The organism is Streptomyces sp. NPDC006512 (assembly GCF_040611935.1).
In the GTDB taxonomy this organism is placed as follows: domain Bacteria; phylum Actinomycetota; class Actinomycetes; order Streptomycetales; family Streptomycetaceae; genus Streptomyces.
The window spans coordinates 1-57,671 of sequence record NZ_JBEXPG010000004.1; the positions used below are offsets into that span (position 1 = coordinate 1).

The 57,671-nt window shown below is 74.7% G+C and carries 43 protein-coding genes (1 of these 43 running past the window's edge); 21 read left to right on the forward strand and 22 right to left on the reverse strand.

Features of this window, described 5'->3' with window-relative positions; translation table 11 throughout:
• Positions 1-94: 94 nt before the first annotated feature.
• The 4 genes from ABZZ17_RS03810 to ABZZ17_RS03825 form a co-directional block, all read right to left on the reverse strand.
• Positions 95-3,937 (reverse strand): beta-ketoacyl synthase N-terminal-like domain-containing protein, encoded by a 3,843-nt coding sequence (locus tag ABZZ17_RS03810; RefSeq protein WP_356871624.1) that lies wholly within the window; start codon positions 3,935-3,937, stop codon positions 95-97.
• The gene (locus tag ABZZ17_RS03815) at positions 3,930-12,752 is read right to left on the reverse strand and encodes an amino acid adenylation domain-containing protein (RefSeq protein WP_356871626.1); all 8,823 of its coding nucleotides are present in this window, start codon (positions 12,750-12,752) and stop codon (positions 3,930-3,932) included. The genes ABZZ17_RS03810 and ABZZ17_RS03815 overlap by 8 nt, the downstream gene beginning before the upstream one ends.
• A 163-nt stretch (positions 12,753-12,915) precedes the next feature.
• Positions 12,916-13,428 carry a sigma-70 family RNA polymerase sigma factor gene (locus ABZZ17_RS03820; protein WP_356871628.1) on the reverse strand — a complete coding sequence of 171 codons (513 nt, stop codon included), beginning with the start codon at positions 13,426-13,428 and terminating at the stop codon, positions 12,916-12,918.
• Between the two features lie 62 nt (positions 13,429-13,490).
• On the reverse strand, positions 13,491-14,318 hold the full coding sequence (locus ABZZ17_RS03825) for a hypothetical protein (protein WP_356871630.1): 828 nt from the start codon (positions 14,316-14,318) through the stop codon (positions 13,491-13,493).
• Positions 14,319-14,606: 288 nt separating this feature from the next.
• Between ABZZ17_RS03825 and ABZZ17_RS03830 the strand changes: the two genes are divergently transcribed.
• Complete coding sequence (locus tag ABZZ17_RS03830) at positions 14,607-14,882, forward strand: hypothetical protein (protein WP_356871632.1); 276 nt, start codon at positions 14,607-14,609, stop codon at positions 14,880-14,882.
• Positions 14,883-14,987: 105 nt separating this feature from the next.
• On the opposite strand, the gene ABZZ17_RS03835 is transcribed toward ABZZ17_RS03830, so the two are convergent.
• The 4 genes from ABZZ17_RS03835 to ABZZ17_RS03850 all read right to left on the reverse strand — a co-directional run bounded on the left by ABZZ17_RS03835 (position 14,988) and on the right by ABZZ17_RS03850 (position 21,787).
• Positions 14,988-18,008, reverse strand: coding sequence for a BTAD domain-containing putative transcriptional regulator (locus ABZZ17_RS03835; protein ID WP_356871634.1), 3,021 nt, complete (start codon positions 18,006-18,008; stop codon positions 14,988-14,990).
• A gap of 240 nt (positions 18,009-18,248) precedes the next feature.
• Positions 18,249-19,925 (reverse strand): histidine kinase, encoded by a 1,677-nt coding sequence (locus ABZZ17_RS03840; RefSeq protein ID WP_356871636.1) that lies wholly within the window; start codon positions 19,923-19,925, stop codon positions 18,249-18,251.
• Between the two features lie 72 nt (positions 19,926-19,997).
• Positions 19,998-20,813: an ABC transporter permease gene (locus tag ABZZ17_RS03845; RefSeq protein ID WP_356871638.1), complete on the reverse strand. Its 816-nt coding sequence runs from the start codon at positions 20,811-20,813 to the stop codon at positions 19,998-20,000.
• 5 nt (positions 20,814-20,818) lie between these two features.
• Positions 20,819-21,787 carry an ATP-binding cassette domain-containing protein gene (locus ABZZ17_RS03850; protein ID WP_356871640.1) on the reverse strand — a complete coding sequence of 323 codons (969 nt, stop codon included), beginning with the start codon at positions 21,785-21,787 and terminating at the stop codon, positions 20,819-20,821.
• 152 nt (positions 21,788-21,939) lie between these two features.
• Here ABZZ17_RS03850 and ABZZ17_RS03855 point away from each other — a divergent pair, with 152 nt between their 5' ends.
• Positions 21,940-22,599, forward strand: coding sequence for a response regulator transcription factor (locus ABZZ17_RS03855; RefSeq protein ID WP_356871642.1), 660 nt, complete (start codon positions 21,940-21,942; stop codon positions 22,597-22,599).
• A 25-nt stretch (positions 22,600-22,624) separates the two neighbouring features.
• Here ABZZ17_RS03855 and ABZZ17_RS03860 read toward each other — a convergent pair whose 3' ends face one another.
• Together ABZZ17_RS03860 and ABZZ17_RS03865 are read right to left on the reverse strand one after the other, a co-directional pair.
• Positions 22,625-23,650, reverse strand: a complete 1,026-nt coding sequence (locus ABZZ17_RS03860) for a phytase (RefSeq protein WP_356871644.1) — start codon at positions 23,648-23,650, stop codon at positions 22,625-22,627.
• 126 nt (positions 23,651-23,776) lie between these two features.
• Entirely contained in the window at positions 23,777-24,316 is a 540-nt protein-coding gene (locus tag ABZZ17_RS03865) for a MarR family winged helix-turn-helix transcriptional regulator (protein ID WP_356871646.1), read from the reverse strand.
• A 158-nt stretch (positions 24,317-24,474) separates the two neighbouring features.
• Here ABZZ17_RS03865 and ABZZ17_RS03870 point away from each other — a divergent pair, with 158 nt between their 5' ends.
• The 3 genes from ABZZ17_RS03870 to ABZZ17_RS03880 all read left to right on the forward strand — a co-directional run bounded on the left by ABZZ17_RS03870 (position 24,475) and on the right by ABZZ17_RS03880 (position 26,367).
• A complete protein-coding gene (locus ABZZ17_RS03870; protein WP_356871648.1) occupies positions 24,475-25,542 on the forward strand; it encodes an alkene reductase in 1,068 nt (355 codons plus the stop codon).
• A 224-nt stretch (positions 25,543-25,766) separates the two neighbouring features.
• Positions 25,767-26,003, forward strand: a complete 237-nt coding sequence (locus ABZZ17_RS03875; protein ID WP_356871650.1) for a hypothetical protein — start codon at positions 25,767-25,769, stop codon at positions 26,001-26,003.
• Positions 26,004-26,013: 10 nt separating this feature from the next.
• Positions 26,014-26,367 (forward strand): PRC-barrel domain-containing protein, encoded by a 354-nt coding sequence (locus ABZZ17_RS03880; protein ID WP_356871652.1) that lies wholly within the window; start codon positions 26,014-26,016, stop codon positions 26,365-26,367.
• 17 nt (positions 26,368-26,384) lie between these two features.
• On the opposite strand, the gene ABZZ17_RS03885 is transcribed toward ABZZ17_RS03880, so the two are convergent.
• Positions 26,385-27,404, reverse strand: coding sequence for a glutathione S-transferase C-terminal domain-containing protein (locus tag ABZZ17_RS03885; protein WP_356871654.1), 1,020 nt, complete (start codon positions 27,402-27,404; stop codon positions 26,385-26,387).
• A 41-nt stretch (positions 27,405-27,445) separates the two neighbouring features.
• Here ABZZ17_RS03885 and ABZZ17_RS03890 point away from each other — a divergent pair, with 41 nt between their 5' ends.
• The 3 genes from ABZZ17_RS03890 (at position 27,446) to ABZZ17_RS03900 (ending at position 28,891) form a co-directional block, all read left to right on the forward strand.
• A complete protein-coding gene (locus ABZZ17_RS03890; protein ID WP_356871656.1) occupies positions 27,446-27,820 on the forward strand; it encodes a hypothetical protein in 375 nt (124 codons plus the stop codon).
• A 94-nt stretch (positions 27,821-27,914) separates the two neighbouring features.
• Positions 27,915-28,238 carry a plasmid stabilization protein gene (locus ABZZ17_RS03895; RefSeq protein ID WP_356871658.1) on the forward strand — a complete coding sequence of 108 codons (324 nt, stop codon included), beginning with the start codon at positions 27,915-27,917 and terminating at the stop codon, positions 28,236-28,238.
• A 128-nt stretch (positions 28,239-28,366) separates the two neighbouring features.
• Complete coding sequence (locus tag ABZZ17_RS03900) at positions 28,367-28,891, forward strand: DUF5133 domain-containing protein (protein WP_356871660.1); 525 nt, start codon at positions 28,367-28,369, stop codon at positions 28,889-28,891.
• A 69-nt stretch (positions 28,892-28,960) separates the two neighbouring features.
• On the opposite strand, the gene ABZZ17_RS03905 is transcribed toward ABZZ17_RS03900, so the two are convergent.
• A complete protein-coding gene (locus ABZZ17_RS03905; RefSeq protein WP_356871662.1) occupies positions 28,961-30,490 on the reverse strand; it encodes an MFS transporter in 1,530 nt (509 codons plus the stop codon).
• A gap of 298 nt (positions 30,491-30,788) precedes the next feature.
• On the opposite strand from ABZZ17_RS03905, the gene ABZZ17_RS03910 reads away from it, so the two are divergent.
• The 4 genes from ABZZ17_RS03910 to ABZZ17_RS03925 all read left to right on the forward strand — a co-directional run bounded on the left by ABZZ17_RS03910 (position 30,789) and on the right by ABZZ17_RS03925 (position 34,027).
• Entirely contained in the window at positions 30,789-31,523 is a 735-nt protein-coding gene (locus ABZZ17_RS03910; protein ID WP_356871664.1) for a WHG domain-containing protein, read from the forward strand.
• Between the two features lie 40 nt (positions 31,524-31,563).
• Positions 31,564-32,724 (forward strand): MAB_1171c family putative transporter, encoded by a 1,161-nt coding sequence (locus tag ABZZ17_RS03915; RefSeq protein ID WP_356871666.1) that lies wholly within the window; start codon positions 31,564-31,566, stop codon positions 32,722-32,724.
• A gap of 287 nt (positions 32,725-33,011) precedes the next feature.
• Positions 33,012-33,470, forward strand: coding sequence for a helix-turn-helix domain-containing protein (locus ABZZ17_RS03920; RefSeq protein ID WP_356871668.1), 459 nt, complete (start codon positions 33,012-33,014; stop codon positions 33,468-33,470).
• A complete protein-coding gene (locus ABZZ17_RS03925; protein ID WP_356871670.1) occupies positions 33,467-34,027 on the forward strand; it encodes a toxin in 561 nt (186 codons plus the stop codon). Before ABZZ17_RS03920 ends, ABZZ17_RS03925 begins: the two co-directional genes overlap by 4 nt.
• A gap of 10 nt (positions 34,028-34,037) precedes the next feature.
• Here the strand turns inward: ABZZ17_RS03925 and ABZZ17_RS03930 are convergent, their stop codons facing one another.
• From ABZZ17_RS03930 to ABZZ17_RS03940, 3 genes are all read right to left on the reverse strand, one after another.
• Positions 34,038-37,559 (reverse strand): aminotransferase class I/II-fold pyridoxal phosphate-dependent enzyme, encoded by a 3,522-nt coding sequence (locus tag ABZZ17_RS03930; RefSeq protein ID WP_356871672.1) that lies wholly within the window; start codon positions 37,557-37,559, stop codon positions 34,038-34,040.
• On the reverse strand, positions 37,556-38,509 hold the full coding sequence (locus ABZZ17_RS03935; protein ID WP_356871674.1) for an NAD-dependent epimerase/dehydratase family protein: 954 nt from the start codon (positions 38,507-38,509) through the stop codon (positions 37,556-37,558). The genes ABZZ17_RS03930 and ABZZ17_RS03935 overlap by 4 nt, the downstream gene beginning before the upstream one ends.
• 272 nt (positions 38,510-38,781) lie before the next feature.
• Positions 38,782-38,964, reverse strand: a complete 183-nt coding sequence (locus ABZZ17_RS03940; RefSeq protein WP_356871676.1) for a hypothetical protein — start codon at positions 38,962-38,964, stop codon at positions 38,782-38,784.
• Between the two features lie 241 nt (positions 38,965-39,205).
• On the opposite strand from ABZZ17_RS03940, the gene ABZZ17_RS03945 reads away from it, so the two are divergent.
• The 3 genes from ABZZ17_RS03945 to ABZZ17_RS03955 all read left to right on the forward strand — a co-directional run bounded on the left by ABZZ17_RS03945 (position 39,206) and on the right by ABZZ17_RS03955 (position 43,137).
• A complete protein-coding gene (locus ABZZ17_RS03945) occupies positions 39,206-40,039 on the forward strand; it encodes a class I SAM-dependent methyltransferase (RefSeq protein WP_356871678.1) in 834 nt (277 codons plus the stop codon).
• Positions 40,040-40,302: 263 nt separating this feature from the next.
• Positions 40,303-42,468 (forward strand): FUSC family protein, encoded by a 2,166-nt coding sequence (locus ABZZ17_RS03950; RefSeq protein WP_356871680.1) that lies wholly within the window; start codon positions 40,303-40,305, stop codon positions 42,466-42,468.
• A gap of 435 nt (positions 42,469-42,903) precedes the next feature.
• Positions 42,904-43,137 (forward strand): hypothetical protein, encoded by a 234-nt coding sequence (locus tag ABZZ17_RS03955; RefSeq protein WP_356871682.1) that lies wholly within the window; start codon positions 42,904-42,906, stop codon positions 43,135-43,137.
• 131 nt (positions 43,138-43,268) lie between these two features.
• Here ABZZ17_RS03955 and ABZZ17_RS03960 read toward each other — a convergent pair whose 3' ends face one another.
• Positions 43,269-43,928, reverse strand: coding sequence for a lysophospholipid acyltransferase family protein (locus ABZZ17_RS03960; protein WP_356872024.1), 660 nt, complete (start codon positions 43,926-43,928; stop codon positions 43,269-43,271).
• A gap of 308 nt (positions 43,929-44,236) precedes the next feature.
• Between ABZZ17_RS03960 and ABZZ17_RS03965 the strand changes: the two genes are divergently transcribed.
• Positions 44,237-45,436 (forward strand): serine hydrolase domain-containing protein, encoded by a 1,200-nt coding sequence (locus ABZZ17_RS03965; protein WP_356871684.1) that lies wholly within the window; start codon positions 44,237-44,239, stop codon positions 45,434-45,436.
• A gap of 378 nt (positions 45,437-45,814) precedes the next feature.
• Here the strand turns inward: ABZZ17_RS03965 and ABZZ17_RS03970 are convergent, their stop codons facing one another.
• Together ABZZ17_RS03970 and ABZZ17_RS03975 are read right to left on the reverse strand one after the other, a co-directional pair.
• On the reverse strand, positions 45,815-46,333 hold the full coding sequence (locus tag ABZZ17_RS03970; RefSeq protein WP_356871686.1) for an AAA family ATPase: 519 nt from the start codon (positions 46,331-46,333) through the stop codon (positions 45,815-45,817).
• Between the two features lie 9 nt (positions 46,334-46,342).
• Entirely contained in the window at positions 46,343-47,620 is a 1,278-nt protein-coding gene (locus ABZZ17_RS03975; protein WP_356871688.1) for an MFS transporter, read from the reverse strand.
• A 113-nt stretch (positions 47,621-47,733) separates the two neighbouring features.
• On the opposite strand from ABZZ17_RS03975, the gene ABZZ17_RS03980 reads away from it, so the two are divergent.
• From ABZZ17_RS03980 to ABZZ17_RS03990, 3 genes are all read left to right on the forward strand, one after another.
• Positions 47,734-48,750, forward strand: coding sequence for a helix-turn-helix domain-containing protein (locus tag ABZZ17_RS03980; protein WP_356871690.1), 1,017 nt, complete (start codon positions 47,734-47,736; stop codon positions 48,748-48,750).
• Between the two features lie 168 nt (positions 48,751-48,918).
• Positions 48,919-50,487, forward strand: coding sequence for a D-alanyl-D-alanine carboxypeptidase/D-alanyl-D-alanine-endopeptidase (gene dacB, locus ABZZ17_RS03985; protein ID WP_356871692.1), 1,569 nt, complete (start codon positions 48,919-48,921; stop codon positions 50,485-50,487).
• Between the two features lie 5 nt (positions 50,488-50,492).
• Positions 50,493-51,326: a class I SAM-dependent methyltransferase gene (locus ABZZ17_RS03990; protein ID WP_356871694.1), complete on the forward strand. Its 834-nt coding sequence runs from the start codon at positions 50,493-50,495 to the stop codon at positions 51,324-51,326.
• A gap of 31 nt (positions 51,327-51,357) precedes the next feature.
• On the opposite strand, the gene ABZZ17_RS03995 is transcribed toward ABZZ17_RS03990, so the two are convergent.
• From ABZZ17_RS03995 to ABZZ17_RS04005, 3 genes are all read right to left on the reverse strand, one after another.
• Positions 51,358-53,187 carry a glycoside hydrolase family 15 protein gene (locus tag ABZZ17_RS03995; protein ID WP_356871696.1) on the reverse strand — a complete coding sequence of 610 codons (1,830 nt, stop codon included), beginning with the start codon at positions 53,185-53,187 and terminating at the stop codon, positions 51,358-51,360.
• A gap of 225 nt (positions 53,188-53,412) precedes the next feature.
• Positions 53,413-53,850: a hypothetical protein gene (locus tag ABZZ17_RS04000; RefSeq protein WP_356871698.1), complete on the reverse strand. Its 438-nt coding sequence runs from the start codon at positions 53,848-53,850 to the stop codon at positions 53,413-53,415.
• A gap of 115 nt (positions 53,851-53,965) precedes the next feature.
• Entirely contained in the window at positions 53,966-54,562 is a 597-nt protein-coding gene (locus ABZZ17_RS04005) for a TetR/AcrR family transcriptional regulator (protein WP_356871700.1), read from the reverse strand.
• A 135-nt stretch (positions 54,563-54,697) separates the two neighbouring features.
• On the opposite strand from ABZZ17_RS04005, the gene ABZZ17_RS04010 reads away from it, so the two are divergent.
• The gene (locus ABZZ17_RS04010) at positions 54,698-56,128 is read left to right on the forward strand and encodes an amidase (RefSeq protein WP_356871702.1); all 1,431 of its coding nucleotides are present in this window, start codon (positions 54,698-54,700) and stop codon (positions 56,126-56,128) included.
• A 19-nt stretch (positions 56,129-56,147) separates the two neighbouring features.
• On the opposite strand, the gene ABZZ17_RS04015 is transcribed toward ABZZ17_RS04010, so the two are convergent.
• Positions 56,148-56,837 carry a DUF4230 domain-containing protein gene (locus ABZZ17_RS04015; protein WP_356871704.1) on the reverse strand — a complete coding sequence of 230 codons (690 nt, stop codon included), beginning with the start codon at positions 56,835-56,837 and terminating at the stop codon, positions 56,148-56,150.
• Between the two features lie 131 nt (positions 56,838-56,968).
• On the opposite strand from ABZZ17_RS04015, the gene ABZZ17_RS04020 reads away from it, so the two are divergent.
• On the forward strand, positions 56,969-57,671 hold the 5' portion of the coding sequence (locus ABZZ17_RS04020) for a VanZ family protein (RefSeq protein ID WP_356871706.1). Its footprint extends 41 nt past the window's final position; only the first 703 of its 744 coding nucleotides appear in the window; the start codon lies at positions 56,969-56,971; the stop codon falls past the right edge of the window.

Here is a 57,671-nt window from a genome sequence, read left to right on the forward strand (position 1 = left end):
GCCCGCCGGGCCGCGGACGGAGGTCCGCGGCCCGGCGGGCCCGGGCGGGTGAAAAGGGAAGGGAGGGTGGCGGACCGTGGTCCGCCACCCGTTCCTACGGGGTCCGGGACACGGTCGCGGGGTCCGTTGCCGAGGTCCTCAGCGCCTCCGCGAGGGCGGCGCCGACGACGGCGAGCGGCCGCGGTTCGGTCATCTCGTAGTGGCCGGCGGGCACCGGATGCTCGACGATGGCTCCGTCGACGTACCGCGCCCACTCGTCGGTCCGCCCCATGGCGTCGCCCGGTCCGCCGGGCCCTGCCGGGTCACCCGCGGCGGTGAAGAACAGGACGTCGCCGCGGAACGCGCCGGGGGCGAACCCCGGTGCGATCCGGAGACTGTTGAGCATCACCCGGGCGATGGTGGCCGCCTGGTGGGCGGTCACCGGCAGCGTGCCGCCGCCGGTTTCCTCGTGCTCCCGCAGCAGGCGCAGCGCCCCGGCCAGGTCCGGTGCCCCGTCCTCGGGCGGGGTGAGTCCGGCGACCCGCAGCAGCAGCCCTGCCACCTGCCGTTCGCCGTCCTCGGCGGACAGCGCCATGCCCTGGGGCAGGGGCGGGTCCATCAGGGCGAGCAGTTCGACCTGTTCCCCCTGTCGCTGGAGCGCCGTGGCCATCGCGTGGGCGACGACGCCTCCGTAGGACCAGCCGAGCAGCCGGTAGGGGCCGTGGGGCTGGATCTCGCGCAGGTGTCCGACGTAGGAAGCGACCATCTCGGCCGCGTCCGCCGCCGGTTCGGTGCCGGGGGCCAGGCCGTGGGCCTGGATGCCGTACACCGGCTGCCGGGCCCCGAGGTGGGTGAGCAGGCCCGAGTAGCGCCAGGCGACCCCGGCCCCCGGGTGCACGCAGAACAGCGGCCGCTGGTCCCCGTCCGGGCGCAGCGCGAGGACGGGGGCGAAGGCGTCCGTCCCGGCGCCGGGAGCGGCGCAGTCCTCCGCCCCCGCCGCCGCGAGGAGCCCGGCGATGGTCGGCGCGGTCATCAGTGCGGCGGCGGGTACGTCGAGGGCTCCCGCGGCCCGCATCCGGGCGGTCAGGACGACGCCGGCCAGCGAATCGCCGCCGAGGTCGAAGTAGTTGTCGTGGATCCCGACCCCCTCGATGCCGAGGGCGGCCTCCCAGTGCCGCGCCACCCGCCGCTCCCGCTCCGTGCGCGGCGCGACGTGGGGCGTCGCGAGGTACGGGCGCGGTGCGCGGGCCCGGTCGGCGGGCGCCGGGGACTCCCCCGGCGCGTCGTCGGCCCGGGGTACCGCTCCGGGCGCGTCGATCCAGTGCCGGGTGCGTTCGAAGGCGTAGCCCGGCAGGGACACCCGGTGCGACGGGGCGTGGACGGTACCGGGGGTGAAGTCCACCTCGGCTCCGGCGCTCCACAGCGTCCCGAGGGCGTCCGCGAGCACCTGCCCGTCGGCGGTCGCCGCCTTGGCGTGGCGCAGCGTGGGCACGGTCAGCGGTGTCCGCGGCCCGGCTCCGGCGCGGACGAGCTTGGAGAGGACGTCGCCCGGTCCGATCTCCGCGTACACCCGGACGCCGTGTTCCGTCAGGGTGCGGACGCCGTCGGCGAAGCGCACGGTGCGGCGGGTGTGGTCGATCCAGTGGCGCACGCTCGTCGCCTGCGCGTCGGTCACCCAGGTTCCGGTCACGTTGGTGACGTACGGGATCCTCGGCGCCCGCAGTTCGACCCGGTGCAGGGCCTCCGCGTAGGCGTCCAGGACCGGGTCGAGGACGTGGGAGTGCGCGGCGGCGGGCATCCGCACCCGCCGGTGGAAGACGCCGGCGGCCTCCAGACGTGCCTCGAACGCGGCGACCTGTTCCCCGGTCCCGGCGACGGTGCACGCCTCGGGGCCGTTGACGGCGGCGAGCGAGAGGCCGTCGCCGAGGTGGGGGCGCAGGGCCTCCTCGCCGAGCGCCACGCTGACGGTCGCGCCGCCCACGGAGGTGATCAGCCGCAGCCGCAGGGCGACGAGCGGCAGCATCTCCTCCAGGGTGAGGACGCCGGCCAGGCAGGCGGCCGTGTACTCGCCGAGGGAGTGTCCGGTGAGGGCCGCGGGGCGCACGCCATGCCGGATCAGCGTCTCGGCGAGGGCGTACTCCGTCACGACCAGCGAGAGGAAGGCTTCCACGCTCCCCGGATCCGTGTGCCGGTACAGCGCGGTGCGGATGTCGCCCCCGATGACGGGGCGGAGGATGTCGGCGCACCGGTCGACCACGTCGCGGAAGGTTGCGTGGTCGCGGTACAGGCCGGCGCCCATGCCGACGTACTGGGTTCCGCCCCCGGGCAGCAGGAACGCCACCTCGGGGGCTCCCCCGGCCGGTACGGCCACCGCGTCGGGAGCCGGTGCGCGCAGCGCCCGCACGGCTTCGGCGGGGGTGAGGGCGGACACCGTGGCCCGGTAGGGCATGGCGGGCCGGTGCGCGCGCAGCGCGTGCGCGGTGTCGGCCAGTGGTGCTCCGGGCCGGGCGTCGAGGTGCCGGGCGAGCGCCTCGCGCTGCCCGCGCAGAGCGGCCGGGGTACGGGCGGACAGGGTCAGCACCGGGTGCGGCGCCGCGTGCGCGGGCGGCGCCGCTGCGGGGGCGGCGGGGGCGGGGGCCTCTTCCAGGATCACGTGGGCGTTGGTGCCGCCCACGCCGAAGGCGCTGATCCCCGCGCGGCGGGGTGTCGCGTCCGCGGGCCAGTCCTGAGCCTCGGTGGGGACCCGGAAGGGGCTGGAGTCGAAGTCGATCAGGGGGTTGGGGGCGTCGAAGTGGAGGTTCGGCGGGATCCGCCGGTGCTCCAGCGCGAGCACCGTCTTGATGAAGCCGGCGATGCCGGCGGCGGCCCCGAGGTGGCCGATGTTGGTCTTCACCGAGCCGAGGGCGCAGTAGCCGCGGCGGTCGGTGCTCTGCCGGAACGCCTCCGTGAGGGCGTGGACCTCCAGTGGGTCGCCGATGCGCGTGGCGGTCCCGTGCGCCTCGACGTACGTGATGGAGTCGGCCGGGACCCCGGCCGCCGCGTGGGCGGCCAGGATCACCTCCGTCTGGCCCTCGGTGCTGGGGGCGGTGAAGCCGACCTTGCGGCGGCCGTCGTTGTTGATGGCGGAGCCCCTGATCACCGCCCTGATCCGGTCCCCGTCGGCCAGGGCGTCGTCCAGCCGCTTCAGGACGACCACGCCCACGCCGTCGCCCGAGGAGGTGCCCGCGGCGCCGGCGGCGAAGGCCCGGCAGCGGCCGTCGGGCGAGAAGGGCCCGTCGGGGACGTGCTGGTAGCCGAGCAGCGCCGACGGGTTGAGGGAGACGGCACCGGACAGTGCCATGTCGCACTTGTGGTCGATGAGGTCCTGGCAGGCCTGGTGCAGCGCCACCAGGGCGGTCGAGCAGGCGGTCTGCAGGGACAGGCTGGGGCCGGTCAGCCCCAGTTCGTAGGAGATCCGGGTCGCGAGCGTGCCCAGCGAGTTGTTGGTGGCGGCGTGGACGAGCGGCAGGGATCCGCCGCGTCCGGCGTACTTGGGGTGGACGTGGGAGGCGTAGTAACGGCTGTCGGTGGCTCCCGCGTAGACCCCGACCAGGCTGTCTCCCTGGCCGGCGGCGTATCCGGAGTCCTCCAGCGCGTGGTAGGCGCACTCCAGCAGGAGGCGTTGCTGCGGGTCGACGGTTTCGGCCTCGGCCGGGCTGTAGCCGAAGAAGGCCGAGTCGAACCGGTCGATGTCCCGGACGGTCGAGGCCATCCGTACGAGCAGGGGGTCGGCGAGGTCCGCCGGATCGCCTCCGGCGGCGAGGAACTCCTCGTCCGTGACGGGCCGGACGGCCTCCCGGCCGGCGTCGAGGTTCTCCCAGAACTCCTCGACGGTGTCGGCGCCCGGGAAGCGGGCGGCCATGCCGATGACCGCGATGGGCGGGTCGGCGTCGTAGTCGTGTTCCACGGGCTCATCCATCGTTGCGGGTCCTCTTGTTCGCGGTGTGCCGGCCCGCTCGTGCGGACCGCTGCTTCAGCACCTGCTGCCGGGCGCGGTCGAGGGCGGAGGCGCCGGCGGCTTCCGGGGCTCCGGCGGCGGGCGCGGCCGGACGGGTTCCGTTCCCGGCCGCTCCGCCGGTGACGGCTCCGGTACTCACGAGGTGGCGGGCCAGGGTCCGGACGGTGGGGTGGGCGAACAGGTCGACGACGCTCAGTGCGCAGCCGAGCTCGTCGTTGACGGCGGTCTGGGCGCTCACCAGGAGCAGCGAGTGGCCGCCCAGGTCGAAGAAGTTCTCCTCGGGTGCGACGTGGTCCCGGCGCAGGAGGCGCCGCCAGATCGCGGCGACGGCCTCCTCCGTACGGCGCGTCAGCGCGTCGGCGCCGGCCGCTTCTCGGGGCCGTGAGCCGTCCGTGTCCCCGGACGGGGTTCCGGCGGAGCGCAGGACCCAGTCCTCGGGGGCGCCGCAGCGGCGCGCCGCCTCCGCGGCGGCGGCGTGCAGGGCGCCGAGGTCCGTGCCGTCGTCCAGGGCGACGCGTCCCGCGAGGCGGTGGAGGGGGCGGGCCGGGCCGGTGGTCTGGGAGCCGATCCACAGGGTGGTGCGGTCGGCTCCGACGAGGACGTGGGGTTCGTCGAGGGACCGGGCGAAGTCGAAGGCGCGCAGCGCGGTCCGTACGTCGAGGGTCCGGTAGCCGCGTGCCTCGGTCAGGGCCTTGAGGGGGTAGCCCTCGCTGACTCCGGTCTCGTCCCACATGCTCCAGGCGAGGCTGGTGCCGGGCAGGCCCACGGCGTGCCGGTGCTGGGCGAGTTCGTCGAGGAAGGAGTTGGCGGCCGCGTAGGCGCTGCTGAGCGAGCCGCCGAAGTGGCCGTTGACGGAGGAGAACACCGTGAGCGGGGCACGGGGGTGTTCCCGCGCGACACGGTGCAGTGCCCACCCGCCCAGGACCTTGGCGGCGACGGCGTCCCGCCACGCGTCCCGGGTGTACCCGGTGGCGGAGCCCTGGTCGAAGCGTCCTGCCAGGTGCAGGAATCCGGTGGGCCCGGCCGGCCAGGCGGCGGACGTCCGCGACAGTGCCGTGCGCAGGGCGTCGACGTCGGTGACGTCGACGGCCTCGTAGCGGACCTCGCCCAGCTTGCCGAGCTGCCGCAGCGTGGCCACCGCGCGGTCGGCGGTGTCGCTGCCGGAGGTGGTCCGGTCCCAGGTCTCCTCGGGCGGCAGGACGGTGCGCCCCAGTAGCAGGAGGCGGGTCCCGGGGGTGTGCAGCAGGTGTTCGGCCAGGGCGGCGCCCACCCCGCCGAGCCCCCCGGTGACGACGAGGTAGCCGCCGGGCCGGGTGCCGGCCGGGTCGGTGTCCGCTCCGGCCGTGGCCGGCCGGTCGGGCAGCGGGGCGAGGCGTCGCACCCAGCGGCGCCCGTCGCGCAGGGCGACCTCCTCGTGCGCTCCGGCGGACAGCTCCGCCAGCAGCAGCCCGGCCATCTCCGTGGCGGGGGCGGGCGGCAGGTCGATCATGCCGGTGCGCAGCCAGGGGAGTTCCTCGCGCAGGCTCTTGAGGAGTCCCGGTGCGGTCGCGTGGACGTAGGAGGGGGTCTCCCCGGGGAGGACGGCGCGCGCGCCCGCGGTGGCGAGGACGAGCGAGACGGGCGTGTCGTCGGTGTGCCGGGCGGCGAGGGCCCGGGTGAGGCACAGCAGGCTTTCCGTACCGTCCCGCTGGGCGGCGAGCAGTTCCGCGGCCGTGTCCGGGTCGGCGCTGGTGGTGTCGAGCGTCGCCAGGTGGACGACGGCGTCCAGGGGACGGTGGTCGGCGGCGAGTGCTTCCAGGAGGAGCGTGTGGTCGGCGTCGGCATCGGGGCGCAGCCGGTAGTGGGCGGCGTCCTCGCGTACGAAGCCCTCCCCTTCGGTGACCAGGGTGCACAGGGAGCCTTCGGTGCGCAGCCGTCCGGCCAGGGTCCGGGCGGTCTCCAGGGCGGTGCTGCCGCGGCCGGCGAACAGCAGGGTGTGCCGGGGGGCGGGGCCGGCCGGGCGGGGGCGCCGGGCGGGCTGCCAGACGGGCCTGAGGAACCAGTCGGGCACGGTGGCGGCCGTTCCGAGGAGCTTCTCGGCGTCCTGGACGGCCCCGTCGAACTCGCCGGCTTCGAAGCGCTTGCGCAGCTGGGTGCGCTGGATCTTGCCGATCTCCGTCTTCGGGATGGTGTCCGCCCCGACCGGAACGAGGTAGGCGGGGCTGACGCCGATCTCCCGGGTGACCTTGCCGCGTACGGCGCGCAGGGCGCGGGCGGGGTCCTGGCCGGGGGCGAGCTGGAAGAAGAGGGCGAGTTCGTCGGTGACCGACGCGGCGTCGGCGCGGACGGCGCAGGCGGCCGTGAAGCTGCGGACGACGCAGTCCAGTTCCTCCACGCAGGACTCGATCTCGTGGCTGTAGTGGTTGACGCCGTTGACGATGATGACGTCCTTGGCCCGGCCCGTGATGTACAGCTCGCCGGCGCGCAGGAACGCCAGGTCGCCGGTCTCGAACCAGCCGTCGGGGTCGAAGGCCTCGGCGTTGGCCGTGGGGTTGTCGTGGTAGCCGGAGGTGACGGAGGTGCCGCGGACCTGGAGGCGGCCGGCGGTGCCCTCGGTGACGAGGAAGCCGGCCTCGTCGACGATCCGCATCGCGAATCCGGGGTAGGGCAGACCGCAGCTGACGAACGGTCCCTCGTCCGGTGCGGGGTGGTGGGCGAGGACGGTGTCGGTGACGACCGAGGAGGTCTCGGACATGCCCCAGCCGGGGTGCACGACGTCACCGGCGAGTCCGAAGGGGGCGAGGACGTCGAGGAAGCGGCGGACGCTGCTCGCGACCACGACCTCACCGGCGTTGGTGACGAGCCGCATCGCGGAGAGGTCCCACGTGCGGTCGGCGAGCCGCTGCGCGTGTTCTCCGACGAGGCCGAAGGCGAAGTTGGGGGCCCAGGTGACGGTGGCCCGGTGCCGGTCCGCGAGTTCCATCCAGCGCAGCGGGTCCTGGAGCACCCAGGAGGTGGGTGCGTGGACCTGGCGGGCGCCGAGGAACACGTCCCTCAGGTGGAACATCACGACGCCGGTCACGTGGTCCAGCGGGATCCAGTTGAGGGAGACGTCGTGCTCGGTGAGGGAGTTGACGGCGGCGCAGGCGGCGGCCCGGGTGAGCACGTTGCGGTGGTCGAGGAGGACCCCCTTCGGCAGGCCCGTGCTGCCGGAGGTCTGGAGCATGAGGAGGGTGTCCCCGGGGCTCGCCCGGTACCAGTCCTCGTCCGAGGGCGCCTCGCGCAGTTCGTCGACCGTGGCGATGCGGGGGTCCGGCCAGTTCCGGCGCTCGGCGAGCCCGCGCAGGTGCGGTTCGTGGGTGCGGGAGGTGACGACCCAGGGGCCGTCCAGGTTGCGCCAGATGCCCTCCAGCTTGTTCAGTGCCGCCGAGGGCGTCGTGTACGACGGCGGTACGGTCAGGGGGACGGCGACGAACCCGCCGAGGACGCATCCCCACAGGGCGGCGACGAAGTCCTCCGTGTCCTCGCACTGCAGGACCACCGTGTCGCCGGGGCGGATCCCGAGGGCGCGCAGGCCGCCCAGTACCCGGGACGCTTCCGCGATCACGGAGGTGTAGCTGCGGCGGGTCTCGGTGCCGTCGGCGCGGACGTGGACGATTTCCGCGTGCGGGCCGCGGCCGGCGGCGCGGACGAGTGCCTCGGCCCAGGTCGACACGCCCGGGTCGGGCAGGGGCGGTCCCTCGCTGAGGGCGGGCGCCGCGTGCGCGCCGGGTCCGGCCGCCGGGTCCTCGGCGCGGGTCCGGGTCGTGGTGGCGGGGAGGTAGCGGCGGCCGAGCTCGCGCGGTGCCTCCTCCAGCGCCGCGGCCGCCGTACGGACGCCGGGGACGGCGGCCAGGGCACGCTGCCAGGCGGTGGCGCTCTCCTGGTCCAGCGGTGCCATGTCCTTCAGCGCGTCCCGGTCGAGGGCGCCGTCCGGGTGCCGGGGAAGGGCGGTCACCGCCGTGACGCGCGGGGCGGGGTCCAGTGCGGACAGCTGCCGGGCGGCCTGCTCCACCGCGTGGGCGCGGGTGGGGACGGCGAAGGCGACCGGGCGGTCCGGGTCGAGGGTGCCCGGCGGGAGGACGGCCACCTCCCGCAGCCCGCCCGCGGCGAGCAGCGCCCGCTCCACGGCGGCGGTGTCGTACGGCTGCCCGGCCGCGGGCGCGGTGGTGCGCCCGCCGGCCCGGGGCGGCCCGGCGAGGGCGCTGAGGGGGCGTGCGGGGTCGGCCGCGACGGCGGTGAGCAGGGTGTGGAGGTGCTCCGCCAGCGCGGCGGCGGTGCCGTGGTCGAACACGTCCGCGTTGTAGTCGACGTGCCAGGCCAGGCCGTCGGGCCGGCCCTGCGCGTCGCGCCGCTCGACGACGTCGAGGAACAGGTCGAACTTGGCGGTTCCGGTGGGCGTGGGGGTGAGGGCGGCGGTGTCGCCGCCGAGGCGCAGGACGGCCTCGGTGTTGTTCTGGAGGGCGAGCATCACCTGGAAGAGCGGGTGCCGGGCCGCGTGGCGCGGCGGGTTCAGGCTGTCGACGAGCCGTTCGAAGGGCAGGTCCTGGTGGTCGAAAGCGGCCAGGTCGGCGGCCCGTACGCGGGCCAGCAGTTCGGTGAAGGCGGGGTCGCCCGAGCTGTCGGTGCGCAGGACCAGGGTGTTGCTGAAGTATCCGACCAGGCCGTCCAGCGATTCGTCGGCGCGGCCCGCGACGGGCGTGCCGATCGCGATGTCGGTGCCGCCTCCGGCCCGGGTCAGCAGGGCGGTGAGTCCTGCCTGGAGGACCATGAACAGGCTGGCTCCGCGGTCTTCGGCCAGCTCCAGGAGGTCGCGGTGGACCTCCGGGTCCAGCGTCAGCCGCAGACTTCCGCCCCGGTGGGACGGTACCGCCGGCCTCGGCCGGTCGAAGGGCAGCGGGGTCTCGGCCGGCAGCCCCGTCAGGGCGTGGCGCCAGTAGGCGAGCTGACGGCCCATCACCCCGTCGGGATCCGGTTCCCCGGCCAGCAGGTCCCGCTGCCACACCGCGAAGTCGGCGTACTGCACCGGCAGCGCCTCGAACGCGGGGGCGCGGCCGGCGGCGCGGGCCTCGTAGGCGGTGGACAGGGCCTCGGCCAGCGGGCGCAGGGACCAGCCGTCCGCCGCGGCGTGGTGCAGGACCAGCACCAGGGTCCGGCCGGAGGCGGCGTCGCCGTAGAGCCCCGCCCACAGCGGCAGGTCGTGTACGAGGTCGAAGGGGTGCCGGCAGGCGGCGCTCACGTACGCGTCGACCTCGGTGGCGGGGCAGTCGACGACGTGCAGGTCGGGCCGTACGGACCCGGCGGGGAGGATCCGCTGGTGCGGGGCACCGTCCTCCTGCGGCAGGAGCGTGCGCAGGATCTCGAAGCGGTCGGTGACGTCGGCGAGGGCGGCGCGCAGCGCGGCCGGGTCGGGCTCGTGTTCCAGGCGCACCACCAGCGGGATGTTGTAGGTGGCGGCGGTGACGTCGAGCTGGTTGAGGAACCACATGCTCTGCTGCGCGGCGGACAGCGGGAGCGGGCCGGGCCGCTCGGCGGGGACGACGGGCGGGCGGGACGCCGCGCTCCGGCCGGCCTCGGCGAGCCGGGCGGCGAGGGCGGCGGGGGTCGGGGTCTCGAAGATCGCGGACAGGGCGAGTTCGGCGCCGGCGCGGCCGCGCAGCAGGGTGACCACGCGGGTGGCGAGCAGGGAGTGGCCGCCCAGGGCGAAGAAGTCGTCGTCGGCGCCGACCGTGCCCGCGGGCAGCCCGAGGACCTCGTCGTAGAGGCGGCACAGCAGGGCCTCGGTCCCGTCGGACGGGGCGCGGCCCGACGCCGCGGCCACGAAGTCGGGGTCGGGCAGGGCCCGGGCGTCGAGCTTGCCGCTCGCGGTGAGCGGCAGGGCGTCGAGGAGGACGAAGGCGCCGGGGAGCATGTAGGGGGGCAGCAGTCCCGTGAGGTGCTCGCGGTAGGCGGCCGGGTCGCGGCCGGCTCCGGGGCGCGGTACGACGTAGGCGGCGAGCAGGACGTCGTCGGTGCCGGTGTTGCGGCGCGGGACGACCGCGGCGTCGGACACGTCCGGGTGGCGCAGGAGCGCCGTCTCGATCTCGCCCGGCTCGATGCGGAAGCCGCGGATCTTGACCTGGTGGTCGGCGCGGCCGACGTACTCCAGGGTGCCGTCGGCCGCCCGGCGCGCGAGGTCGCCGGAGCGGTACATGCGCTCGCCGGGCGCGCCGAAGGGGTCGTCGACGAAGCGCTCCGCGGTCAGGTCGGGGCGGCCCAGGTAGCCGCGGGCCACGCCCGGTCCGGAGACGTGGATCTCGCCGAGCCAGCCGGGCGGTGTCGGTCGCATGCAGTGGTCGAGGACGTGGACGCGCAGGTCGCGGAGGGGGATCCCGATGATGCTGCGGGGGTTCTCCTCCTCGATCAGTTCGCGCGTGACCCGGAAGTAGGTGGTGTGCACGGTCGTTTCGGTGATCCCGTACATGTTGACGAGCCGGGGCGCGCTGTCGCCGTACCGCCTCACCCAGGGGCGGAGCCGGGCCGGTTCGAGGGCTTCGCCGCCGAAGACGACGTAGCGCAGGGCGAAGGGCCGCGCCGGGTGGGGGGACTCCTGGTCGGCCCGTACGAGCTGCTGGAAGGCCGAGGGCGTCTGGCTGAGGACGGTGACGGCTTCGTCGCGGAGCAGCGCGAGGAGGTCCTCGGGTGCGCGGGTGGTCTCCTGCGGGACGACGACCAGCCGTCCGCCGTGCAGGAGGGCGCCCCACATCTCCCACACCGACACGTCGAAGGAGTAGGAGTGGAAGAGGGACCAGACGTCGTCGGCGCCGAACGTCATGTGCGCGGAGGCGGATTCGATGAGGCGCACCACGTTGAAGTGCGAGATCTCCACGCCCTTGGGGCGGCCGGTGGAGCCCGAGGTGTGGATGACGTAGGCGAGGTCGTCGGGGGTGAGCGGGGCGGTGCGGTCCGCGTCCGTGAGGTCGCGGGGCGCGCGCGTGGCGAGTTCCTCCTCCACGGCCGGGTCGCCCAGCACGACGGTGTCCGCGACCTCCGGGAACAGGGCGGCGCTGTCGGCGTCCGTCACGAGGGAGCGGGGTGCCCCGTCCTCCAGGACGACGCGCAGGCGTTCGGCCGGGTAGTCGCGGTCCAGCGGCAGGTAGGCGGCGCCGGTCTTCAGGACGGCGAGGACGCCGACGAGGAGTTCCGCCGAGCGGGGCAGCGCGAGGGCGACCGTGCGGCCCGGGCCGGCTCCGCGGTCCACGAGCAGCCGGGCCAGCCGGTTCGCCCGGGCGTTGAGGGCGGCGTAGCTGAGCGACGTACCGCGGTACGTGACCGCCGGCGCGTCCGGGGTCCGGGCCGCCTGGGCTTCGAACCGGGCGGGGAGGGTGGCGTCGGGCGCGGGCCGCACCGGGGCCGGGACCGGGGCGTGTGCCGGGTAAAGCTCGGGCCATTCGTCCGGGTGCAGGAGGGAGAGGGCGGTGAGCGGCGTGGAGCCGTCGGCGCCGGCCAGCTGGTCCAGTACGTGCAGGAAGCGGCCCTGGTGGTCGGCGAGCAGTTCCTCGGTGTACAGGGCGGGGTTGGCGTCGAAGGTCAGCAGCAGTCCCTGCCCGCCCGCCGTTCCGGGGCGCACCCCGATCGACAGGTCCTCGACCCGGCCTCCGGAGTAGTAGTGCGGCGTGGTGGCGTGCTCGCCGAAGGTCAGCTCGTGGGTGAAGGGCACCAGGTTGACGACCGGCCCGTACAGGCGGCGGCTGCCACCCAGCATCTTCAGGTCGCGGCGCAGGTCCTCGGCCCGGTAGAGCTGGTGGGCGCGGACGTCGCGGACCTCCCGCGCCACGGAGCGCACGAGGTCGAGGACGGTGGTGCCGGGGCCGGTCTCCACCCGGAGCGGCAGGATGTTCGAGGCGGTGCCCGGGGTGCGCAGCGCCGCCGAGCCGAGGCGGCTCAGCGTGGTGGTGCCCAGGACCACCTCGGTGGCGCCGGTGGCCCGGTGGACGTAGGCGGCGGTGGCGGCGAGCAGCAGGTCGGACTGGGCCACGCCCATCCGGCGGGCGGCCTCGGTGAGCCGTGCGCCTTCGCCCGGACCGATCTCGGTGGTGCGGCGCAGGAACGGCGCCGACGCCGGGGCCGTGCCCTCGACGAGTCCTTCCGCACTTTCCATGCCGTCGAGGCGTCGCGCCCAGTGGTCGCGGTCGCGGGCGTACCGGTCGGAGGCGCGGTAGGCGGCTTCCTCGTCCAGCAGCGCGGACAGCGGGGCGAGGGTGCCCGGCGGCACCTCGGTGCCGGCGGCGAGCGCGGTGTAGACCTCGGCCAGCCGGGAGGCGACGAGGAGGTACCCGTAGCCGTCGAGCAGGATGTGGTGGGCCCTCAGGAACCAGAAGTAGCGGTCCTCGGCGAGCTTGAGGAGCGCCTGGGAGAAGAGGGGGCCGGCGACGAGGTCGACGGGGGTCAGCAGGTCCTCGTGGATCCACTTCTCGCAGGCCGCGCGGGGGTCGTCCGCGCCGCTGAGGTCGACCACGGTCAGCCGGGGGTCCGCCGCGCCGGCCGGCCGGGAGCACGGGCCGGCCCCGCTGGTGTCGGTGAAGGTCAGCCGCAGGGTCTGGGCGTCCTCCACGGTCCTGCGCGCGGCGGCCTCGAACAGCGCCTCGTCGACGGGGCCGTGGATCTCCAGGCCCTCGCCGGTGTTGAAGGTCGCGCCGACGGGGTCGAGCTGCTGGGCGAACCAGATGCCTTCCTGCGCGCCCGAGAGGGGGCGAGGGGGGCGGGTGGGAGAAGTCATGCCGATGGTCCTCACGAGAAGGGAGAAAGGGGATGGGGGAAGGTGCGGGGCCGGGGCGGGGCCCGGACGGGGCCGCGTCGGCGCGGTGTTCCGGGACCGCCGCGGGTGCGGGGCGGCGGGTGTCCCCGCCGCGGGGCCGCCGTCCGTGCGGTGGGCCGGGGGCTCACCAGGCTTCGCGGAAATTGCGCCGGGCCCGGTGCAGGCGGGAGCGGACGGTCCCGATCGGTACGGCGAGCACCGTCGCCGCCTCCTCCTCGCTCAGGCCGTACAGCGCGCGCAGGGTGAGCACTTGCTGGTGCCGCTCGGGCAGCCGGTTCATGACGTCGGAGATGTGCACCCGCATCAGCGGGTCCGCCGTGTGCTCGGCCTCGGCGAGGCCCTCGGTGCTGCCCTTGCTCAGCCGCTTCGAGGTCCGCACCGCCTCCCTGCTGGCGACGGCGCGGACCCAGCCGTAGAAGGCGGCCGGCTCGCGGAGGTCCCGGATGCTCCGGTAGATCGCGATCATCGCTTCCTGGAAGGCGTCGGAGCTGTGGCGCTGTGCGATCGAGGAGCACACCTGGCGGACGAAGGGGGTGATGTGGAGCAGCAGGTCGTTCATGGCCTGCCGGTCCCCCGCCTGGGCGCGGGAGAGCAGGACGGTGTGGGAGCCGAGGGAGGTCGGGGACGAAGTGAGCACGTGTCTGCCTGCGATCTTCGGTGTCGGGTGGTGGGACGGGGGCGGGGACGGATCCCCCTGGGTCATCCGGTGGGGTGGCGTACGGCCCGGGCCTGGGCGAAGAGCCCGGCGGCCGTGATGCGGTCGGCCAGGAGCCCGGTCGCCCCGGCCGTGCCCGTGTACAGCCGGCTCTCGCCCCGGGCGTCCCGCTCCACGTAGGCGCGGACGAGGTGGCGGAGCGCCGTGTACGGGAGGGCGTCGGCGAGTACGGACAGGCCGTAGTCGAGGGAGTGCGGGTCGCCCGGAAGCAGGTAGGTGGCGTACTCGCCGGGCACCGCCTCCGGTCCCAGCGGGGGCCGCCGCCCGCTCCGCGACTCCTCCCAGGTGTCCCGTACCGCACACCGGATCTCCTCGGCCGGCAGCGCGGCGAGCCGGCCGAAGGCTCCGGGGACGGGCGCGGGGGCGGGGCGGCGCCGGCCCGGGGCGCCCGGCGGCGGGCCGTGCAGGAACGCGGCGACCCAGTGGGCGGCCTCGTCCGGGTCGGCGGGGGTGTGCACGCGGGGGGCGAGGGGGGTGTCGCCGAAGTCGCGTCTGACGTCGGCCTGTACGGCGGCGCACCGCGGCACCACGTCCGGGCCCGTCACGACGAGCACCTCGCAGGCCCCCTCGCCCATGCGGTGCAGGGTCAGCTGGTGGGCCACGGGGTGGGAGCCGTCGACGAGGCAGGGCCACACGTCCGCGATGTCGTCGGCGCCGAGAACGTGCGGGCAGCGGTTCACCACGCGCAGGCCGTGTGCCTCGACGGCCCGGTCCAGGCGCTCCGCCAGCCCGGGCAGCCGGTAGCCGTCGGGGGTCACCAGCAGGACGCTGAGGGGGGCTCTCCCGGTGCCGGGCGCGCGGTCGTGGTGCATGGGGGCCTTCTCTCGTCGGGGGCCGGGCGCGCACCGCGCAGGACACCCCGCTCTCCTTCAACAGAGCTTCTGCACAAGGCAGTTGAAGGACGGCCACGGGTGTGTCGGACGCGTTCGGGGGCGCTTTCCGGGAACACCGCCGACTCTAGGAGGGCGGCGATGGACGCCCGATCGACGGCGCGATCTACGGATTCGGCCGGGTCGTCGATCGGTTGTAGATCGGCCCTGCGGCGACCGGTGGAAGAGTCGTTGTCGTTCGCCCCTTCACCTGGATGGAAAAGGCCTCTCATGAACCACCGCCGCACCGTTTCCGCTCGCCGGCCCCAGATGGTTTCCGCACTGCTGTCGCTCTGCGCGGCGGCCGCGGTGGTGTCGGGCGCCCTGGTCTCGGACGCCGGGCTGTGGCCGGCGGCCCACGCCGGGAACGGGAGCGTCACGAGCGCCTCCGGCTCCGCCCCGAACGGGACCGTCATCGACCCGTCCGTCATCGACCCGTCCGTCATCGATCAGTCGGTCGTCAACCCGTCCGTCATCGACCCGAACTGGAACAACACCGGGAACTGACCCCGGCGGACGGTACCGGTCCGTCGCCCTGCCCGTCCGGAAACGCCGTAGGGACCACCAGGTCGGTGGTCCCTACGGTGTTGTCGGCGCCGGCCGGAATCCGCTCTACGCGGGAGGGCCCAGCCTGCTCAGCAGCTCGACGGTCTCCTCCCGGCCGGCCAGGGGAAGGCGGTCGTGGATGTGCAGCGCCTGTTCCAGGAACGCCCGCGCCCCTTCCGGCTCCGCGCGGTCCAGGAACACCTTCCCGCACACCAGCAGGGCATGGCATTCGGCCTGCTCGTCGCCGCGCCGTCGGGCCAGGGCGATCGCCCGCCGCGCCTCGGACTCGGCGGCGGGATGACGGCCGAGCAACCGCAGCGTGTCAGCGAGCCGGTAGCGGACGTGGACCTCCCGGCCCCCGTCCCCGGCGCGCAGGCAGGCGTCCAGGGCCTCGGTCTGCCGACGCGCGGCCTCCTCGTGGCGTCCGGCCTCGCTGAGCGCGATGCCCTGCACGTACAGCGCGTACGCCACCGCGGCCGCGTCGTCGAGGGCGCGCCCGGCCTCCAGCATCGCCTCCGCCGTCCGCATCGCCGCCTCCGTGCCCCCTGAACGCGCCTGCGCCAGAGCGCAGTTCAGGCTGGTGGCGATCTCCCCCGAGCGGTGGCCGAGTTCGCGCGCCAGCACGATCGCCTCCTCGTACCGGACGATCGCCTCCGCGAAGTCGCCCAGCGAGACGGCGATCAGTCCCAGGTCGTTGAGCGCCTGGCGCAGGATCACGAGGTCCCCCGCGAGGCGGCAGGCTTCCACGGCCTGCCGGGCATGGGCGTACGCCGCGGACGGCCGGCCCGCGCGCAGGGCGAAGGAGCAGCTCAGCCATTCGGCCCGGCCGTACGAACGCAGATCGCCCCGCCCCTTGGCGGCAGCGGCGACCGTCAGCGCCGCGGGGGCCAGCTGCTCGTGGCGCAGGTCGCCGACGAAGGGGCTCAGTGCCACGAGCAGATCGGTGGCCGCGGGCAGCAGCCCCTGGGCCGGGGCCCCGGCGCCGGGGCCGGCGCACGATTGCAGGGCGAGTACGGCGAGTTCGAAGTGTGCGGCCGCCCACGCCCGGGCCTCGGCCGCGTCCGCGAGCGCGGTGCCCCGGGTGCCGAGCGAGGCGAGCGTACCGGCCACCGGGTCGCCGGGCACGAGCCGTTCGAAGGCGTTGCACGCGGTGGCGAGCAGGTAGCCGAGCAGGTTCTCGTAGGCGAGGTCCGCTTCGGCCCGGTCGTGGACGAGGGCCCGGCCCCGTCCGAACAGGCGCAGCAGATCGTGCAGCCGGTAGCGTCCGGGGGCCGGCGATTCCAGCATGGAGGCGCTGACGAGCTCCTCCAGCAGGTCTTCGGTGTCGAACTCGGCGGTACCCAGGATCGCACCGGCCGCGTCCAGTCCCAGCTCGGCGGCCGTGGCCACCGCGATCAGGCGGAAGGCCCGCGCCTGGTCCGGGGTGAGGTGGCGGTAGCTGAGGTCGAAGGCCGCTTCGACGGCCAGGTCGCCGACCTTCAGCTCGGACACCTTGCGGGCCTCGTCCGTGAGCCGGGCGGTGAGGACCGCGAGCGGCCAGCCGGGCCGGGCCGCCAGGCGGGCGGCCACGATCCGGGTCGCGAGGGGCAGCTGACCGCAGGCCCCGACGAGGGCGCGGGCCGCTTCCCGTTCGGCGCCCAGCCGGTCGCGCCCGATGATGCTGCCGACCAGGCTGATGGATTCCTCCGGGAGCAGGCGCCCGAGGCAGAGCTGCACCGCGCCTTCGAGGCTGGCGAGCTGGCCGCGGCTGGTGACCAGCACGGCGCAGGTGGCGGCCCCCGGTATCAGGTGGCGGACCTGGGCCGCGTCGGCCGCGTTGTCCAGCACCATCAGCACGCGCCGCCCGTCGAGCACCGTGCGCAGGAGCCTCGACCGGCCCTCGACCGTGTCCGGAAGCAGTTTCAGCGGATAGCCGAGCCCTTCGAGGAAGGCACCGAGGACGATGCCCGGAGCCTCCGGGTCCCGTTCCATCCCCCGCAGGTCGGCGTAGAGCTGGCCGTCCGGGTAGTGGTCGCGGACCTGGTGGGCGACGTGCAGGACCAGGGACGTCTTGCCGATGCCGCCCATTCCGGAGACGGCGGCGAGGGGAAGGCTGTCGCGGTCCGTGCCGACGAGGAGGGCGCGCAGCGTGTCGATCTCGGCGGCGCGCCCGACGAAGTCGGACACGGCGCGCGGCAGCTGTGCGGGAACGGTGGGCCGGAACGTCCCGGCGGGCCCGGCTTCCCCGCCCGTGGCGGTACCGGCCGGGGCGGGTGGGCTCCCGGCGGTCACGCTCTCGCGGGGGCCGAGGTCGTCCGCGGGCGCCTGCGGGGACGTGTACAGCCGGCGGTGGAGGGACGTCAGCTCGGCGCCCGGCTCGACCCCTTGCTCTTCGACGAGCCTGCGGCGCACCTGCTGGAACAGCGCGAGCGCTTCGGGCGTGCGTCCGGTGCCGTGCAGCGCGCGCATGAGCAGTCCGTGCAGCCGTTCGCGCCCGGGGTGCTCGGCGGCCAGTACGGTCAGCTCGGGTATGGCCGCCTGGTACTGGCCGAGGGCCAGCGCCACCTCGTACTTCTCCTCCAGGAGGGCGGTCCGCAGCTCGTTCCACCGGTCCCGCTCGCGCTCGGCGAAGGGCCCGGGCACCTTCGACAGCGGCTCGCCGTGCCACAGTTCGAGCGCCGACGTGACGAGCCGGTGCGCACCGGTCAGGTCGCCCGCCGCCCGCGCCCCGGCCGCCCCGTCGGCCAGGCCCGCGGCACGCGGAGCGTCCACCGCTCCTTCCGGTACGTCGAGCCGGTAGCCGTCGCCGACGGACACCAGGACGCGGGGGGCGGCGGGGTCGGGCTCCAGGAGCCGCCGCAGCCGCCACGCGTAGGTACGGACGTGGGAGACGGCGCCGTCCGGCGAACCGTCCCCCCACACACCCCACATCAGGTCGTGCATCGAGACCCCGAAGCCGGGACGCAGCAGCAACTGCGTCAGCACGGCCTGCTGTTGGGGCGAACCGGGCTTGACGGCCCGCCCTTCGCTCCAGACGCGCACCGGTCCCAGTACCGCGAACGCCAGGCGTTCCGAGCCGTCTTCCCCGACGGCTTCGCGCACGGACACGCCGCCCCCCTTCCGTCCCGCCGATCAGGGGTCCCCCGCACCGGTCGTGCTCGTCGTTCCCCCGCCTCACCGGTTGGTCGGACCGGCAGGTCGGTTCGGTGGCAGCGGATGCGTACGCGTCCGCGCCTCACCCCGACAATGCGAGCAAGCACGGAGAAATCAGAGAAACTGCCACGGACGATCATATTACTGCCCGGTACGCAGTGCCGGGGTCCGGCCTCGGACCGTCACGGCCCGCTCTTACCCGGGCCGTCCCGGCAGGGCCTCCGCGGTGAGCAGGCGCGGGCCGTCGTAGCAGAGCCGGTACACGTCCACCGGCTCCAGGAGGTTCCCGTTGGAGCGGTAGTGCGCGCACACCGCGCCCGGGGGTACGGGCCGGGCCCTCACCGCGTCCGGCAGGTAGCGGAACTCCTGGGCCGGCAGGACGCGGGCGACCTCCGTGCGGTCCTGGCCCGGCCGCAGGGAGGCGAAGTCCGCCGGGCTCAGGACGCAGCTGGTGAGCTGCTGGGCGAGGTACGCCGCGCAGACCAGGGTCAGGATCCCGAACCCGGCCGGTACGGCGGCCGCGAGGGCGAACCGGCGCCGGGCCCGGCGCCGGACCTCGGCGAGCCGGCGCCCGGTCGGCGACGGCCCGTCAGGATCGGGGTACGGGGCCCCGGCCGGGTCCGCGTACGGATCCGCGTCCACGTCGGTCGCGGGGGCCGGGTCCGGCCGCGGCTGCTCCGGAGCGGCCGGGCGGTGCGGCGCGACCCGGTCCGGGAGCGTCGCGAGGAGTTCGTAGCCGCCCGCGCGGGGTGCGGCGCGCAGGGTGCCGCCGATCAGCCGGACCCGTTCGCGCAGCCCGGGCAGCCCGTGGCCGCCGCCCGCAGGGACCCGCACCGGCGGGGCGGGGGCCGCGTTGGTGACCCGTACGACGGTCCGGCCGTCCCGGTGGGTGAGGCGTATCCGGATCGCGGATCCGGGGGCGTGCTTGACGGCGTTGGTCACCGACTCCTGGACCACCCGGTACAGCGTGCGGTCCACCAGCGGGGAGTGCCGGGGTGCCTCGCCCTCGCGCAGCAGTTCCGCCGTGACCCCGGACCCCCGGACCCGGCGGACGAGGTCCTCCACCGACTCGGCCGGGGAGGGTGACGGCGACGGTTCGGGGCCGGCGCCGCCGCCGGCCCGCAGGACGCCGATGGTGTCGCGCAGGTGGCCGACCGCGTCCGCGACGGCGGCGCGGAGCTCGGCGAGGTCCGCCCGGTCCTGGCCGGTGAGCGTCGGCGACAGCTCCAGGGCCCCCGCGCGCAGGGCGACGAGGCTGAGTTCGTGGCCGAGCGAGTCGTGCATGTCGGCCGCGATCCGGGCCCGCTCCCTGAGCCCGGCCCGCTCGGCGACGTACCGCTGCCGCTGCTCCAGGGCGCGCGCCCGCTGCCAGCCGCCGCGCACGAGGGCCCGGCGGGCCCGCCGGTAACGGCCGGCGAGCCAGGGCAGGACCAGGGCGAGGGGCACCAGCGAGAGCGTGTAGAACCAGTACACGGCGTCGACGCGCAGCACGGCGCACACGGCTAGGTGGACGGCCGTGCAGGCGCCGAAGAGCAGGAGCGCCTCCCGGGTGGCCGCCGATCTGCTGCCGAGGAGGTACGTCATCACGGCGAGGGCCAGCAGGTAGGGGCTGGCGGCCGGCACGGGGTGGGCCAGGCCCAGCGCACAGAGGCCGTTGGCGAGGAACACGGCCGTGCCGGGCCGGGCGCGGCTGCCGGGCACCGCCACCGCGAGGACCAGCAGCGGCAGCACCACCGTGAGCAGGAGCGAGGGTTGCGCCTGCTGCCGGTAGGCGTGGACACCGGCGGCCGACAGCGCCGCCCACAGGGCCAGGTCCCGCGCGGCCCTCCCCCGTAGCGGCCCGGCCGCCGTGGCGATTCCCGGTGTCTTCACCCGCCGCACCCCCCTTGGTCGTTCTCGTGTCCCCCGCCCCGGCCGACGAGGCTACCCGCGCCGCCCGCCGGTCTACGCGTCGCGACGGCGCAGGACGAAGCGGCCGGCCAGATGGGTGGCCGCCGTCCAGGCCACCACGATCAGCAGCCCGACGGAAGGCGGGTGGGGGCCGCTGCCCGACCCGAGCATGAAGTGGCCGCCGGAGGTCTGCGGCAGGTACTCGTTCACGGCCAGCAGGAACGGTCCGCCCAGGGCCGTGCACATGCTCGGCAGCACGGAGAGCACGACGAAGACCGCCGACAGGGTTCCGGCGGCCGTCCGCAGCGCGAACGCCGCTCCGACGGTCAGGACGGCGGTCAGGGCGCAGTAGACGCCGACCGCCAGGGTCTGCGCGGCCGCCTCGGAGGCGTCGAAGGAGGCGTGTCCCCGGAAGGGGATCCAGGCGACGGCCATGCCGAGGACGGTGTACAGGACTCCGGCGGCGAACGACACCCCGGCGGCGACGAGCGATTTGGCCAGCTGCACGCGGTGCCTGACGGGCACCCAGAGCAGCGAGGTGCGGATGCTGCCCGTGCCGTACTCGCTCGTGACCATGAGCATGGCCAGGACGACGATCACGAACTGGACCAGCATGACGGACGATACCGGGGCGTTGCCGAGCGGCTGGACCGGCTTGTCGTTGATCCGGGCGATGGAGCCGTAGTAGAAGGTGAACACCACGGTCAGCAGGGTTCCGGCGAGGAGGCAGACGTACGGGGTGCGCAGGGACCACAGTTTGGCCCACTCGGCCGCGACGGCGCCGGCGAGGCCCCCGCCGGCCGGGACGTTCCGGGCCGGTGAGGCGTTCCGGGCCGGCGGGACGTTCTGGATGTTCCGGACGGACGGCATGCGGGTCACACCTCGGTCTTCCGGGTCGGGTTCGGGGCCGCGGCATTGCTGTCCGGGGCTCCGTACTCCACGCTGCGCGCGGTCAGTTCCATGTACGCCTGTTCCAGGGAGGCGGGGACGCCGTCCAGCCGGTGCAGCCGGACGCCGAGCCGGTGGGCCAGGTCCCCGACCTCCTCCGCGGTGCGACCGCGTACGGCGAGCTCGTCCGCCTCCGCAGCGCCGGCCGGCTCCACCGTCACGTCGGCCCGCGCGGTCAGGTGGCCGGTCAGGGTGCGCCGGTCGCCGGGGTCCGGCACGCGCACCCGGACCGAGGCCGACGCGCTGCGGGCGAGGAACTCGGCCATCCCGGTGTTCGCGAGCAACCTGCCCCTGCCGATGACGACGAGCTGGTCGGCCGTCAGCTGCATCTCGCTCATGAGGTGGCTGGAGAGGAGGACGGTCTTGCCCTCCGCGGCCTGGGCGCGCACGAGTTCGCGCACCCAGCGGACGCCGTCGGGGTCCAGGCCGTTGACGGGCTCGTCGAAGACGAGGACCCCGGGGTCTCCGAGGAGGGCCCCGGCGATCCCGAGGCGCTGGTGCATGCCCAGGGAGAACGCCCCCGCGCGGCGCCGGGCCACCTTGGCGAGGCCCACCGTCTCCAGTACCTCGTCCACCCTGCGGGCGGGGATGCCGTTGCTGCGGGCCTGCGCGATCAGGTGGCCGCGCGCGGAGCGGGCGGGGTGCAGGGCCTTCGCGTCGAGGAGCGCACCCACTTCGCGCAGGGGGTGGCGGATCGCGGCGTACGGCCTGCCGCCGATGAGCGCTTCGCCCTCCGTGGGGTGGTCGAGACCGAGGATCATCCTCATCGTGGTCGATTTCCCGGCCCCGTTGGGGCCGAGGAAGCCGGTCACCCGCCCTTCCTCGATGTCCAGCGTGAGGCCGTCGACGGCGACGGTGTCGCCGTAGCGTTTGGTGAGCCTTCTCAGGGTGATCACGGCAGTCCCTTCGGTGTTTCCGGTACGGGAACGACCGTAGGAACCGGGGCGGGTGGCGCGCGTCAGCCTCGGGGCGGTGACCGGTGCCCCTACTTTCGTCGGGGGTCCCCCCGTCGAAAGGCCCTTCAGCGGGGCGTCGTTAGACTGCGCCGATGGTTCAGGTGCTGATCGCGGACGACGAGATGATGGTCCGTGCAGGTGTGCGCGCGATCCTGGCGCGGGACCCCGCGGTCGAGGTCGTCGCCGAGGCGGCCGACGGGTTCGAGGCCGTCGAGGCGGTGCGCGCGCACCGGCCGGCCGTCGCGCTGCTCGACATCCAGATGCCCGGGCTCGACGGGATCTCGGCGTGTGCGCGGATCCACCGCGAGCTGCCCGGCACGGCGGTGGTCATGCTGACCACCTTCGGCGAGGACGAGTTCATCGACCGGGCGCTGCGGGAGGGCGCGAGCGGTTTCCTGCTGAAGGCGGACGACCCCCGGGAGCTGCTGGCCGGGGTGCACGCGGTCGCGGCGGGCGGCGCGTACCTGTCGCCGCGGGTCGCCGCGCGGGTGGTCGCCGGGCTGCGTGACGGCCGGTCGCGGAGCGGGCTGCCGCCGCGGCGTGCGGTGGAGCGGCTCACGGAGCGGGAGCACGAGGTCCTGGCGCTGGTCGGGGCCGGTCTGTCCAACGCGGAGATCGCCGGCCGGCTGGCGCTGGTCGAGGGCACGGTGAAGGCCCACGTCAGTGCGGTCCTCGGCAAGCTCGGCGTCCGCAACCGGGTGGAGGCGGCGATCGCCGCGTACGAGGCGGGCCTGACCGGACACGACCGGTAGGGCCCGCCGCGTACGGGGGCGGCCGTCAGCCGAAGTGCGCGGTGACGCGCTGGAGCGGGACGAACTTGAAGTTCTGGTTGCCGCTGGTGCCGGGGGTTCCGTTGGAGCCGTCCTGGCAGATGAAGACGCCCTGCGGGAAGGCCGGGCCCAGGTTCGCGGCGGTGGCGTCGATGCCGTCGGTGTCCTCGCAGTCGTCGGCCGCGGTCCCGTTGGAGACGGCGAAGCGGCCGAGGTAGGCGCGGGTGGTGCGGTCGTAGACGGTGAAGTCGTCGCTGCCCTGGGAGGAGACGTAGAGCCGGTTGCCGGCGGCGGCGATGCCCTCGGCGTCGGCGGTGAGGTGGCCGCCGGATCCGGTGGAGTCGAGCTTGGTGCGCGCGGTGCCCGCCGTGGGTTCGGCGCCGTACACCCAGACGCCGACGTCCTCCTCGCCGAGGTAGAGCTTGCCGGTGCTCTCGTCGGCGTAGCAGCCCTCGACGGCGGAGCCCGCGTCCCACAGCCGGACGGAGGTGGCGGTCACCGAGGTGCCGTCGACGGCCAGTTCCCACTGCTCGACGCGGCCGGAGGTGGAGTTCGGGAACGCGTACAGCTTCCCGGAGACCGGGGAGGTGTAGAGGCAGATGCCGTGGGCGGTGACCTCGGTGGGGACGTCTTTGAGGTGCTTCAGCTGCCGGGTCGCGGGGTCGATGCGGTAGACGTGCATGGCCCCGTCGCCGCCGGCGGCCTCGTCGTCGGCGGAGACGACGATGTCGCCGCGCAGGTCGACGTTGTTGCCGTGGTCGCCGGAGATCCGCTGGATCCGGGCCCCGGACAGGTCGTAGACCTCCAGCGCGCCCTTCTTGTCCGTGGCGACGACCACGGACTTGGCGGGGTCCGTCGGGTGGACCCAGATGGCCGGGTCGTCGGCCGCGTCCCCGCTGTGCGAGACCGGGGCGGTCTCGACGGTCGCGGTGACGGAGACGGGAGCCGCGTGCGCGGGCGCGGCCGGCATGACCACGGCCGCCAGGACGGCGGCGGGCAGAACGGCCCTACGGACAGAAACGGTGAGCGGCACCGGGTTTCCTTCCCCTGCGAGTGACGGACGCGGGGAGCGTAGTGAGGCGGTGCGGCCACGGTGTGAACGTCAGCTGAACGAGCCGCTGCGTCCGGCACTTCGGGCCGGTGCACGGTCCCCGCGGCGTCAGCAGATGTCGGGTTCCTTGTACGCGGCCTCGCACGCGGCGCCCGCGTCCCGGGTGACCTCCGTCCAGAGGGCGGCCTCCACCTTGCCCAGCAGACGGGCCAGTTCGGTGCGTTCGGCCCCGTCGAGGCCGTCCAGGGTCTGGTCTTCCAGCTCGCCCCAGGCGCGTCGGACCTCGGCGAGGAGCCCGCAGCTGCCGTCCGTCGCCTCGACCAGGGAGGCCCGCCGGTCGGAGGGGTCGGGGCGGCGGCGCACGTGCCCGGAGTGTTCCAGGCGCTGGAGCATCTTGGTCACCGTGGAGGGGTCCAGGCCGACCGCCTTGATCAGCTCGGACTGGCGCACGGCCCCGTTGTCCCACAGGTGCATCATCAGGAACTCCTGCCCCGGATGCAGTCCCAGATCGCGCAGGGCCCGGCCGGCCGCTATCCGGTGGAGACGGGCCACCCGGCTGATCGCGTGGCTCACCGGTCCCTCCAGAACGGCGCTGGGCACCGGACAGTCCGGGGTGGCGCGCGGTTCCTGAGCGGCTTCCGCGGTCATGGCGGCGCTCCTCCTCGGTCGGGTCCGGTGGGTCCGGTCCGTGGCCTACACCGTGAACCTTACCCGCCTCCCAAATTTTACCTTGGTCGGCCAAGTAATGGGGTACGCTGCTTCACAGAGCCAATCATTGGCCGACCAATTAACTCTGTGAGGCGGATATGACCAGCGCTTTCGACTCGGTACGCATCGCCGGCGGCACGCTCCCCAACCGGATCGCCCTGGCACCCATGACCCGCAGCCGCGCCGCGGAGGGCGGGCTCCCCACGCCCCTCGTCGCCGAGTACTACACCCAGCGGGCCTCGGCCGGACTGCTCATCTCGGAGGGGATCCAGCCCTCCGTGGTCGGGCAGGGCTACCCCTTCACCCCCGGTCTGCACAGCGCCGAGCAGGTGGCCGCCTGGCGCGAGGTCACCGACTCGGTCCACGCGGCCGGCGGCCGGATCTTCGCCCAGCTCATGCACGCGGGCCGGATCGGGCACCCGTCACTGCTGCCCGACGGCCTGATCCCCGTCGCCCCCTCCGCCGTCACGCCGCAGGGGCAGCTGTTCACCGGTGACGGCATGAAGGACTTCGAGACGCCCCACGAGCTGACGGGCGCCGAGGTCCGGGCGACCATCGCCGACTTCGCCGCGGCCGCCCGCAACGCCGTCGAAGCCGGCTTCGACGGGGTCGAGCTGCACGGCGCCAACGGCTACCTGATCCACCAGTTCCTGGCCCCGGGCTCGAACCGGCGCACCGACGAGTGGGGCGGCACTCCCGAGAACCGCGTCCGCTTCGCCGTCGAGGTCGTCAAGGCGGTCGCCGCGGCGATCGGAGCCGAGCGCACCGGACTGCGCGTCTCGCCCGGGAACACGTACAACGACATCGCGGAGCCCGACCCGCAGCCCGTCTACGAGGCGCTGGTCAAGGAGATCGACGGGCTGGGTCTGGCCTACCTGCACGTACTGGAGAACGGCCCCGAGGCACGCGACATCACGCTCGCCCTGCGCAAGCAGTTCTCCGGTCCGCTCGTGCTGAACCCCGCGACCGAGGGCCCCACCGACCACCGCGCGCTCACCCTGATCGAGGACGGCACCGCGGACGTGCTCGCCTTCGGCGCCCTCTTCCTCGCGAACCCCGACCTCCCGGACCGCCTGCGCACCGAGGGCCCGTACAACACTCCGGACCCGGCCACCTTCTTCGGAGGCGACGCCCGCGGCTACACGGACTACCCGGTCCGCGCGTAGGCCGCGCCAGGCCCGGCCCGGCGTGCGGCCGGGCGCCCGAGCCGGGGTGCGGCCCCGTCGCAGCCTGGGTGGCCGAGCCGCACCCCGTGGCGGGCGCCTACCCGCGGGTCGCATCCGCTAACGGAGGACCGCCGGGTTTCGCCCGGCCGCGGCCGGGGCAGCCGCCCCACAGGCAGGCCCGCACGCCGGGGCACATCCGGGGGGAGAAACCGGAGGGAGCAGCCATGGACGACCAGGGCGGCGCCGGAGGCGTCCCACCCCACGACGGGCACCACTCCCACGGCACACCGCGCGGCCGCCGCCGCGACGAGGAGCGGCCGGACGGGCGGACCCCCGCCGCCGACACGGACGAGGCGAGCCGCCTCGACCGGCCGTCCCCCACGGCGGACGCCGGTTCGGGCCGCAAGCGCTGGGTGGGCCCGCAGGACGAGAAGGGCACCCCGGACACGAAGGGGAAGTGAGGCGAGCGCCATGACCGAGCAAGGCATCTGGGGCTACAGCCGGGACGCCGGCCACGAGAAGGGCCTCGACCTGACCGGCTACAAGGTCGAGGCCACGGACGGCTCCATCGGGAAGATCGACAAGCACTCCGAGGACGTCGGGGCCTCGTACCTCGTCGTCGACACCGGGGGCTGGATCTTCGCCAAGCACGTCCTGCTCCCGGCGGGCACCATCCACCGGATCGACACCGCCGAGGAGAAGGTGTACGTCGACCGGACCAAGGAGCAGATCAAGGACGCGCCCGAGTACGACGAGGAGAAGTACCGCGGGGACCCCAACTACCTGGAGCGGTTCGCCCGCTACCACGGCCAGCCCCACATGTAGCGGCTCGCCGGCCCCCGCTACGCCGGGGCGTCCGCCCACGGCGTGTGGCCGGGCGGCACCTCCTCCCCGGGTGCCACCGGCCCGGGCGGTGTGCCCCGGCCGAACGGCCGGCCGCCGAGCGCCTCGCGGCCGTGCGGTGCCAGCCAGCCCGCCAGGTCGGGGCCGGCGGGCACGATGCCGGTGGGATTGATGTCGGCGTGCACGGTGTAGTAGTGCCGTTTGATGTGGTCGAAATCGACCGTGTCGCCGAAGCCGGGCGTCTGGAAGAGGTCACGGGCGTACGCCCACAGGACCGGCATCTCGCTCAGCTTGCGCCGGTTGCACTTGAAGTGCCCGTGGTAGACGGCGTCGAAGCGCACGAGCGTGGTGAACAGCCGGACGTCGGCCTCGGTGATCGTGTCGCCGACCAGGTAGCGGGACTCCGACAGCAGCCGCGAGAGGGCGTCGAGCCGGGCGAAGAGCCGCTCGTACGCGCGGACGTACGAGGCCTGCGTCCCGGCGAACCCGGCCCGGTAGACCCCGTTGTTGACGTCGGCGTAGACCGCCTCGTCGATCGCGTCGATGCGCCGGCGCAGCGCGGCCGGATAGAGGTCGGGGGCGCCGTCGCGGTGGTACGGCGTCCACTCCAGCGACAGGTCGAGCGTGATCCGCGGGAAGTCGTTGGTCACCACCTTGCCGGTGGTGACGTCCACGATCGCCGGGACCGTGATCCCGCGGTCGTAGGCGGGGTCGCGGGCGAGGAAGGCCTGCTGGAGGCGCTCGATGCCGAGCACCGGGTCCCGGCCGCCGGGGTCGAGGTCGAAGGCCCAGCTCCGCTCGTCGTGCACGGGCCCGGCGACGGCCATGCCGAGCACCCGCTCCAGCCCGAGGAGCCTGCGTACGATCACCGCCCGGCTCGCCCACGGGCAGGCACGGCTCACCACCAGCCGGTAGCGGCCCGCTTCCACCGGGAAGCCGTCGCGGCCGTCCGCCGTGATCCGGTCGGCCAGGTAGCGGCCGTCGCGGGTGTACTCCGCGCCCGTGTTCACGTAGTTCATCTTCCACGCCTACCCGGGCCTCCCGGGGCTACCCTCCAGGGATGGAACGCGCTGAAGTGCTCAAGCGAGTGATCGGCATCCTGACCGAGGCCCAGGACATCCGCCGGGCGGCCGAAGCCGGCGAGCCCGACGACCTTCCCGGCGCTACGGCCGGGGTCGCCACCCAGCTCCTGAACGAGATGCTCCCCTCGATCAGCGTCCCGGCCGACGCGACCCCGCAGCAGGTGGCCACGATCGTGGCCGAGGCGCTCGGTCCGGCGCTGCACACGATGGTGTCCGGCTTCAGCCTGGCCTTCACCAGCCTCGCGATGGCGCACGACGAGGGCCGTACGGACGTCTCCTCCATCGAGGTGCTGCAGCAACTCGCCCTGGAGGTCCAGGCGGGAACCTACGACGAAGGCTCCGGAGGCTCCTGAGGCCCGCTCCCCCGGGCCCGTCCGCGCATGCGCCCGGACGGGCCCGGGTAGGCGCACCACGCATCCGAGACCGCACACGAGCCGAGGAGGCACCATGCCGCGCGGTTCCAGCCCCAAGCGTGAACGCCAGTACGAGCACATCAAGGAGAGCGCCGAGGAGCGCGGCGAGAGCCCGAAGCGCGCCAAGGAGATCGCCGCACGCACCGTCAACAAGGAACGGGCCCGCGCGGGCGAGTCCAAGACCGCCAGCCGGTCCTCGACGCAGGACATCTCCTCCGGCCGCCGCGGCGGACTGCGCTCCCACAGCGGCGCGCAGGGGCCGACGAAGGAACAGCTCTACAACGAGGCCAGACAGCGCAACATCAAGGGCCGCTCGTCCATGGACAAGGCCCAACTCAAGCGTGCCCTCGGCCACTGAGCCCGGCACTCCGGGCGGAGCGCGCCGGTCCCGCACCGCGTGCCGTGCCCGTGGGCGGCGGGTCCGCCTTGCATACTCACGGCGTCCGCACCTCTCCGCCGTCAGCTCGTGAGATGAAGGAACCCGCAATGACACCACCTGGCGACCAGGGCCATCCGCCGGGTTCCTCCCCGGCCCCGGGCGGCGCGCCGGGTCTCGCACCCGCCCCGCCCGGGGCGGCGGTGCGGGCCGTGGGCATGGTGATGGCAGCGACCCCGTGTTCGGCCCGGGACGCCCGGCAGGTGCTGCTCGTGGCCGCCGAACTCGCCCGGGCCACGGTGGCGGAGGTCGCCGCGGCCCTGGTCGCGGGCGCGGACGGGGAGCCGGTGCCCGCCTCGGCGGAGCGGGCACTGCGCCGCGCGATGGAGGCCGCGCGCACCGTACGGCCCGTGGGGGGCCGCGTACGGGTGGGGCCCGCGCCGAACCGGGCCCGTGCGGAGGAGGTCCTGTCCCGTCTGGAGGGCTGCCGGGCCCGCCTGAGCGCCGCGCCCGGCGATCCGGGCGCGGTGCGTTCCATGGACGACGCGGTGTACACGCTGTGCGTCCTCATGGGCCGTCGCACCGCCTACGAGGCCGTGCACGCCGCCCGCCGGCACCTGGCCGGCCCCTGGTGAACGCTCCGGCGGCCGGCGGAGGTTGACCGGCACGCCGGGCGGCGGGCCCGGGTACGGCCGTCGGCGCCGTCAGTGTCCGCTCCCCCCGGCCCGGAACCCGCGCGGCACCATCCACAGGACCAGTACGGTCACGGCGGCCACGATGCCGACGGACACGTACGAGGTCGTGGTGAGGGCGCTGTCGAAGGCGGAACGGGCCTCGGCGAGGAGCCGTTCGCCGGCCGGTCCCGGCAGCGTCTCGGCGACTTCCTTCGCCCCGCCGATCGACTCGCGCGCCAGGTGGGAGGCGGTGTCCGGCATGTGTGCGGCGTAGCGGGCGGCGTGGAGGGAGCCGAGGAGCGCCACGCCGAGGCCGACGCCGAGTTCGTACGAGGTCTCGGAGACGGCCCCGGCCTGGCCGGCCCGGTCGGCCGGGACCGCGGAGACCAGGACGGCGGCGGCGACGGTGACGGCGAGGCCGTCACCGAGGCCGAGGGCGGCCAGGAAGACGGCGACGTACCCGTACGGGGTCGGTACGGGGGCCAGGGCCAGCAGGAGGAAGCCCGCCAGCAGACCCAGCAGGCCGGCGCCCATCACCGCCCGGACGCCGAGGCGCTGCATGAGGCGCGGGGCGAGCAGGGAGCCGACGAGCATGGCGACGGCCACGGGCAGGGTGCGCAGGCCGGCCTGGAAGGGCGAGTAGCCGTGCACGTACTGGAACCAGAGGGAGACGAGGAACAGGGCGGCGCCGGCCGCGAGCATCGCCATGAGGGTGACGAGCGCCGCCGCGGTGAACGGCCGGTTCCGGAAGAGCCGGACGTCGAGCAGCGGGTCGGGCAGCCTCAGCTGGCGGTGGGCGAACGCGGCGAGCACCAGCAGTCCGGCGGCGAGGACGGCCAGGTCGGTGACGGTGGGGCTGCCCTTGGCCACGTGTTTGACGCCCCAGGCGAGGGCGACGATGCCGACGACGGACAGCAGGGCGCTGGGCAGGTCGAGGGCGTGCGTGCCGGGCGCCTTGTACTCGGGCAGCAGCCGGATGCCGGCCAGGACCGTCGCCACGACGACGGGGACGTTGACCCAGAAGGCCGCGGACCAGCCGTACCGCTCGACGAGCAGCCCGCCGACCAGCGGGCCGATGGCGGCGCCCGCGCCCGCGACGGCGGCCCAGATGCCGATGGCACGGGTCCGCTCGTGGGGGTCGGTGAAGATGTTCCGGATCAGTGACAGGGTCGAGGGCATGACCATCGCGCCGCCGACGCCGAGCAGGACGCGTCCGGCGATGAGCACGGCGGGGGTGGTGGCGGTCGCGGCGATCACCGAGGCCAGGCCGAACAGGACGAAGCCGATGAGGAACAGGCGTTTGCGTCCGTACCGGTCGCCGACCGCGCCGGTCGTCACGAGCAGGCCGCCGAGGACCAGGCCGTAGATGTCGATGATCCACAGTTGTTGCAGGGCGGTGGGGTGCATGTCGTCGATGAGGGACGGCAGTGCGACGTTGAGGATGGTGGCGTCCATCGCCACCACGAGGAGGCTGGAGCACAGCACGGCGAGCATCAGCCAGCGCCCGGATCCGGGGCGGCGTTCCGCGGCGGGGCCTGTGGGGTTCACGGCTCGGGCCACGGGATGTCCCATCCCTCGGACGGGCTCCGGGAGCGGGGCCCGCGTAGGTGCTCGCGCCCGCTTGGTGCGGGCTTGTCCAGGTATAGAAGGCGGTCGGGCGGCACGCAAGCCGAGCGCCGCCGCCCGGGTCCGGAGCGGGGACGGCGGGGCCGGGAGTCCGGGCGCCGCGGACCGCAACTGCGGGTGGTTTTCGGCCTGTTCCGGAAACGATCGGCGTATGGCCGGGATCACAGCGGGTTCCGGGAACGCTCGGGCCAATGCACCCGGGGGCGCGGTAGCCGACAGGTACGGTTTGGCCATGGATGTTTCCGGAACAAGCGCTACCGCTGAGAACACCACGCCGTCGGCCGCCATCAAGGCCACCGCGCGCCAACTCCTCGTGAAACTGGGCGCCGGAGGACTGTCCCTGGACGCCGTCGCCGGTGACAGCGGTCTCGCCCTCGCCGACGTGGAAGCCGTCTTCCCCCACCGGGACGACCTGCTGACCGCACTGGTCATCGACGCCTACGACGACTCCGCCGCCGCGATGGAGGCGGCCGACGAGGCCGCCCGCGCCGCCGGCGCCCCGGCGGGCGCGCGGCTGCTCGCGGTGACGCGGGCCCTGCGCGCCTGGTCCTTCGCCAACTCGGCCGAGTTCACGCTGATCTACGGCTCCCCCGTACCCGGCTACCACGCCCCGCAGGACACCGTCCCGCCCGCGTCGCGCACCCCCGCGGTGCTGGCCGGCATCGTACGTGCGGCGCTGGAGGCCGGGGAGCTCACCCCGCCGCGCCGCGCGGTGCCCGGGCCCCCGCTGCTCCTGCCGGAGGCCGTCGAACTGTTCGGCGGCGTCCCGGAGGCGCCGTTCTCCGACCTCGTCGAGCGCGGCATCGTGCTGTGGAGCGGGCTGGTCGGGCTGCTGGTGTTCCAGGTCTTCAGCCGTACCCACGACAGCGTCCGGGACGAGTCCGCGTACTTCGACTTCGCCATCGCCGTGACCGCCGAAGGAATCGGCCTGACCGTTCCCCTGGACGAGACCACCGACACCGAGTAGACCGTCTGCCGCACGCGCGGCACGGGCGGGGAATCAGGCCGTGAACACCACCAGAACCCTCTGTTTCGTCATAGCGGCGCTCTCGTCGTACGCCGCCCTCCTCTACCGGCTCTGCCAGGTGCGGCGCAGCTGGCGCGACAGCGCCTACCGCACCCTGGTGATCACACTGCTGCTGCAGTGCCTCACCTTCACGATGGGCGCCGTCGCCATGGGGGGCGGCAGCTTCCTGGGCGTCGGCAACCTCGCCATCCTGCTGATGCACGTGTTCGCCGTCGCGTTCTGCGTCAGCGCGCAGATCATCCTGCTGCGCTGGGCGACCGAGACCGAGGAGGCGGCGCGCAAGGCCCGCTACTGGCTGATCACCGGCGTCGCCCTCAGCGTGCTCCTGATCGTGCTCTTCTTCGTCGCCGACGGCCCGGGCAGGTCGGCGGAGGACTTCAACTCGGGCAGCGGACAGCCGCTGGTGCTCACCTACCTCCTGGTCTTCATCGTCTCCCAGGCGGTTCCGTGCGTCACCATCTTCCGCCAGTGCGGGCCCTACGCCCGTATGACGGGGAAGGCCTCGCTACGGCAGGCGCTGCGCATGCTCTCCGTCGCCGCGGTCATCCTCTTCCTCTACTGCGTGTGCCGGACGGTCAACATCCTCACGGGCGCGTCGGGGATCGACATCGGCGCGTGGCAGCTGGCGTCCAACGTGTTCAGCGCGCTGGGCATCTTCACGCTCTCGCTGAGCCTGACCATCTCCTCCTGGGAGGCCTCGACGGCCAAGCTCGTCGAGTGGGCCCGCAGCTACCGTTCGTACCGGGCGCTCTACCCGCTCTGGCGCGACCTGTACGAGTCCTCCCCGGACATCGTCCTGGAGCCCGCGGGTTCGGCTTCGGTCTCTGACCTGAACTACCGCCTCCACCGGCGCGTCATCGAGATCCGCGACGGGTGGCGGGACCTGCGGCCCTACATCGACCGCACCGCCGGGGACGGCGGCGAGGCCGTGGGGGCCGGGGCGAGCGAGGAGCACCGGCAGGCGTTCACGGAGGCGGCGCAGATCAAGCGCGCCCTACAGGCCAAGCGTTCGGGCACCGTCCCCGTCGACAACCAGGACGCCGGGGACTTCGACGCACGGGACACGGACAACTTCTCCGCGGAGGTCGCGTGGCTCACCCAGGTCGCGTCGGTGTACCGCAAGCTGGGCAAGGCGAGCTGAGAGTCCCGCCCGGGCCTGACGTCGTCGGGCCCGGGCGAGCCCTTCCCCCGTGGAAACCCCCCGTGACGTGACCCGCCCGGGCCGGCCCCCATCCCCCGAGGGCCGGCCCGAAGCGGACCGAACGTGCCGACGACCAACTCGGCTACCCCCGTGAGCAAAGTTAGCTGGCAGCTATCGGCGAGGTCCACGGTGGCGGACTCCGGCCAGATTGTCAACTGACCGCTAATCTGCAAAACTGACAGATAGCTGAGAGCAATGCCGAGGAGGTGACGGAAGGGAGATGGGCAGTGTCCGAGACTGACGACCGGCCCGTGCTGGCAGTGCGTCTGGACAACCTCTTCAAGACGGTTCGTCCCAAGGGCAAGCACTGGACCAACGCCGAGGTGGCCGACGAGCTGAAGCGGGCCAACCCCGACCTCAAGGCCGGCGGCGTGTACCTGTCGCAGCTGCGGACGGGCAAGCGCTCCAACCCCTCGCCGGACCTGCTGGCCGCCCTCGCCCGGTTCTTCGGCGTGTCGGTCGCCTACTTCTTCGACGACGAGGTCGCCGAGTCGGTGCTGAGCGAGGTCGCCGCCATCGAGGCGCTGCGGCAGGCGGGCGTCCGCTCCGTGGCCATGCGGGCGGCGGGGATGAAGAAGGAGAACCTCCAGGCCATCACGGCCATCATGGACCAGTACCGGCAGATGCAGGGCCTTCCGCCCGTCACCGATCCGTCCGAACCCTCGGGCCCCGCGGAAGCGGAGTGAGGGTGCCGGGGAAGGGCCGGCCGGCCGACCAGGACCGCCGCAGCCGGCTCAAGAAGCTCCGCAAGGACGGCGCACGGCGGATAGCCGAGCTCGGCCTGCCGGACGGCGCCGACGTGGCCGAGCTCTGCCGCTATCTCGGAGAGGTCCGCGACCGCCCCATCACGCTGATCCCGATGCAGATGCCCGCGTCGCAGCCGTGCGGGATGTGGGTCGCCGCACGCGACGAAGACCTCATCTTCTACGACGCCAACACGACCAGCGCGCATCAGGAGCACATCATCTTGCACGAGCTGGGCCACATCATCTGCTGCCACCGCGGAGCCGGCTGGCTGGACGAGGCGAGCTCCCGCCTCCTCTTCCCCAACCTCGACCCCGATCTGGTCCGCGACATGCTCCTGCGCGCGACGTACGACGACGTCCAGGAACAGGAGGCCGAGGTCATCGCCTACCTGCTGTCCCAGCGCATGGGCAGCACCGGGGAAGGGCAGGGCCCGGCGGCCGACGGCGGGTCCGGGAAGACCGAGATGCTCAGCCGGATCGAGCGCACCCTGTTCTGAGGCGGCCCGCTCATCCCCCGGCGGCCGCCACCTCCTCGGCCAGCATCGCGACGGCCCGCCGGATGTCGTCCTCACGGTGGTCGCTGGTGACGAAGAACCGCAGGCGTGCGAGGTCCTCCTCCACCGCCGGGTGGAAGATCGGGTCGGCGATGACGCCCCGCTCGTACAGCCGGTCCGAGACGCGCAGGGTGCGCGCCGAGTCGCCGAGGACGACGGGCACGATCGGGGTGTGGGCACTGGAGCCCGTGTCCAGACCGGCCGAGGCGGCCAGGCCGAGGAAGAGCTCCGCGTTCCGCCGCAGCGTACGCACCCGCTCCGGTTCGGCGGTGATCAGCTCGGTCGCCGCCAGTGCGGCCGCCGCGTTGGCCGGGGTCAGGCCGACGCTGTAGACGAAGCCGGGCAGGGTGTGGCGTAGCCAGCGCACCATCCGGGCCGAGCCGCCGAGGTATCCGCCGCAGCTCGCGAAGGCCTTCGACAGGGTGCCCATCCAGAGGTCCACGCCGGTCCGGGCCACGCCGAAGAACTCGCCCACGCCACGGCCGTGGTCGCCGACGGTGCCGATGCTGTGGGCCTCGTCGACCATCAGCAGAGCGCCGTATCGTTTCTTCACCTCGATCACGGCGGGCAGGTCGACGAGGTCGCCGTCCATGCTGTAGGCGCCCTCGACGGCGATCAGCACCCGCCTGAACCGGGAACGGTTGACCCGCAGCATGTGTTCCAGCTGCGCCGTGTCGTTGTGGGCGAACGGGCGCCGCGCCGCGCCCGACAGCGCGCAGCCCTGGAGGATGCTGTCGTGGGCGAGCGCGTCGTGGATGACCAGGTCCCCCGCGCCCACCAGGTGCCCGACGGCGGTGACGTTGGTGGCGTGACCGCTCACCAGCGCCAGGCAGTCCTCGACGCCGAGGAACGCGGCGAGCGCCCCCTCCAGCCGTACGGTCAGCTCCCGTTCGCCGGACAGCGGCCGGCTCGCGGAGACCGAGGTCCCGTAGCGGTCCACGGCCCGGTGCGCGGCCCCGCTGACCGCGGGGTGGCCGGAGAGGCCCAGGTAGTTGTAGCTGCCGAAGGACAGGTACGGCCGGCCGCCGATCACCGTGGTGTCGCGGATGGTGCCCTCGTGGACGCGGAAGTACGGGAAGTCCGCGCCGCTGCCGGTGATCGCGCTCAGGCGCTCCTCGAAGCGGCGCACCTCCGGGAAGTCGTCCACGCGCGCGGTCGCCGGACCCCAGTCGTCCCGCGGCCCGTCGGGCACGGCCGCGCCGGGATCGGGGAACCGCGTCAGGTGGGGGGCGATCAGGGCGGTCAGCCCGTCGATGGTGAGTCCCGGCGAGAACACCTCCTCGCCGGCGAAGCCCGGCGCCCACTTGCCGAGGACGACCTCCAGCTCCTGGAGCATGAGGGAGTCGAAGCCGAGATCGGTCGTCAGCGCCATCCGCCCGTGCAGGTCGGAGAGCGGGAAGACACCTGTCCGCGAGACCGCTTCGAACACCGCGGAGGCGGCCGATGCCGTCGATCGTGCGGATGGCGCCGGTGCCGGCGGCGCCGGTGCCGGTGCCGGTTCGTCGTGGGCTTCCGGCGCGCCGGGCACTGCCGTTGCTCCCGGCGCGGCCACGAACGCCCGCGTCCCTCCGGACGGGTGCTCCGCCTCGCGGGCCGACTCGTCGACCACCCAGTGGCGGCGCGGGGCGAGCGGGCTCGGCGGCAGGGTGCACGGGGGCGTCCGCTCCGTCACGGGACGGATTCCGCCGCCGGTGACCGCGCGTACCGCGAGCCGGGCCAGCTCGGTCCGCCGCGCGGCGGCCGGCTGCGAACCCGGTGCCGGTACGGCCGCCTCCGCGGGCCGGCCGGGCGGTACGGTCCCGACCGCGCTGCCCGGACCGAGTTCGCCGGTGCGGCCCGCTTCGACGGCCCCGGCCGCCTCGGTGAGCCGGGTGACGGCGTCCTCGGCGTCGTCCGCCACCAGGGCCAGGCGTTCCGCGAACGGCGCCCGGCGGGCCAGTGTGCCGGCCACCGCGGCCAGCGGCGGCCGGTCGCGGTCGATGGTCTGCGCCAGGTCGCGTGCGTAGCGGGCCAGCCCGGCCCGGTCGCGGGCGCTGAGCACCAGCAGCTGCGGCTCCCCGTCCGCCGCGGGGTGGGCGGGACCCGCGGCGCACTCCTCCACCACCACGTGGACGCCGGTACCGCCGAAGCCGAAGGCGCTCACACCTGCCCGGCGGGGCTGACCGGATTCCGGCCACGGGGTCACCGCCGTCGGGATCGTCAGCCGGGCGGCTTCGAGCGCGGAGGTGTCGGCCCTCTCGAACTCCGGCTGCGGAGGTATCGCGCCCCGGTGGACCGCCAGTACCGTCTTGATGAGGCCGGCCATCCCCGCGGCGTTGAGGGAGTGCCCGACGACCGCCTTCACCGCGCCGAGGAAGGCGGGGGCGCCGTGTTCCCCGCGCAGTTCGCGCAGGACGCCGATCTCGACCGGATCGCCGACCCGGGTTCCCGTGCCGTGCGCCTCCAGGTAGTCCACCGAGCCCGGGGCCAGGTCCGCGTCGCGGTAGGCGCGGCGCAGTGCGCGCAGCTGGCCGGCGGCCTGGGGGTGCATGCCGCCCTGCACGGTGCCGTCGTTGGCCGATCCCACGCCGCGGATGACGGCGTAGACCCGGTCGCCGGCCGCCAGCGCGTCGGACAGGGGGCGCAGTACGAGGATCCCGGCGCCCTCTCCCAGGACGAAGCCGTCGGCCTCCGCACCGAAGGGCAGGCACCTGCCGGTGCGCGAGATGGCCCCGATCCGGCTCAGTCCGATCAGCAGGTCGGGGGCGAGGACGAGTTGGGCGCCGCCCGCCAGCGCGATGCGGGTGCGGCCGGCGCGCAGGGCGTGCACGGCGTTGGCCACCGCCATGAGTCCGCCGGAGCAGGCGGCGTCCAGGGCGTAGCTCTCGCCGTGCAGGTCGAAGACCGAACTGATCGTGTTGGGGCCCATGTTGAGCAGGAGTCCGGCCACGGACGTGCCGTGCAGTCCGTCGACCGCGCGGACCGCGTCCGCCCACCGGGCGTCGTCCACCCGCGCGCCGAACTCGCCTCCGGCGAGCTGGCGCATCCGGATCTGCATGGTGCTGAGTTCGCGGTATCCGCTCTCGGTGAGCGAGGTGATGACCGAGGTCTCCTCCCGGTCGAAGCCGTCGGCCTCCCAGCCGGCGTCCTGGACCGCCTCGCGCGCGAGGTCGATCAGCAGCCGGTGCTGGGGGTCCATCGACTTGGCCCGCCGGGGCGGGATGCCGTAGTGCGCCGCGTCGAAGTGGCCCACGTCCGGCAGCAGCGCCATGGTGTCCGCGTAGGTCGCGGAGGAGTCGCGGAAGTCGTCGCTGAGGAAGGCGGCGCTGCGCCACCGCGCGTCCGGGACGGTGGAGAACTGTGCCTGCGGGGCCGTCAGGAGCCGCCAGTACTGGTTCAGGTCGCGGGCCCCGGGGAACCGGCAGGCCATCCCCACGATCGCGACGTCGTCGCGGCGCGTTCCCGCCGGGGCCGCTGGAGAGTCCGGTGCGGTCACAGCCGCCGTCCCGCGGTGTTCAACCGCTCCCGCCACCAGTCCACGGTGGCCTTGACCTGCTGGTCGAGCGGGGTGGCGCGGACGGTGAACCCGGCTTCGTAGGCGCTCGCGTCGACGACGAAGGGCCGGGTGAACTGGTAGCGGATCTCCTTCAGTTCGCGCAGCAGCGGGGAGAAGAGGGAGCCGAGGGCGAGTACGGGAGCGGGGACCGCGCGTACCGCGACCGGTGCGGTGCCCGCTTCGGCGGCGAGGCGGTCGGTCATCTGCCGTACGGACCGGGCGGGTTCGGTGGGGACGTGCCAGGCCCGGCCCCAGGCGCGCTCCTGGCCGGCCACTTCGGCCAGGGCCCGGGCCACGTCGGGGAGGTAGGTCCAGCTGTGCGGGGCGTCGGGGTCCCCGAGTGTGGAGACGGGCTTGCCGCGCAGCAGGGGCGGCAGGACGCGTGCGGCGAGGTGGCCGCCGTCGGTGACGCCGGGGCCGAAGAAGTCCGAGGCCCGTACCTCGACGGCGCGGATGCGGCCCTGTTCGTGGAGCTTCCGCGCTTCCTCCCAGGCGGCGGCGCGCACCGCTCCCTTGGGACCGCTCGCCGCGAGCGGCAGCGCCTCCGTCATCGGAACGTCCACCGGGCCGTAGCCGTAGAGGTTGCCCAGCATCACCAGGACCGCCCCGGTCGCCTCCGCCGCCGCACAGGCCGACGACGCGAGCGCCGGCAGCTCCGCCACCCAGCGGTGGTACGGCGGAGCCGCACAGTTGAACAGGGCGACAGCCCCCCGCGCGGCCTCGGTCAGCCGAGCACTGTCCGTCGCGTCGAAGGCGACGTGCTCGATGCCGGGCTCCGGATCGCGGCCGCCCGACTTCGTCACGACCCGTACCGAATGCCCCTGCTCCGCGAGCAGTCGGGCAGTGGCCGCTCCGGCGGCCCCGAATCCTATGACCACGTAAAAACTCACGTGGGCACCCTACGGCGTGCCCCTCGACGGTGTATGGAGAGCGCCACTCGATCCGGCCACCGCCCTCACCGCTCCGGCACCCCGTCCCCCGTCGGCGATGACCCGGGGGATGAAGATCTTGTGACGATCATGCGCACGCGGCGGAGCGAGGGGGCCGGGCCGGGCCGCCCCTGCGGTAGAGGGCCCCCCGGCACCGGGCTCCGCACGACCCCACCCGGGCTGCGCGCGGCACCGGGGACGAACGGCGCGATCTCGCTCTCCCCGGGGCCGGGTCAGTCGCCGCCACCGCCACCGCAAGAGGAGCCACTGCCGCAGGACGAGCCGCCGCCGCAGCCGTACCCGCCGCCACCGTCCGAGGAGCCGTCGCGCCTCGCCTTGCCGCCCGTCTTGGACTCCCCCACCGCGACGACGACGATCACGATGCCCACGACCACCAGAACCACTACGAGCCCCACGACCGCCACCCCCGTTTTTTGGTGCCTCAGGTCTTTCCTGCGCCAAGGAAATGCCCTGCACGGCCCGCGCGCCAGCGCACTTGAGCAACTCCAGAGCTTGGCCGTCGGCACGAGGAGCGATCCACCATGACCCGGCACACGCCGCGCCGTCGGGGCGGTCTGTCGCGGCGGGCCTTCCTCGGGCCACACTGGGCACCCCGGGGAACGGACCGTCCCCCGAGTCCGCGGAGGTGGTGGGGCGTTGACAGGTGAGTCCCGGCAGCAGTCCGGTCCGGCCGTACGGCCCCCCGTGTGGGAGACGTACGGGCCGGCCGACCTCAGTGCCGTGCCCGTGTTCGCCGGAGGGTTCATCAACTTCGGCTACTGGGAGTCCGTCGACCTCGAAAGCCCCCTGTCGGAGGGGGACCGGATCCGCAGCGAACAGGACCTGTACCGGCACGTCCTGGACGCCGCCGCCCCCGCGAACGGCCGGGCCGTGGAAATCGGCTGCGGACTCGGCCTCGGCTGCGCGCTCGCCCTGGAGGAGTACCGGCCTGCGGGCATCACCGGGGTGGACATCCACCCCCAACAGCTCCAACGGGCCCGGAACGCCAACGCCCGACTGCTGGCGTCCGAGCCGGACCGGCTGCGCTTCGCCCTCGGGGCCGCCGAGGACCTGCCGTTCGGCGACGGGGAGTTCGACTGCCTGTACAGCGTCGAGGCCGCCCAGCACTTCCCGGACCTGTCCGCTTTCGCCCGCGAAACGGCGCGCGTCCTGCGCCCCGGCGGACGGGTGGCGGTCGCCAGCTTCTTCAGCGTCGACGGCACCCCCGCCCAGGCCGACCGGCTCGCCGGCCTCCTGGACTCGTTCGCCAGCGGACTGGACATCGCCCGGCCCGTCTCGCCGCTCGCCGACGCCCTGACCGGCTCCGGCCTCGTCGACGTCCGGACCCGCTCGATCGGCCCGCACGTCTGGCCCGGCTGGGACCGCTGGCTGTCCCGGCTCTGGAAGCCCGGCACCTGGCCGCGGAACTTCCTGGCCGCCTGGGAGGAACGCGTCCTGGACTACTACCTGGTCACCGCCACCCGCCCGTAACCCCCTCCGGGGCGGCCGGCGCACCGGCCGCGGGCAGACAGAAGGCCCCGGCCTCCCTGAGGAGGCCGGGGCCTTCGTGATCGAGCGCTGGGCAGGCCTTGCACCTGCATTTCCCCACGGGAAGTGGGACGTCTTTCCTTGGACCACCAACGCCGGTCCCACCACCGACGATCGCGGCCGCGAGAACAAGATCACTATAGCGCACGGAGCGGGCTCCGGCACACCCGCGTGCCGGTCCGCCGGTGCGGGGCGATGCTGGTGGCATGGCTGGTGGCCTTCGCGGGGCACGGATGCCCCCCGACTACGCGGCGGCGGCCCGGCGGTCGGTACGGGTGACCCTCGCCGGGAGCGCCGGGTTCTACCTGCTCCTCTACGGGTTCGGCTCGGCCACCGGCGCGACCTACGCGCTGTTCGCCGCCGTGGCGCTGGCCGGCCTGTCCCACATCCCCGGAACCGGGCGGCAGCGCGCCGCGGTGCTGATGCGGACCCTGCCCGCCTGCTGGGTGCTGATCACGATCGGCACCTACCTGTCCGTACGGACCTGGAGCGCGGCCCTCGGGATGCTGGTGGTCGGCTTCGCGCTGGCCTTCACCGCCGTGGGCGGCCCCCGGCCGGCGGGTGCCGCGCCGGGACTGCAACTGATGTACATCCTGCCGTCGTTCCCGCCCTACGATCCCGGCTCGCTCGGCGAACGGCTGGTGGGCGCGACGGTGGGCATCGCCCTGCTCGTCCTGGCCGAGGCGTTCCTGCTGCCCGATCCCCCGACCGTGCCCTACCGGGAACTGGCCGCACGGGCCGCCGACGCCGTACGGCGGTGCGCCGACGAACTGGCCGGGCCGCCGTACGCGGTCTCCGGCGCGGCGGCGCGGACGGCGGAGGAGGCCGGGACGCGGCTGCGGCCGTCCCAGGTGCCGGAGGCCGAGCGGCCCGCCGGGCCGGGCGTACGGGACCGGGCCCTGGCCCAGACCGGCCTGGCCACCCGTACCCTCCTGAGCCGTCTGACGCTGCTCCCCCCTGCCCCCGGCGGCCCGCATCCGGGCAGCGCCGGGCTGGACGTGCTGCGGGCCGTACGGGACGCGGCCGCGGAAACGGCCGGCCGCCTCCGCGGCCGGGAGCCCGCCGGGGACGCGCACGCCGACCTGCTGCGGGCCCGTACGGCACTGGCCGCGGGCCCGGCCGAGGACGCCTCCCCGGCGCTGCTGCGGCGGCACGCGGCGGTGATCGAGGTCGCGGACGCCGCCCTGGCGATGTCGACGGGCGCCGGGATCGCGGTGGACGGGCGGGCGGGCGCCTCGCGGGCCGCGCCGGGCCGGTTCTGGTACGCGCGGATGCGGGCGCCGCAGCTGTGGTGGTTCCGGCTGGCGGGGCACGCCGGCCGGCGGTCGGTGCTCTTCCAGAACGCGGTACGGCTCAGCCTGGCCCTGGCCGCGGCGCGGGTGATCGCCGGGATCGACACGCTGCCGCACGGATTCTGGGTGCTGCTGGCGACCCTGACCCTGACCCGGACGACGGTGGCCGAGACCCGGTCGACCGTACGGACGGCGCTCATCGGGACCCTGGCGGGCGCCCTCGTCGCGGCCGGGCTGCTGGCGCTGGTGGGGACGGACATCGCCGTGTACGCGGGGGCGCTGCCGCCGCTGATGCTGGTCGCGTTCACCCTGGGCCCCGTCAAGGGCGTGGGCTGGGCGCAGGCGATGTTCACACTGGTGGTCGCCCTGGTGTTCGCCCAGCTGGCGCCCGCGACCTGGCAGCTCGCCGAGTTCCGGCTGCTGGACGTACTGACCGGCAGCGCCATCGGCGCCGTGTTCGGACTGCTCGCCTGGCCCCGGGGCGCGCAGGACGAGCTGCGGCGGTCGGTGGCGGTGCTGCTGCGGGGCGCGGCGGAGATCGTGGTGGCCACCACCGCGCAGATCGCCGCGGGCGGGGTGCGGGAGCCGGTGCTCACCGCGCCGGGGCACCGGTCGCTGCGCCACGCGCTGGCCCTGGCGGAGTCGGCGTACGCGCAGTACCTGAGCGAGCCGAAGGGGCTGGGGGCGGCGGCCGGCGGCCGGGACTGGCAGGCGACCCTGATGGCCGGCCACCACACCTTGTGGGGCGCCGACCGGCTGCTCGTACCGCCCGTACGGGTCGTCGCCCCGCCGCTGGACCGGGAGCCGGCGACGGCGGTCACCGGGCTCGGCGACCGGGTGGCGGGGCGGATGCTGCTGGTCTCGGCGCGCCTGGACCCGGGCGGCGACACCCCGTACGCGCCGATCCCGCTGCGCGACCCGGCCTTCGAGGGCTTCGCGGCGGAACCGCCCGGCGCACCCCGTCTGTACTACGCGGCCGCGTCGTGGCTGGACTCGCTGATGACGGACCTGGAACGCATCGCCGCCACCCCCGCGCCCGCCCCCACGCACCCGGACGGCCGGTCCGGGAAGGGGAAGTGAGGCCCGCGGCCGGACGGGCCGGCGGGAGAAGCACCGCTTTGACGTGCCGTCACAACCCGCACACATGGGGGACGGTGAGGGGGCGAGGGTGCGGGTGCGGCCCGCCCGGGGAACGGGCTGCCGCGACGGGACGCTGCCCGTCCTCGGGGTGGGCCAGGGCAACGGCCCCGTTCGGCAGCCCGCCCCTCATCCTCGCCCACGCCCCGCCCGCGACGGCCACCTCGGGCCGTCCCGCTGCCCGCGTTTCATCCGAATGCGGGATCGGCCCCGGGCCGCCCCCACGGTCACGCCGCGGGAGCGGGCCGGCCGGGTTCAAACCTGCTCCGCCCCGGATTCCCCCGGGCGGCCGAGGCCGAGTGGCCCTTGCGGCGGAACCGGGCTCTCATGGACGACGGGCGACCTCTCGCCCGCCCAGCGAGCGCGAAGGGCATCCTCATGTACGAAATGCGCGCGGACTCCACGGACGGCCGCGGTGAACTCCTGTGGCACGTCCTGTCCAAGGAGTCCCCTTCAGGGACCCTGTGCGGCCGCCACGCACCCCCCTCGGCCTCCACCCGGAGCACGACGGCGGAGACCGCCGGCGAACGCTACTGCACCCCCTGCATGGAAGCCTTCCGGACGGCGGTCCAGGAACACGCGGCCCGGTCCGTCTCCGCCGACATCACCTAGCCCTCTCCTCCCCTACCCCCACCGCCCGCAGGCGAGGTACGGGCCCCCTCCGGAACCCCGGACGAGGGCCCCTGCCTCGCCGTCCGGCGTCTACGGGCGGTCCGCGCGGGCACCCTCCGGCCCGGGGCGCGTCAGCGGGCGGCGGGTACGGCGAGGGCGTCGACGGCGGTGCGCCAGGCCCGCGTCACGGCCCGGTGGGCGTCGGCGCTCGCCGCGGGGACCTGGCCGGGCAGGCGGACGGCCGCGCCCACGTGGACGTGGAGGCGCGGGCGGCGGGCGGGGGCGGTGAGCGCGCCCGCGAGCTGTTTGACGGGGCCGCCGGAGCAGAGCCTGCGCGCGCCGGCCTGACCGACGGGGACGAGGGGCACGCCCGCGGTCAGCGCGAGGCGGGCCGCGCCGCTGCGGAACGGGCCCGGCGCGGCTTCGCCCGGGTCGCGGCGGGCGGGCAGGCGGCCCTCTCCGTACAGCAGGACGTGACGTCCTTCGGCGAGCGCCTCCGCGGCCCGGTCGAGCGCCTCCGCGGCGCGGGCGGTGCCGCGATGGACGGGGATGTGCCCTTCGCGGGCGAGGGCGGCGCCGAGGACGGGGATCCGCCAGAGGCCGGCGGCGGCCATGATCACGGGCTCCGCCCCGAGCCGCCGCAGGGCGGCCGCGACGACGACGGGGTCGCTGAGGGACGTGTGGTTCGCGACGAGGACGCAGCCGCCCCGCGACGGCATGCCGTCGGGGTCGGCGGTCACGGAGAGGTTGCCGAAGGCGGGGAAGAGGGCGTCGGCGATACGGCTGAGCACGGTGGCCTCGCTGGTGCGGCGGTGCGGACGGTGGGCTGTCCCCATCATCGGCACCCGGGCCGCCCGGGTCGTGAGTACGCCTACTCACGATACGCGTAGGCACACCGGACGGGGCTCTCGGTACGGCGCGCGCCTTTCGGCCCCGGGACCACGTTCCTACGGGGCCCCCGGCACGGGACCAGGGGCCCGGGGGCTGCCCCCACGCCGGATGGGCGGGCCGGCCGGTTCGTCCGGACGATCTTGCCCGGGCAGGCTGGACACATCCGGTCCGCCGGTCCAACCAGCCCACGCACATGAGGAGTTCACCCATGTCCGCTCGCTCGCGGCAGCCCCGCACCGCCCGCACCGCATCACCTTCAGGGCCGCGGCGCACCGTCGCCGCGCTGGCGGTGACGGCCGCCGTCCTGACCTTGACCGGGGCGCTGCCCGCGTCCGCGACGGAGCCGCGGGGGCCGCGCGACGCGGTGCGCGGGGCAATGGAACGCGTGGTGGCCGACGACCGGTTCCCCGCCGCCCTGGTCGCCGTCACCGGGAAGGACGGACGCACCCGGAACCACACCGCCGGCGTCCGGGACCTGAGGACGGGCGGGAAGGTTCCGGTGGACGGGCAGGTGCGGGCGGGCAGCAACACCAAGGCGTTCACGGCCACGGTCGTCCTGCAACTGGTCGGCGAGGGCAGGGTCCGGCTCGACGCGCCCATCGAGGAGTACCTGCCGGGCCTGGTGCGCGGCGAGGGGATCGACGGCCGCGGCATCACCGTGCGGCAGCTCCTCCAGCACACCAGCGGGCTGCCCAACTACACCGACGCCCTGCTGGACGACGTCTTCGGGAAGGGCCGGCACACCTACTACCAGCCCCGCGCCCTGCTCGACCTGGCGCTGGCCCGGAAGGCCCTGTTCGCGCCGGGCGACGGCTGGTCGTACAGCAACACCAACTACGTCCTCGCGGGCCTCCTCATCGAGAAGGTCACCGGCCGCCCGCTCGCCGAGCAGATCACCGACCGGGTCATCGACCGGATCGGGCTGCGCCACACCTACTTCCCCGCCGTCGGCGAGCGGGGCATACGGGAAGCCCATCCGCGGGGCTACCACGCCGCGGAGCCCGGGGCTCCGTTGGCGGACATCACCGAGCTGGACCCCTCGTGGGGCTGGGCGGCCGGCCAGCTGGTCTCGACGCCGGGCGACCTGAACCGGTTCTTCTCCGCGCTGATCGGCGGCGAGCTCCTGCGCGCCGAGGAGCTCGCGCAGATGCGGACCACCGTGCCGGTGCCGGACGCCTCCGCCGCGGGGACCGGCGTCCGGTTCGGGCTGGGGGTGACGAGCACCCCGCTGAGCTGCGGCGGCCTGATGTGGGGGCACGGCGGCGACACCCCGGGCTACCACACGTTCCCCGGTGCCACCGATGACGGGCGCGCCGCGACGATCGCCGTCACCGCCGACTGGCCGCCCACGGAAGCGGGCTTCAAGAACGCGGACGCGGTCGTCGACACCGCCCTCTGCGCGAAGTGAGCCCCCGGCCGCCCTCCCAAGCTCTGGAGTTCCTCAAGTCGGATTTGGGGGCCGGCCGGACGGGGGATGCCGCTGGTACGGGCCGGATGGCCCAGGCATGGGGGGTGGTCGTGATGGAGATCCTGCTGTTCGTGGTGATCGGTCTCATCGTGGTGCTCATCGCGGTGAAGCGCGGTGGCGGGGGCGGTGGGGGGTCGTCGCGCAGGCGGCGTTCCCGCTCGTGGGGGGACGGCGGCGGTGGCGGGGGCTGCGGTTCCTCCTGTGGGGGCGGCGGAGGCTGCGGGGGTGGCGGGGGCGGCGACTGACGTCCGCGCGTGCGGCGCCCACCGCTGTCCGTCGGCGGTGGGCGCCGCCCGCCTTCGCGGGGGTGAGCCCCCGTCAGAGGGTGCGCAGCCACCGGTCCGCCTGCCGGGGCGCCCGGAAGCGGAGGGTTCGCAGGGGTGCGAAGCGCGGATCCCGGGTGAGCCCGTCGATCTCCGCGCGGCGCGCGGCGTGCCGGGACCACGCCCACCGCACCGGATGGTCGGCCGTGAACCAGTCCGCCAGGGATTCCACGTTGCCGCCGAAGATCCGCTCGCGCGTGAGGGTCCGGCGCACCGACCTCCGCAGCACGCGGGGCATGACGACGGACCTCGGGTAGTCGAGCCAGACCACCGTGTCGGCGCGCGTCCACAGCGGATCGCGTCCGCCCGCGGGGCCGACGGAGTCGAGGACCCACCGCGGGCCGGCCGCGATGGCGGCCAGTTCCTCGTGCAGGCCGGGGTTGGGTGCCCAGCCGGGGCCGGCGTACCTCAGGGTGTCCATCTCGTGGAAGGGCAGCCCCAACCGGGCGGCGAGCGCCCGCGCCATCGTGGTCTTCCCGGCTCCGCTGATGCCCGTGACGAGGATCCGTTTCACCCGGGCAGGTTACGCGCCGCCGTGTCCCGGCCGGGCGGGCGAGCCCGGCGCGTCCGGCCGTCCACCGGCGTCGTACCCGGGGGCGGGAGCTCCCTGCGGCGTTCCGCACGGCCCGGCCGGGGTCCCGCGGCGGCGGGGCGGCGTGAGGTGCCGGACGAGGGCGAGGGTGGCCAGGGCCGCGACGAGCGCGCACACCGCACCCCACCCGGCCAGGCCGTAGGCCCGTACGCCGAGCCAGGAGCCGGCGCTGCCGCCCAGGTAGGCGCAGGTCATGTAGGCGGTGTTGAGCCTGCCGCGGGCGTCGGGGCGCAGGGCGAAGACGCGGGCCTGATTGGCGATCATGCCGGACTGCATCGCGACGTCGAGCAGCAGCGTGCCGGTGACCAGCGCGGCCAGGCCCGGTGCTCCGCCCCGGGAACCGGCGGCGAGGACCGCGGCGGAGGCGAGTACGGCGAGCAGGCAGGCGAGGTTCACCGCGTCGGAGCCCCTGCGGTCGACCAGCCGGCCGGCGTACGGGGTGCAGAGCATCGTGGCCGCGTTGACGAGGGCGAGCAGCCCCACGGCCCGGGCGTCCAGGCCGTGGGCGGGGCCGGTCAGCAGGAGGGCCACGCAGGTCCAGACGGCCGAGAAGCCGCCGAACACGGTGGCCTGGTAGAGGCAGGAGCGGCGCAGTTCCGGCTCGGTGCGCAGCAGGCGCAGCGGCTCCGCCAGGAGCGCCGGGTAGGGGCGGCGCGAGGGCGGGGCGGTCACCGGCAGGGCGCGGGCGAGGACGGCGGCGAGGAGCAGGACGACGGCGGCGGCGGCCAGGTAGGGGGCACGCCAGCCCAGCCGTTCGCCGAGGGTCCCGCTGAAGGTGCGGGCGAGCAGCATCCCGCCCAGCGAGCCGCTGAGCAGGGTGCCCATGACCGCTCCGCGGTGGTCGTCGCCCACCAGCCCGGCCGCCAGCGGGGCGACGAGCTGGGCGGCGACGGTGGTGAGGCCGACGAGCGCGCTCGCGGCGACGAGCGGCGGCAGGGCCGGGGCGCAGCCGGCGGCGAGGAGGCCCGCTCCGGTAAGTCCGAGCAGGGTGACGAGGAGGGGGCGGTACGGCAGCCGGTCGCCGAGGGGCACCAGGAGGAAGATCCCGGCGGTGTAGCCGATCTGCGTGGCCGTCACGATCAGGGCCGCGGAGCCGGGCGGGGCTCCCAGTCCGGTGGCGACGAGGGGGCCGATCGCCTGGGGGAAGTAGACGTTGCCCACGCCGACGGCACAGGTGAGGGACAGGAGCAGGAGCATCCGGCGGTTCACGTCAGTGCACCGCCCCGTGACCGGCGTGGGGGCTCCGCATGGGGGGCGTGGGTGTCATGCGGAGAGTCCACGGCATCGGTGTCCGGCGGCCAACGGATGTAGCGTGGAGCTTAATGATCACTTTCGAACTCGGTGTGGAGGATCTGGCGGACACCCGGTTCGCCCTCTCTCCCCTGTACGAGACCGTGCTCAGCCTGCGGGTGCTGCGCGAGCCGGGGTTGTCCGCGCTGCACCTGCCGTGGCGCAGGTCGGTCCTCGGCGGCGCGGGCGGGCACGGGGGCGGACCCGCCGGGCTCCGCGCGGCCGACACCGAGCTGTTGATGTCGCTGATGCCGGTGCGGCGCACCCTGCCCGACTTCCTCACGCCGCGGCCGACGCGCTTCGACGCGTCCTTCGAGGAGGAACTGGCCGTCGTCCGGCGCACCTCCCCCGCCGTGGTGCGCCGCGACCTGCTGGCCGCGCACGCCCCCGACCCGCTCCCCGCGCCGCTGCACGCCGCCCTCGCCGCGCGGGACGCCCCGGTGGTGGGACTGCGCGACGCGCTCTGCGCACTGCTGCGCCGTTACTGGGAGGCCGCCGTCAGGCCCGCCTGGCCGCAGATGCGGCTGGTCCTGGAGGCCGACATGACCTACCGGGCCCGTCAACTGGCCTTGGGAGGTGCCCGGTTGCTGTTCGCCGACATGCATCCGAACCTGCGCTGGCAGGGCGGGGTCCTGCACGTCGACAAGATGATCAGCCGGCACCACGTCAAGGCCGCGGGGCGCGGACTGCTGCTCGTACCGTCCGTGTTCGCCCACAAGCCGGCGCCGCCGGTCGGCCCGGACGAACCGCCGACGCTGGCATACCCCAGCCGTGGGGTGGCCACGCTGTGGGGGCCCGCGCCGGTGGTCGCCGCACCCGCCCTCGCCTCCCTGCTGGGGGCACCCCGGGCGCGGCTGCTCGGCCTCCTCGAAGAACCGCTCCCGACCGTCGAGGCCGCCCGCCGCCTCGGGGTCACCCCGAGTGCCGTGTCGCAGCACCTGCGCGTGCTGTACGCCACCGGCCTCGTCACGCGGGCGCGCGACGGACGTCACGTCCTCTACCGCCGCAGCCCGCTCGGCGATCAGCTGACGGGCCGGAGCGCGGGCTGAGCAGGCCCCCGGCCGGGCGCTCCCCCGGCGACGTGCGCCCGCGGGGCGGGCGTGCCACGCTGGTCTGAACCCCGGGCCACGCCGGCCGGGTGGTGCGGCCGGATCCCGTCGAGACGAGCGGGGTGTGCTGTGGTGCGAGGAAGATGCTCCGGTCCCCTGCGGCGGCGCGTGTCCGCCGCGTTCGGGGCCCTGCTGCTCGTCGCCCTGACCTCGGGCGCCGCGTACGGACCGACCCCCTCACCGTCGCCGTCCCCGGCCGGGGACGCGGCCCCGCTCGACCCGCGCATCACGGAGATCATGCGCAAGCCCGAGTACCGCCACGCCCAGTGGGGTCTCCTCCAGGTCGATCCGGACGGCCGGGTGGTGCGTTCCGCGTTCCCGGGGCAGGTGTTCATCCCGGGGTCCACCGCGAAGCTGTTCAGCGTGTCCGGGCCGTGGCACACCCTCGGCGCCGAGCACCGCTTCGAGACGCCGGTCTACGCGGTCGGCGAGCGCGACGGCGCCACCCTGGACGGGAACCTGGCCCTGGTCGCCCAGGGCGATCTGACGATGGGCGGCCGCACCCGCCCCGACGGCACGGTGGCGTTCACCGACCTCGACCACACCTACGCCAACGACGTCCCCGGCGCGACGCTCACCCCCGAGGACCCCCTCGCCGGGATCGACCAGCTCGCTCGGCAGGTGCGGCGCTCGGGCATCACCCGGGTCGACGGGGACGTGGTCGTCGACAGCCGCCTCTTCGCGCCGGACCCGGTCCTCGATCCCACGCCGACCCCGATGATCGTCAACGACAACCTCATCGACCTGCTGACCACCCCCGGGGACCGGCCCGACGCCCCCGCCCGGCTCGACTGGCGGCCCAAGGTCGCCCCGTACCGGGTGACCTCGACGGTCAAGACGGTGGCGGCGGGGCAGACGGGCTCCGTCAACGTGACGGCCTCCGAGAACGGCACCCGGATCCAGCTGTCCGGCACGATCGCGGTGGGCGCCGCCCCGGTGCTGCGGGTGTCCCCCGTCGCCGACCCGGCGGCGTTCGGGCGCACCGCGCTGATCGAGGCGCTCGGGCGGGCCGGGGTGGAGGTCACCGCCGACCCGGCGGGCCCCAACCCGGTGGCCGTGCTGCCCCGGACGTACGAGGGACGCCCGCGGGTGGCCCTGTACACCTCCCCGCCGTACGCGGACTACGCCGAGCTCATCCTCAAGGTCAGCCACAACCTGGGCGCCAACCTCGGGATCTGCCTGATGGCGGTCGACGCCGGCAGTCACGCGTGCATGGACGGCTTCCCGGTCCTGGCCCGGTTCCTCGACGGGGCGGGCGTGGACCGGAAGCAGGTGCAGCTCCTGGACGGCCGGGGCGGGAACCCCGTCGACCGGGCGACACCGCAGGCGGACATCCAGATGCTGACCTACTGGACGCGCACACCGCAGGCGCGCCGCTTCCGGGAGGCACTGCCGGTCCTCGGCGTCGACGGACTGCTCGCGACCAACTGCCGGGACTGCCCGGCCCGCGGCAAGGTGTTCGCCAAGACCGGGGCCGCCGTCGGCTTCGACGCCCTCAACAACCGGCTGGGCGTGGGCGCGATGACGATCGCCGGGTACCTGGAGCGGGGCGACGGCCGCTTCGACGTGTTCTACGCGGGCGTCACCGGGGCCGCCACGCCCACGACCGACCCGGAGGGGATCCTGAGCGTCGCCAACGACGTCGCCATGATCGCCGCCTACCTCCAGGAGGGGTGAGCGCCATGCCGGAAACCGGCCCGGCCGACGACGGAGCGGTTGCGGGGCCCGCCGCGCCCGGCCGCTACGGCAGCGAGGTCTTCCAGCCCGGGCGGGCCGGGGAGGAGGGGCGCATCGACCTCGGCGCCCTCGCGTACGACGACGTCACCCTCGCCCGGCTGCGGGAGCTGGGGGCCGGGCCCGGCTGGGAGTGCCTCGAACTCGGGGCGGGCACCGGCAGCGTGGCGCGGCGGCTGCTGCGGGAGGCCCGTGTTTCGAGCGTGCTGGCCGTCGACCGGGACGTCCGCTTCCTGGCGGCCCGCCCCGAGCCCGGGCTCGGCGTCCTGGAGGCGGACGTCCTCGACCCGGGGTTCGACCCCGGCCGGTTCCGGCTGGTCCACGCCCGGTTCGTCCTGATGCACCTGCCCGGGCGGGAGCGCCTGATCTCCCGCCTCGCCGGACTGCTCGTCCCCGGCGGGGTCCTGGTCCTCGGGGACGCCGTCGACGTGACGGGCGGGGCCGCGCCCACGACCCCGTACGCGCTGGCGATGCGGGCCATGTGGCAGGGGCTGCGCGAGACGATCGGCACCGACGTGTCCTGGACCCCGCACTACCCACACCTGCTGCGCGCCGCCGGGCTGGCCGACGTGGCCGCGGAGGTCCGGGTCCCGCCGCTGGTGCCCGGCAGCCCGATCAGCCGGTTCTGGGCCGACACCTGGGACCGGGCCCGGGCGGCCATGACCGCGACGGGGCTGGTGGACGACGCGGGGATCGACGCGGCGGTCCGCTACCTCGACTCCCCCGACTGCGCCGACCTGTCGCCCGGGCTGATCACGGCCTGGGGCCGCCGGGCCGGCTGAGCCCCGCGGTACGCCGCCGGGCGGTGCCCGGTCAGCCGGCGCCCGGTGCCGCGTCGAGTTCGGCGTCGAGGGTGAGGGCGGCGGTGATGAGGGCGAGGTGGGTGAAGGCCTGGGGGAAGTTGCCGAGCTGCTCGCCCGTGGGGCCGATCTCCTCGGCGAACAGCCCGACGTGGTTGCCGTAGGTGAGCATCTTGTCGAAGGCGTAGCGGGCCTGTTCCGCCCGTCCGGCGCGGGCGAGGGCGTAGACGTACAGGAAGCTGCACAGGGAGAAGGTGCCCTCGGTGCCCCGCAGGCCGTCGGGGGAGGCTCGCGGGTCGTAGCGGTAGACGAGGCTGTCGGCGACGAGTTCGGCGTCCATGGCCTCCAGCGTGGACAGCCAGCGGGGATCCTTCGGCGAGACGAATCCGACGAGGGGCATCAGCAGCAGGGAGGCGTCCAGGACGGTGGTGTCGTGGTGCTGGACGAACGCCCCGCGTTCCTCGCTCCAGCCGCGGGTCATGATCTGTTCCAGGACCGCGTCCCGTGCGGCGGTCCAGCGGGGCAGGTCCGCCGGCCGGGCGTTGGCCGTGGCCTGGCGGATGCCGCGGTCGAAGGCCACCCAGCACATGAGACGGCTGTACGTGAAGTGCTGCCGGCCGCCCCGGGTTTCCCAGATGCCCTCGTCGGCGCGGTCCCAGTTCTCGCAGAGCCAGTCCAGCAGGCCCGCGAAGAGCTTCCAGCCGTCGTAGCCGATCACGTGGGTGGCGTGGTCGACCTGGGCGAGGGCGTAGACGGCCTCGCCGTAGATGTCCAGTTGCAGCTGGGAGGCGGCGCCGTTGCCGACGCGCACCGGGGCGGAGCCGCGCCAGCCCTCCAGGTGGCCGAGGACCTCCTCGGGCAGGTACGGGTCGCCGTCGACGCGGTACATGATCTGCAGGGGTTCGCCGTTGGGGGCGCCGCCGTCGTAGAGGCGTTGGCCGAGCCAGGCGCGGAAGGCGTCGGCCTCTTCCGTGAAGCCGAGGTCGCGCATGGCCCGTACGGACAGGGAGGCGTCCCGGACCCAGGTGTAGCGGTAGTCCCAGTTGCGTTCGCCGCCCTCCTGCTCGGGCAGGCCGAGGGTGGCGGCGGCGATGGGGGCGCCGGTGGGCGCGTAGGTGAGGAGCTTGAGGGTGATGGCGGAGCGGTTGACGATCTCCTGCCAGCGGCCCCGGTAGGTGCACCGGCCGATCCAGCCGTGCCAGAAGAGGCGTACGCCGGTGAACTCCTCGATCATGGCGGCCTCGGTCGGGGGGTCCGGGGCGCGGCCGCGGGCGTCGCGGACCGTGAGGACGACGGCGGCGCGCTCGCCGGCCACCAGGGTGACGCCCGCGCGTACGTCGTTCCCCTCGGCCTCCAGCGGTACGGGGCCGACGCTCTGGAGGTACGCGGTGACGTCCGGGCCCTCGAAGCGGGCGGTGGCGCCGTCCAGGGCCAGGGTGTGGGGGGCGCGGCCGTAGTCGAAGCGCGGGCGGCACTCCAGGGCGAAGCGCACGGTTCCGCGTACGGCGCGCAGGACGCGCACCACCCGGTGGCGGTCGGTGGCGACGGGTTCGCGCACGACGGGCATGTAGTCGATGACCTCGCCGACTCCGTCCGTGGTGAGGAAGCGGGTGATGAGGACGGCGGTGTCGGCGAGGTAGAGCTGGCGGGTGGTGACGTCGGGGGCGTCGGCGGTGATCGCGAAGTGGCCGCCCCTGTCGTGGTCGAGGAGGCCGGCGAAGATGCTGGGCGAGTCGAAGCGCGGCGAGCAGAACCAGTCCAGGACGCCGTCGGAGGACACGAGCGCGCAGGTCTGGAGGTCTCCGATCAGGCCGTGCTCGGCGATCGGCGGGTAGCGGCGCATCGGCGGTCTCCCTCGGCTGTGGAGGCCGCCCGGCCCGGCAGCGGCGGGAGGCGTCCCGCCTCCACCCTGGGGCGTGCCGCCCCGAGGGACCATCAGGGTGGGCCCTCCGGGTGAGGTCGCGCCGCCCGGCGGGGCGGCCGGACGTGCAGGAGGCCCCGCGCACGGGAAGTGCGCGGGGCCGGACCGGCGTTCGCGCCGGTGCGTGGCACCGGGTCGGCGGCGCCGTCAGAAAGTGCGGCGGGTGTACCAGGTGGCCTGGCTGCCGGGGTTGGTCAGGTCGACGGTGAGACCGGAGAGACGGCCGTCCGCGCCCCGGGTCCCCGTGTAGCGGCCGACGGGGCCGTGCGACCAGCGCACGGTGAAGTGGATGTCGTTGCCGTTCACGGCTCCGCCGTCGAGCGTCCCGACCGTGCTCCCCGAGGAGACGGTTCCGTAGAGGTTTCCGCCGCCGTCCTGCGACAGGTTGACCCGTACCGTCGCGTTGGTCTGGTAGATGTCCCAGACACCGCCGGCGTTGAACCCGGGCGCCCGGAGGGACGCCGACGCGGACGGGGCGGCCGTGGTGACGGTGTGGGCCGTCGCGGGGGCGACGAGCCCCGCGCCGAGCAGCAGGGCGACGGCTGCGGTGGTGAGGAGCCGGTGGGTGCGGTGCGAAACGGACATGAGCCCTCCAGGGGCGGCCAGGACGATCGGCCCGTGCATGGTGCACGGATGCCTCGCCCGGTGAACTACCCACGGTGACGGCCGTGAGCCCTGGATTCATCCGAACGGGTCGGCGTCAGCGTTCCCACAGCGCGGACAGGTGGGCGTGGAGGACGTCCTGGGCGTCCTGCGGGGTGAGGTGTCCGACGAGGACGTGCGCGGTGAGCCCGTCGGCGAGGGCTAGGAGCGTGCGGGCCTCGCGGCGGGCGTCGAGCGCCCCGGCCGCCCCGGTCCCCCCGGCCGCTTCCGCGACGAGTCCGGTGAACGCCTCCTGGAGGGCGGCGTAGTTGGCCTTCAGCGTCTCGGCCAGCGACGGACTGACGGCCGCCTGCGCGACGAAGGCGAGCCAGACCCGGGCCTCCGCGCGGTGTTCCTCGCCCAGCAGGGACAGTTCGGTGACCGCTCCGCCCAGGGCGGTGGCCGCCGATTGCGCGGGGCTCCGCAGCAGCCGGGCCCGCACCCGTCCGGTGATCTGCTCGCCGACGTGTCCGAGGGCGAAGACGAGCATCTCGTCCTTGGTGCGGAAGCACCGTTGGACGGCGCCCATCGACACCTGCGCGCGGGCGGCGACATCACGCAGGGTCACCCCTTCCAGGCCGCGTTCGTCGGCGAGGCGGCATACCGCTTCGGCGATGAGCCGGCGCCGGCCCTCGTGGTCCACCTGCCTGGGCATGCCGGCCGCCCTCCCCGTCGTGGCGCGCGTGTGCTTCCGTCTCCCCGCACTTTATCCGATGCGACCGCATCGGATGACGCGCTACAGTACCGATGCAAGCGCATCGGAACGAAGACGGGAAAGGCGGTACGGGTCATGCCCGACGCCCTGTGGAGGATGCCGGCCGGCCGGCAGGCGGCGGCCGTGCGGAGCGGGGAGGTCTCGGCGGCGGAGCTGGTCGAGAGCCACCTGGAACGCATCGCCGAGGTGAACCCCGCGGTGAACGCGGTCACCCAGCTCATGGCCGGCCGGGCCCGCGAGGCCGCGGCGGACACCGACCGCCGCCGGGCCGCCGGCGAGGCGCTCGGGCCGCTCGCCGGGGTGCCGTTCACGGTGAAGGAGAGCACCCCGGTCGAAGGGGTGCCGACGACCTTCGGAGTCCCGCGCTTCCGCGACCTGGTGGCGCGGGCCGACGCCCCGCCCGTGGCCCGGCTGCGGGCCGCCGGGGCGGTCCCGATCGGGCACGCCAACGTACCCACGCTGATCCTGGCCGGGATGCACACCCGCAGCGAGCTGTTCGGCGACACGGTCAACCCGTGGGACCCCGCCCTGACCCCGGGCGGCAGCAGCGGGGGTGACGCCGTGGCCGTCGCCACCGGCATGGCGGCGCTCGGCCTCGGCAACGACTCCGGCGGCTCGATCCGCGTCCCGGCACAGTTCTGCGGCGTGGCGGGGCTGAAGCCGACCACGGGGCGCTTCCCGGCGGACCACCGCGTCCTCGGCCCCGACGACCCCGGGCCGGCCTCCCAGATGCTGGTCACCGACGGCCCGCTGGCCCGCCGGGTGGCCGACCTGCGCCTGGCCTACGAGGTGCTGGCCGGTACCGATCCGCGCGACCCGCGGGCCGTGCCGGTACCGGCGTACGGGGAGCCCCTCCCGGGGCCGGTCAAGGTAGCCGTGGTGCCGGATCCCGGCGGGCTCGGCGTGCACCCGGCGGTGCGCGCGGCCGTCGGGGCCGCCGCCGGGGCGCTCCGGGACGCCGGGTACGACGTGCGCGAGGTGGCCGACGTACCGCGGCTCGAGGAGGCGCTGGAGGCGTACGGCCGGATCACCATGACGGAGTTCGCCCCGTCCTGGCCCGCGGTGCGCACGCTGCTCGGCCCGGGCGGGGACCGGTACATCGCGATGGCCATGGAGCGGACGCCGCCCGCGAGCGCGGAGGAGCTCGTGCGGCTGATGGGCACCTGGATGAGCATCCGCCGCTCCTGGGCCGAGTTCCTCGACGCCCACCCGCTGCTGCTCGGGCCGTCCTTCACCGAGCCGCCCGTCGCGCCGGGTCTGGAGTCGCGCGACGGGGCGGGCCGGGACCGGGTGGGGGCGGGGATGCGGCTGTGCACGGTGACCAGCTTCGTGGGGGTGCCCGCCGTGGCCGTGCCGACCGGGATCACGGACGGGCTGCCCTGCGGGGTGCAGATCGTGGGGCGGGCCTTCCGGGAGGACCTGTGCCTGGACGCGGCGCAGGCGGTCGAGGACCGGCTCGGGGTCCTCACCCCCGTCGATCCGCGCGGGCCCGGCCGGGCGCGCTGAGCCCCCGGCCGCCCGGCGGTCACACGTAGGAGACGGAGATCCGTTCGAAGCCGAGCGACCGCAGCAGGCCCTCCAGGACCGCCGTGGTGTTCCGTTCGGCGCGCTGGGTGAGCCCGCTCGCGCGGGCCGCCCCGTCGATCCGCTGGACGGCGAGCTTCTGCACGGCCTGTTCGCCCGCCGGGTTGTCCGAGAACAGGTCGCCCAGCCGGTCCAGCAGGCCGCGCTGTTTGGAGACGGCGTACGAGCGCTCCGGATCCAGCGCCGGGGTCCCGAGCGCGGCGTGGGGCAGCCGCAGGACGACCCCGGTCCGGTCCTTGTCGACGGTCACGGCCCGTTCGTCGAGTCCGCCCAGTTCCACGTAGGCGGAGACGGTTCCGGCGCCGACGTACAGGGTGCGGGTCCCGCGGACCGCGTCCGGGAGGAAGGGGGCGTCGTGTTCCAGGTCCACCACGACCTGGTAGTCGCCCGCGGCGCCCTCCAGCCGGCTCATGTCGCGCAGGGAGGTGAGCACGGCCGAGCCGGTCCGGTCGTGGGTGCGGGTGCCGAAGAGGTCGCCGAGGCCGGGGAGTTGGAGGAGCCGGCCGGCGACCAGGAGCAGGACGGCGACGGCCGCCAGGGCGACGGCGGCCCGTACCGCCCGGCGTCTGCGCTTCTTTCGCCGTACGTCCGGTCCGGGGGACGGCGCGGTGTCGTTCGCGTGGGTCTCCATGCGGAGCGGATGCCCCGTCAGTTCATGGTCATCCCGTGCACGTCGGCACCGGTCGGCGCGGGGCGGGCGTGGACGCCCCTCGGCGGGGTACACGGCCCGCCAGCATCCGAGCGGTTCCCGAGGGAGTGACCATGGACGATCCCAAGACCCCCGCCGAGCCCCGCCCGGCGGTCCCCGCCGAGCCCCGCAGCCGGCCGTGGCCGCGCCGGCGGCCGTCGGTTCCGCCGGCCCCGCCGCGTCCGCCCGTCCACCCGGTGCTGCGCGCCCTGGCGGTGCTGGCCGCCTTCGCGGGAACGGTCCTGTTCAGCCTCGCCCTGGCCCGCGTCACCCTGGAGCCGTCGGCGGCCTCCGCCGACCTCGTGCACAGCAACGTCCACCCGGGCGCCTCGATCCGCGCCTACCTCGACGGCGCGTCCGTCAAGGACGCCGCCAAGCAGCTCGGCGGCAACCTCCTGCTGGGCGTCCCGTTCGGGGTGCTGCTGCCCGTGCTGCTGCCGCAGGCCCGGGGGCTGCTCCGGGTGGCGCTGGCGACCTCCGTCGTGATGACGCTCGTCGAGCTCATCCAGGGGGCACTGGTCACGGGCCGGGCGTTCGACGTGGACGACGTCATCCTCAACACCAGCGGAGCGCTGCTGGGTTACCTCCTCCTCGGCCGCCGCATGGGCCGCGCGGTCCACCCGAGGCGCCACCACTGGTGGCACCGCCGGCCGCACCCCACTCCGGAGGAGCCCGCCCCGGCGGAAGCCGCCCCGCCGGTCACCGCCGGAACCGCACCCCGCACCGGCACCGCCATCGACACCGGCAAGGCGGCCGGACCGGGCCGGGTGAACCGGT

Bases quoted from the DNA above. Each gene is read 5' to 3' on its own strand.
- ABZZ17_RS03910 (WP_356871664.1), top strand. From the start codon at position 30,789: ATGGATGTTTCCGGAACAAGCGCTACCGCTGAGAACACCACGCCGTCG.
- ABZZ17_RS03990 (WP_356871694.1), top strand. From the start codon at position 50,493: ATGCCGGAAACCGGCCCGGCCGACGACGGAGCGGTTGCGGGGCCCGCC.
- ABZZ17_RS04015 (WP_356871704.1), bottom strand. From the start codon at position 56,837: ATGGAGACCCACGCGAACGACACCGCGCCGTCCCCCGGACCGGACGTA.
- ABZZ17_RS03965 (WP_356871684.1), top strand. From the start codon at position 44,237: ATGTCCGCTCGCTCGCGGCAGCCCCGCACCGCCCGCACCGCATCACCT.
- ABZZ17_RS03995 (WP_356871696.1), bottom strand. From the start codon at position 53,187: ATGCGCCGCTACCCGCCGATCGCCGAGCACGGCCTGATCGGAGACCTC.
- ABZZ17_RS03855 (WP_356871642.1), top strand. From the start codon at position 21,940: ATGGTTCAGGTGCTGATCGCGGACGACGAGATGATGGTCCGTGCAGGT.
- ABZZ17_RS03845 (WP_356871638.1), bottom strand. From the start codon at position 20,813: ATGCCGTCCGTCCGGAACATCCAGAACGTCCCGCCGGCCCGGAACGCC.
- ABZZ17_RS03890 (WP_356871656.1), top strand. From the start codon at position 27,446: ATGGAACGCGCTGAAGTGCTCAAGCGAGTGATCGGCATCCTGACCGAG.
- ABZZ17_RS03900 (WP_356871660.1), top strand. From the start codon at position 28,367: ATGACACCACCTGGCGACCAGGGCCATCCGCCGGGTTCCTCCCCGGCC.
- ABZZ17_RS03815 (WP_356871626.1), bottom strand. From the start codon at position 12,752: ATGACTTCTCCCACCCGCCCCCCTCGCCCCCTCTCGGGCGCGCAGGAA.
- ABZZ17_RS03830 (WP_356871632.1), top strand. From the start codon at position 14,607: ATGAACCACCGCCGCACCGTTTCCGCTCGCCGGCCCCAGATGGTTTCC.
- ABZZ17_RS03875 (WP_356871650.1), top strand. From the start codon at position 25,767: ATGGACGACCAGGGCGGCGCCGGAGGCGTCCCACCCCACGACGGGCAC.
- ABZZ17_RS04005 (WP_356871700.1), bottom strand. From the start codon at position 54,562: ATGCCCAGGCAGGTGGACCACGAGGGCCGGCGCCGGCTCATCGCCGAA.
- ABZZ17_RS03885 (WP_356871654.1), bottom strand. From the start codon at position 27,404: ATGAACTACGTGAACACGGGCGCGGAGTACACCCGCGACGGCCGCTAC.
- ABZZ17_RS03955 (WP_356871682.1), top strand. From the start codon at position 42,904: ATGTACGAAATGCGCGCGGACTCCACGGACGGCCGCGGTGAACTCCTG.
- ABZZ17_RS03895 (WP_356871658.1), top strand. From the start codon at position 27,915: ATGCCGCGCGGTTCCAGCCCCAAGCGTGAACGCCAGTACGAGCACATC.
- ABZZ17_RS03865 (WP_356871646.1), bottom strand. From the start codon at position 24,316: ATGACCGCGGAAGCCGCTCAGGAACCGCGCGCCACCCCGGACTGTCCG.
- ABZZ17_RS04000 (WP_356871698.1), bottom strand. From the start codon at position 53,850: ATGTCCGTTTCGCACCGCACCCACCGGCTCCTCACCACCGCAGCCGTC.
- ABZZ17_RS03950 (WP_356871680.1), top strand. From the start codon at position 40,303: ATGGCTGGTGGCCTTCGCGGGGCACGGATGCCCCCCGACTACGCGGCG.
- ABZZ17_RS03870 (WP_356871648.1), top strand. From the start codon at position 24,475: ATGACCAGCGCTTTCGACTCGGTACGCATCGCCGGCGGCACGCTCCCC.
- ABZZ17_RS04010 (WP_356871702.1), top strand. From the start codon at position 54,698: ATGCCCGACGCCCTGTGGAGGATGCCGGCCGGCCGGCAGGCGGCGGCC.
- ABZZ17_RS03980 (WP_356871690.1), top strand. From the start codon at position 47,734: ATGATCACTTTCGAACTCGGTGTGGAGGATCTGGCGGACACCCGGTTC.
- ABZZ17_RS03810 (WP_356871624.1), bottom strand. From the start codon at position 3,937: ATGGATGAGCCCGTGGAACACGACTACGACGCCGACCCGCCCATCGCG.
- ABZZ17_RS03880 (WP_356871652.1), top strand. From the start codon at position 26,014: ATGACCGAGCAAGGCATCTGGGGCTACAGCCGGGACGCCGGCCACGAG.
- ABZZ17_RS03825 (WP_356871630.1), bottom strand. From the start codon at position 14,318: ATGCACCACGACCGCGCGCCCGGCACCGGGAGAGCCCCCCTCAGCGTC.